Origin of the sequence: Enterobacter sp. 01-M-02-SI-ECC (genome assembly GCF_047530595.1) — a bacterium.
In the GTDB taxonomy this organism is placed as follows: Bacteria; Pseudomonadota; Gammaproteobacteria; order Enterobacterales; family Enterobacteriaceae; genus Enterobacter; species Enterobacter cloacae_M.
The window spans coordinates 1-57,671 of record NZ_JBLKCZ010000008.1; the positions used below are offsets into that span (position 1 = coordinate 1).

45 protein-coding genes, 1 rRNA gene and 1 pseudogene (1 of these 47 running past the window's edge) are annotated in these 57,671 nt (G+C 53.3%); 28 read left to right on the plus strand and 19 right to left on the minus strand.

What is annotated here, in order from left to right:
- From rrf to ACMWLG_RS12440, 4 genes are all read left to right on the plus strand, one after another.
- Positions 1–91: ribosomal RNA gene (rrf, locus tag ACMWLG_RS12425) — 5S ribosomal RNA — on the plus strand; the annotation flags it as partial.
- 124 nt (positions 92–215) lie between these two features.
- Positions 216–1,244, plus strand: a complete 1,029-nt coding sequence (murB, locus tag ACMWLG_RS12430) for a UDP-N-acetylmuramate dehydrogenase (protein ID WP_045404785.1) — start codon at positions 216–218, stop codon at positions 1,242–1,244.
- Positions 1,241–2,203 (plus strand): bifunctional biotin--[acetyl-CoA-carboxylase] ligase/biotin operon repressor BirA, encoded by a 963-nt coding sequence (gene birA / locus ACMWLG_RS12435; RefSeq protein ID WP_023309597.1) that lies wholly within the window; start codon positions 1,241–1,243, stop codon positions 2,201–2,203. Before murB ends, birA begins: the two co-directional genes overlap by 4 nt.
- Before the next feature lie 16 nt (positions 2,204–2,219).
- On the plus strand, positions 2,220–3,212 hold the full coding sequence (locus tag ACMWLG_RS12440) for a glycosyl hydrolase family 8 (RefSeq protein ID WP_045404782.1): 993 nt from the start codon (positions 2,220–2,222) through the stop codon (positions 3,210–3,212).
- A gap of 48 nt (positions 3,213–3,260) precedes the next feature.
- Here ACMWLG_RS12440 and bcsG read toward each other — a convergent pair whose 3' ends face one another.
- From bcsG to bcsE, 3 genes are read right to left on the minus strand one after another with little or no spacing between them, the layout of a single operon-like run.
- Positions 3,261–4,940 (minus strand): cellulose biosynthesis protein BcsG, encoded by a 1,680-nt coding sequence (gene bcsG, locus ACMWLG_RS12445; protein ID WP_045619722.1) that lies wholly within the window; start codon positions 4,938–4,940, stop codon positions 3,261–3,263.
- Positions 4,933–5,130 (minus strand): cellulose biosynthesis protein BcsF, encoded by a 198-nt coding sequence (gene bcsF, locus ACMWLG_RS12450; RefSeq protein WP_024908822.1) that lies wholly within the window; start codon positions 5,128–5,130, stop codon positions 4,933–4,935. Before bcsF ends, bcsG begins: the two co-directional genes overlap by 8 nt.
- Positions 5,124–6,686 (minus strand): cellulose biosynthesis c-di-GMP-binding protein BcsE, encoded by a 1,563-nt coding sequence (bcsE, locus tag ACMWLG_RS12455; RefSeq protein WP_045404779.1) that lies wholly within the window; start codon positions 6,684–6,686, stop codon positions 5,124–5,126. Before bcsE ends, bcsF begins: the two co-directional genes overlap by 7 nt.
- Positions 6,687–6,861: 175 nt before the next feature.
- Between bcsE and bcsR the strand changes: the two genes are divergently transcribed.
- The 9 genes from bcsR (at position 6,862) to ACMWLG_RS12500 (ending at position 22,727) form a co-directional block, all read left to right on the plus strand.
- Positions 6,862–7,050 (plus strand): cellulose biosynthesis protein BcsR, encoded by a 189-nt coding sequence (bcsR, locus tag ACMWLG_RS12460; protein ID WP_008503237.1) that lies wholly within the window; start codon positions 6,862–6,864, stop codon positions 7,048–7,050.
- Positions 7,051–7,061: 11 nt separating this feature from the next.
- The gene (bcsQ, locus tag ACMWLG_RS12465) at positions 7,062–7,814 is read left to right on the plus strand and encodes a cellulose biosynthesis protein BcsQ (RefSeq protein WP_023333774.1); all 753 of its coding nucleotides are present in this window, start codon (positions 7,062–7,064) and stop codon (positions 7,812–7,814) included.
- The gene (gene bcsA, locus ACMWLG_RS12470; RefSeq protein WP_045404776.1) at positions 7,811–10,426 is read left to right on the plus strand and encodes a UDP-forming cellulose synthase catalytic subunit; all 2,616 of its coding nucleotides are present in this window, start codon (positions 7,811–7,813) and stop codon (positions 10,424–10,426) included. The genes bcsQ and bcsA overlap by 4 nt, the downstream gene beginning before the upstream one ends.
- A gap of 10 nt (positions 10,427–10,436) precedes the next feature.
- Positions 10,437–12,857, plus strand: coding sequence for a cellulose biosynthesis cyclic di-GMP-binding regulatory protein BcsB (gene bcsB, locus ACMWLG_RS12475; protein WP_045404774.1), 2,421 nt, complete (start codon positions 10,437–10,439; stop codon positions 12,855–12,857).
- A 6-nt stretch (positions 12,858–12,863) separates the two neighbouring features.
- On the plus strand, positions 12,864–13,970 hold the full coding sequence (gene bcsZ, locus ACMWLG_RS12480) for a cellulose synthase complex periplasmic endoglucanase BcsZ (RefSeq protein ID WP_045404772.1): 1,107 nt from the start codon (positions 12,864–12,866) through the stop codon (positions 13,968–13,970).
- The gene (gene bcsC, locus ACMWLG_RS12485) at positions 13,952–17,434 is read left to right on the plus strand and encodes a cellulose synthase complex outer membrane protein BcsC (protein WP_045619725.1); all 3,483 of its coding nucleotides are present in this window, start codon (positions 13,952–13,954) and stop codon (positions 17,432–17,434) included. Before bcsZ ends, bcsC begins: the two co-directional genes overlap by 19 nt.
- Before the next feature lie 119 nt (positions 17,435–17,553).
- Positions 17,554–19,560 carry a biofilm formation regulator HmsP gene (hmsP, locus tag ACMWLG_RS12490; protein WP_045404767.1) on the plus strand — a complete coding sequence of 669 codons (2,007 nt, stop codon included), beginning with the start codon at positions 17,554–17,556 and terminating at the stop codon, positions 19,558–19,560.
- Positions 19,561–19,719: 159 nt separating this feature from the next.
- Positions 19,720–21,006 carry a dicarboxylate/amino acid:cation symporter gene (locus tag ACMWLG_RS12495; RefSeq protein ID WP_023309587.1) on the plus strand — a complete coding sequence of 429 codons (1,287 nt, stop codon included), beginning with the start codon at positions 19,720–19,722 and terminating at the stop codon, positions 21,004–21,006.
- 227 nt (positions 21,007–21,233) lie between these two features.
- Positions 21,234–22,727: a M16 family metallopeptidase gene (locus ACMWLG_RS12500; protein WP_045404763.1), complete on the plus strand. Its 1,494-nt coding sequence runs from the start codon at positions 21,234–21,236 to the stop codon at positions 22,725–22,727.
- Positions 22,728–22,790: 63 nt separating this feature from the next.
- Here ACMWLG_RS12500 and ACMWLG_RS12505 read toward each other — a convergent pair whose 3' ends face one another.
- Entirely contained in the window at positions 22,791–23,720 is a 930-nt protein-coding gene (locus tag ACMWLG_RS12505) for a sugar kinase (protein WP_045404761.1), read from the minus strand.
- Between the two features lie 229 nt (positions 23,721–23,949).
- On the opposite strand from ACMWLG_RS12505, the gene pdeH reads away from it, so the two are divergent.
- Complete coding sequence (pdeH, locus tag ACMWLG_RS12510) at positions 23,950–24,723, plus strand: cyclic-guanylate-specific phosphodiesterase (protein WP_023309584.1); 774 nt, start codon at positions 23,950–23,952, stop codon at positions 24,721–24,723.
- Between the two features lie 65 nt (positions 24,724–24,788).
- On the plus strand, positions 24,789–26,831 hold the full coding sequence (locus ACMWLG_RS12515) for an AsmA family protein (protein WP_045404758.1): 2,043 nt from the start codon (positions 24,789–24,791) through the stop codon (positions 26,829–26,831).
- Positions 26,832–26,888: 57 nt separating this feature from the next.
- On the opposite strand, the gene ACMWLG_RS12520 is transcribed toward ACMWLG_RS12515, so the two are convergent.
- The 3 genes from ACMWLG_RS12520 to ACMWLG_RS12530 form a co-directional block, all read right to left on the minus strand.
- Positions 26,889–28,211, minus strand: coding sequence for an MFS transporter (locus tag ACMWLG_RS12520; protein WP_414762989.1), 1,323 nt, complete (start codon positions 28,209–28,211; stop codon positions 26,889–26,891).
- A gap of 260 nt (positions 28,212–28,471) precedes the next feature.
- Entirely contained in the window at positions 28,472–29,497 is a 1,026-nt protein-coding gene (yhjD, locus tag ACMWLG_RS12525; protein ID WP_045404789.1) for an inner membrane protein YhjD, read from the minus strand.
- 52 nt (positions 29,498–29,549) lie between these two features.
- A complete protein-coding gene (locus ACMWLG_RS12530; RefSeq protein ID WP_045404754.1) occupies positions 29,550–30,449 on the minus strand; it encodes a LysR family transcriptional regulator in 900 nt (299 codons plus the stop codon).
- 119 nt (positions 30,450–30,568) lie between these two features.
- Here ACMWLG_RS12530 and ACMWLG_RS12535 point away from each other — a divergent pair, with 119 nt between their 5' ends.
- Entirely contained in the window at positions 30,569–31,327 is a 759-nt protein-coding gene (locus tag ACMWLG_RS12535) for an SDR family NAD(P)-dependent oxidoreductase (protein ID WP_045404752.1), read from the plus strand.
- Positions 31,328–31,424: 97 nt separating this feature from the next.
- On the opposite strand, the pseudogene ACMWLG_RS12540 reads toward ACMWLG_RS12535, so the two are convergent.
- Both ACMWLG_RS12540 and ACMWLG_RS12545 read right to left on the minus strand, forming a co-directional pair.
- Positions 31,425–31,523: pseudogene (locus ACMWLG_RS12540) on the minus strand (lysozyme); the annotation flags it as partial.
- Positions 31,524–31,594: 71 nt separating this feature from the next.
- Positions 31,595–32,134, minus strand: a complete 540-nt coding sequence (locus tag ACMWLG_RS12545) for a GNAT family N-acetyltransferase (RefSeq protein WP_045404750.1) — start codon at positions 32,132–32,134, stop codon at positions 31,595–31,597.
- 148 nt (positions 32,135–32,282) lie between these two features.
- Between ACMWLG_RS12545 and ACMWLG_RS12550 the strand changes: the two genes are divergently transcribed.
- Positions 32,283–33,872 carry an STY4199 family HEPN domain-containing protein gene (locus ACMWLG_RS12550; protein WP_045404748.1) on the plus strand — a complete coding sequence of 530 codons (1,590 nt, stop codon included), beginning with the start codon at positions 32,283–32,285 and terminating at the stop codon, positions 33,870–33,872.
- Positions 33,873–33,998: 126 nt separating this feature from the next.
- Here ACMWLG_RS12550 and ACMWLG_RS12555 read toward each other — a convergent pair whose 3' ends face one another.
- The 3 genes from ACMWLG_RS12555 to ACMWLG_RS12565 form a co-directional block, all read right to left on the minus strand.
- Positions 33,999–35,648, minus strand: a complete 1,650-nt coding sequence (locus ACMWLG_RS12555; RefSeq protein ID WP_045355923.1) for an alpha,alpha-trehalase — start codon at positions 35,646–35,648, stop codon at positions 33,999–34,001.
- 181 nt (positions 35,649–35,829) lie between these two features.
- Complete coding sequence (gene gorA, locus ACMWLG_RS12560) at positions 35,830–37,182, minus strand: glutathione-disulfide reductase (protein WP_045404745.1); 1,353 nt, start codon at positions 37,180–37,182, stop codon at positions 35,830–35,832.
- Between the two features lie 71 nt (positions 37,183–37,253).
- Positions 37,254–38,096, minus strand: coding sequence for a 23S rRNA (adenine(2030)-N(6))-methyltransferase RlmJ (locus tag ACMWLG_RS12565; RefSeq protein ID WP_023309555.1), 843 nt, complete (start codon positions 38,094–38,096; stop codon positions 37,254–37,256).
- Positions 38,097–38,310: 214 nt separating this feature from the next.
- On the opposite strand from ACMWLG_RS12565, the gene prlC reads away from it, so the two are divergent.
- Entirely contained in the window at positions 38,311–40,353 is a 2,043-nt protein-coding gene (prlC, locus tag ACMWLG_RS12570; RefSeq protein WP_023309554.1) for an oligopeptidase A, read from the plus strand.
- A 7-nt stretch (positions 40,354–40,360) separates the two neighbouring features.
- Positions 40,361–41,113, plus strand: a complete 753-nt coding sequence (gene rsmJ / locus ACMWLG_RS12575; RefSeq protein ID WP_045404743.1) for a 16S rRNA (guanine(1516)-N(2))-methyltransferase RsmJ — start codon at positions 40,361–40,363, stop codon at positions 41,111–41,113.
- A 97-nt stretch (positions 41,114–41,210) separates the two neighbouring features.
- On the opposite strand, the gene uspA is transcribed toward rsmJ, so the two are convergent.
- The gene (uspA, locus tag ACMWLG_RS12580; RefSeq protein WP_003861223.1) at positions 41,211–41,648 is read right to left on the minus strand and encodes a universal stress protein UspA; all 438 of its coding nucleotides are present in this window, start codon (positions 41,646–41,648) and stop codon (positions 41,211–41,213) included.
- A 283-nt stretch (positions 41,649–41,931) separates the two neighbouring features.
- On the opposite strand from uspA, the gene uspB reads away from it, so the two are divergent.
- The gene (gene uspB / locus ACMWLG_RS12585; RefSeq protein WP_003861224.1) at positions 41,932–42,267 is read left to right on the plus strand and encodes a universal stress protein UspB; all 336 of its coding nucleotides are present in this window, start codon (positions 41,932–41,934) and stop codon (positions 42,265–42,267) included.
- Between the two features lie 43 nt (positions 42,268–42,310).
- Here the strand turns inward: uspB and ACMWLG_RS12590 are convergent, their stop codons facing one another.
- The 3 genes from ACMWLG_RS12590 to pitA form a co-directional block, all read right to left on the minus strand.
- The gene (locus ACMWLG_RS12590; protein ID WP_045404741.1) at positions 42,311–42,718 is read right to left on the minus strand and encodes a hypothetical protein; all 408 of its coding nucleotides are present in this window, start codon (positions 42,716–42,718) and stop codon (positions 42,311–42,313) included.
- Entirely contained in the window at positions 42,696–42,863 is a 168-nt protein-coding gene (locus ACMWLG_RS12595; protein WP_308412125.1) for a hypothetical protein, read from the minus strand. Before ACMWLG_RS12595 ends, ACMWLG_RS12590 begins: the two co-directional genes overlap by 23 nt.
- A 397-nt stretch (positions 42,864–43,260) precedes the next feature.
- On the minus strand, positions 43,261–44,760 hold the full coding sequence (gene pitA / locus ACMWLG_RS12600) for an inorganic phosphate transporter PitA (RefSeq protein ID WP_023309552.1): 1,500 nt from the start codon (positions 44,758–44,760) through the stop codon (positions 43,261–43,263).
- A 228-nt stretch (positions 44,761–44,988) separates the two neighbouring features.
- Between pitA and ACMWLG_RS12605 the strand changes: the two genes are divergently transcribed.
- The 8 genes from ACMWLG_RS12605 (at position 44,989) to ACMWLG_RS12640 (ending at position 56,320) form a co-directional block, all read left to right on the plus strand.
- Positions 44,989–46,191, plus strand: coding sequence for an NAD(P)/FAD-dependent oxidoreductase (locus ACMWLG_RS12605; RefSeq protein WP_045404787.1), 1,203 nt, complete (start codon positions 44,989–44,991; stop codon positions 46,189–46,191).
- Between the two features lie 142 nt (positions 46,192–46,333).
- Positions 46,334–47,176, plus strand: a complete 843-nt coding sequence (locus ACMWLG_RS12610; protein WP_045404739.1) for a TnsA endonuclease N-terminal domain-containing protein — start codon at positions 46,334–46,336, stop codon at positions 47,174–47,176.
- On the plus strand, positions 47,163–49,286 hold the full coding sequence (locus tag ACMWLG_RS12615) for a transposase (RefSeq protein WP_045620769.1): 2,124 nt from the start codon (positions 47,163–47,165) through the stop codon (positions 49,284–49,286). The genes ACMWLG_RS12610 and ACMWLG_RS12615 overlap by 14 nt, the downstream gene beginning before the upstream one ends.
- Complete coding sequence (locus ACMWLG_RS12620) at positions 49,286–50,734, plus strand: ATP-binding protein (RefSeq protein ID WP_001049180.1); 1,449 nt, start codon at positions 49,286–49,288, stop codon at positions 50,732–50,734. The genes ACMWLG_RS12615 and ACMWLG_RS12620 overlap by 1 nt, the downstream gene beginning before the upstream one ends.
- Before the next feature lie 40 nt (positions 50,735–50,774).
- Positions 50,775–52,331: a TnsD family Tn7-like transposition protein gene (locus tag ACMWLG_RS12625; protein ID WP_001324699.1), complete on the plus strand. Its 1,557-nt coding sequence runs from the start codon at positions 50,775–50,777 to the stop codon at positions 52,329–52,331.
- An 11-nt stretch (positions 52,332–52,342) separates the two neighbouring features.
- The gene (locus tag ACMWLG_RS12630) at positions 52,343–53,269 is read left to right on the plus strand and encodes a hypothetical protein (protein ID WP_414762990.1); all 927 of its coding nucleotides are present in this window, start codon (positions 52,343–52,345) and stop codon (positions 53,267–53,269) included.
- A gap of 362 nt (positions 53,270–53,631) precedes the next feature.
- Positions 53,632–53,931, plus strand: coding sequence for a helix-turn-helix domain-containing protein (locus ACMWLG_RS12635; protein WP_001097217.1), 300 nt, complete (start codon positions 53,632–53,634; stop codon positions 53,929–53,931).
- 562 nt (positions 53,932–54,493) lie between these two features.
- Positions 54,494–56,320, plus strand: a complete 1,827-nt coding sequence (locus tag ACMWLG_RS12640; protein ID WP_023331520.1) for an AAA family ATPase — start codon at positions 54,494–54,496, stop codon at positions 56,318–56,320.
- 166 nt (positions 56,321–56,486) lie between these two features.
- On the opposite strand, the gene ACMWLG_RS12645 is transcribed toward ACMWLG_RS12640, so the two are convergent.
- From ACMWLG_RS12645 to silS, 3 genes are all read right to left on the minus strand, one after another.
- Positions 56,487–56,837, minus strand: a complete 351-nt coding sequence (locus tag ACMWLG_RS12645; RefSeq protein WP_008786877.1) for a DUF305 domain-containing protein — start codon at positions 56,835–56,837, stop codon at positions 56,487–56,489.
- 147 nt (positions 56,838–56,984) lie between these two features.
- Entirely contained in the window at positions 56,985–57,416 is a 432-nt protein-coding gene (gene silE, locus ACMWLG_RS12650; RefSeq protein ID WP_023165800.1) for a silver-binding protein SilE, read from the minus strand.
- A 250-nt stretch (positions 57,417–57,666) separates the two neighbouring features.
- Positions 57,667–57,671, minus strand: partial view of a copper/silver sensor histidine kinase SilS gene (silS, locus tag ACMWLG_RS12655; protein WP_023331519.1) — the final stretch only. It continues 1,471 nt past the right edge of the window; the window shows 5 of its 1,476 coding nt (coding positions 1,472–1,476); its start codon lies off the right edge, out of view; it ends in the stop codon at positions 57,667–57,669.

The window sequence follows — 57,671 nt, forward strand, 5'->3', positions numbered from 1 at the left end:
CACCTGACCCCATGCCGAACTCAGAAGTGAAACGCCGTAGCGCCGATGGTAGTGTGGGGTCTCCCCATGCGAGAGTAGGGAACTGCCAGGCATCAAATAAGTGAAGAGGCCATCCGAAAGGATGGCCTTTTTGCGTTTATACGCTGCACAAACTAATCCCCCAACGCCCTGCTTATACGGTAAACTACCTGCGTTTTTGCATCAGGATAGCGTCTATGAACCACTCCCTTAAGCCCTGGAATACCTTTGGCATTCAACGCAATGCTAAACAAATTGTTCGTGCCGATACTGCACAGCAGCTGCTGGATGCATGGCAAAGCGCAACAGAAAATAACGAACCCGTACTAATTCTGGGCGAAGGAAGTAATGTCCTATTTCTCGATGATTTTGCGGGAACGGTAATCGTTAACCGCATCATGGGGATTGATGTTGCAGAGCGTGCCGATAGCTGGCACCTGCACGTGGGGGCCGGTGAAAACTGGCATCATCTGGTGCAATTCACCCTCGAAAAAGGGATGCCGGGCCTGGAAAACCTTGCGCTTATTCCAGGCTGCGCCGGATCGTCACCAATTCAAAACATCGGTGCCTACGGCATCGAACTGAAACATGTCTGCGAATATGTCGACTGCATCGAACTGGCGACCGGAACGGCTAAACGTTTAACGGCGGAACAGTGCCAGTTTGGCTATCGTGACAGTATCTTCAAACATGAATATCAGGATCGCTACGTGATTGTCGCCGTGGGTCTGTGCCTGTCGAAGAACTGGCAGCCCGTGTTGACCTACGGGGATTTAACGCGTCTCGATCCGGCTACCGTAACCGCCCGCGACGTTTTTGATTCCGTTTGCCATATGCGGATGACCAAACTTCCCGATCCAAAAGTAAACGGAAACGCTGGAAGCTTCTTCAAAAACCCGGTTATCAGCAGCGAAAATGCAAAAATCTTTCTTGAAGGATGGCCAGCCGCGCCACATTACCCTCAGGCGGATGGCAGCGTCAAGCTTGCCGCGGGATGGCTTATCGATCAATGCCAGCTTAAAGGCACTTCAGTAGGCGGTGCTGCCGTTCACCAGCAGCAGGCTCTGGTGCTGATTAATCAACGCGATGCGACCAGCGATGATGTTGTACAGCTGGCTCATTATGTTCGTCAGCGTGTGGGCGAAAAATTTAACGTCTGGCTGGAGCCAGAAGTTCGCTTCATTGGCTGCACAGGTGAAGTTAATGCCGTGGAGGCTATCGCGTGAAGGACAATACCATTCCCTTAACCCTGATTGGTATCCTTGCTGACGGTGAGTTTCATTCTGGCGAGCAGCTGGGTGAACAGCTTGGTATGAGCCGTGCTGCTATCAATAAACATATCCATACGCTTCGCGACTGGGGTGTTGATGTGTTCACGGTTCCCGGAAAAGGCTACAGCCTGCCGGAGCCGATTCAATTGCTGAATGAAGAAACGATCCGCAGCCAGATCGGACACGGCAATGTTGCGGTGCTGCCGGTGATTGATTCGACGAACCAGTATCTTCTGGATCGTCTGCCTGAGCTGACATCCGGCGATGCCTGCGTTGCTGAATATCAACAGGCCGGTCGCGGCCGTCGCGGTCGCAAATGGTTTTCGCCATTTGGCGCTAACCTCTATTTGTCTATGTACTGGCGACTCGATCAGGGCCCGGCCGCTGCTATTGGCCTGAGTCTGGTCATCGGCATCGTCATGGCGGAAGTGCTGCACGATTTGGGGGCGGATAAAGTACGTGTTAAGTGGCCTAATGACCTCTACCTCAACGATCGTAAACTTGCCGGCATTCTGGTCGAACTGACGGGAAAAACGGGCGATGCGGCGCAAATCGTCATTGGCGCAGGCCTCAACATGGTGATGCGCAATGTACAAAATGATGTGGTGAATCAGGCCTGGACTAACCTCCAGGAGGCGGGGATCGTCATCGATCGTAACACCCTTGCCGTGCGTATGATTAAAGAGTTGCGCAGTTCACTCACGCTTTTTGAGCAGGAAGGGCTGGCACCGTTCCTGTCTCGTTGGGAAAAGCTGGATAACTTCATTAACCGCCCGGTGAAACTGCTGATTGGTGATAAAGAGATCTACGGGACTTCACGCGGTATTGACGCACAGGGCGCGCTGCTCCTGGAGCAGGATGGCGTGACTAAACCCTGGATGGGCGGTGAGATTTCACTGCGAAGTGCCGAATAACCGGATCGAGTTAATTATGCGAAAACCCGTGTGCGCAACGCTGGCCGTCATGATGAGTCTGCTGTTCTCGCCTCTCTCTCATGCGGATCGGGCTTGGGAGAGTTACAAGGCCCGCTTTTTCAAACCGGAAGGCCGCATTGTTGATACCGGTAATGGCGGCGTGTCGCATACGGAAGGTCAGGGTTTTGCCATGCTGATGGCGGTGGCCAACGACGATAAAGCCACGTTCGATAAGCTCTGGCAATGGACAGACAGTCAGCTGAAGAACAAAGAAAATGGTCTGTTTTACTGGCGCTATAATCCCGCAGAGTCCAACCCGGTCGCCGACAAAAACAACGCTGCAGATGGCGACGTGCTGATTGCCTGGGCGTTGCTGAAAGCCGACGCCCGCTGGCATGACAAACGCTACAGCGCCGCATCGGATGCAATTACAAAAGCACTGATTGACCACAGCGTGATCCGCTATGCCGGTTACCGCGTGATGCTGCCCGGCGTCCAGGGGTTTAAGCTTGAGGGTGAAGTGGTCCTCAATCCTTCCTATTTCGTGTTTCCGGCCTGGCAGGCCTTCTCCAGACGCAGTCATTTGCCGGTCTGGCGCGATTTGATTAAGGACGGGAAACGCCTGCTGGGGCAAATGGGCTCGGGTAAAGCGAATCTGCCCACTGACTGGGTTTCACTGGCATCAGGTGGCAAGCTGGCTCCCGCAAAAGGCTGGCCACCGCGAATGAGCTATGACGCGATTCGTGTTCCGCTGTACGTTGCCTGGTCTGATAAGCAAAGCCCGCTGCTGACGCCGTGGAAGGCCTGGTTCGGACAGTTTCCCCGGGAACAAACGCCCGCCTGGGTTAACGTGACGACCAACGAATATGCGCCCTACATGATGGAAGGCGGCCTGCTGGCTGTACGTGATTTCACTATGGGGCAGTCTTCCGGTGAACCCGAAATCACCGCTAAAGACGACTACTATTCGGCAAGTCTGAAAATGCTGGTGTGGATCGCCCAGCAATAATGTCGACATTGTCCCTCTCCCCGATGGGAAGAGGGACGTCATACCGTGTTACTGCGGATACGGTACCCAATCCCCGCCGTTCAGGCGAACGTAAGGTTTGTTTTGATACTGAATGACGACCGCGTTAGCGTTCTCTGAGACTTCTGCCGTTTGCGGCAGTTTGCTGGTGAGCTGATCCCAGTTCACGCTATCTTCCACAAACAGCTTCCCGTCAACGGCGCGGGCAACCAGTTCTGAGATCGCCAGATAGCTGGTTGGCTGTGTAATCTCAATCGGTGCGCCCTGATGCGGTGCCTTCATCCCAAAGAATTTAATGCCTGCAGGCACGTTAGTGATGGACGGGCTTGGGATATCACGCAGACCCGACACCTGCATTCTGTCACCTTTCAGCGCACCACCGTGCTCAGGCACCACAACCACCATCACTTTACGGCCTGATTTTTCCAGCTCCGTGAAGAACGCGTCCAGCTCGTCAAAGAACTTCTGCGCACGCACTTTATAATCAGCCGTTTTGCTCACGCCCGGGAAATGGTTACCGTCGTAGAGCGGCAGGGTGTTAAAGAACGTCGCGCTGCGCGGATTACTGTCTTTTTCGATGGTCTGCAGCCAGCGCTGCAGGACGGCAGTATCGTCATAAACGGGCGAACCGTCGAAGCCCAGCAGAGAGACAGGAAGACCGGTTTGATCCATCAGCGGTGCCTGCATGCCGCCCTGTTCGCGCACCTCTTTCAGGAAGTTACCGAACTGGCCGTTATGCCCCAGCATCAGGTGCTGCGTAAAGCCCAGCTTTGCGAGGTTATCGAACAGATAACACTGGTTGCCGGCGGGTTGATACAGGTTTTTATGCGATGTCTGACCGCAGCTTGCACGCAGCAGGCGGATCGCCGCCGGGCCGCTGTACGAGGTGGCAGAGTTGAAATCTTTAAACTGAATATCGAAGTGTGACCACAGCGGATGAGACATCAAACCGGCGGCGTCCACGTCGGCCCAGGAGAGAGAGCAGATATTGATCACCAGCAGTTCAAACGGCTGAGCATCCGCCGGCAGCGCATCCGGGAATTTAGTCTGTCGCTTGTCTTCCGCGGTATAGAAACTGGAGAGCCAGGCGTTCAGGTTGGTTGAGGTCGGCGGTGCGGTCTGGGTTGGGATATCGCCCACCACAGGCGTATCGCCTGCCGTTGTGACGGTTGCCGCCGCGCTTCCCCCTGTGGTAGTCACCGTGGTGGTCGGTTGACCGGCAGGCCACAGCGAAAAGTTCGGCCCAGCCAGCGTCAGCACGTTAAGCCAGATCATAATCGCGACCACAAACACCGTGACGCGGATCCACTGCGACAGGAACAGCCAGGCAACCAGCAGCACAAATACCGCGCCCATCATCTGCCAGTTAATAAAGCGCTCGGTCAGATCGAGGACATAGCTGGCGCTAAAGCCCGCCACCTGCGACCCCTGGCTCATAATGCTGTCCGGCCCCGGTAGCCAGGTATCATGCCAGAACAGCGCAAAGCCGACAGGTATAGCGACCCAGTGGCGCAAGCGATGTAGCCTGATATTCGGCAGCGGCATCAGCAGGAAGGCCATAAACACCAGGTTGAGAAGGGGATGGAAATTCAGATAGCCTGCCCACAGCAGGCCAAACTTCACCAGAAAGTAGAAGTTCCAGCCGGAAAGGCCGCGCCAGTATTGCCAGAGCGGCGAGGGTGACGAAGCGGTATAGGTAGAATTAGTCATGTTTTCGGTCTGCCTTGACGTGTGATGCCCGTGTCAGTGTTCCGGCTGGTTTTACATAGCGAGGTTTAATAAACAGCACTCTGGCCGTATCACGAATACGGCGTATGGAATGGCGCGCATAGTAGCCAAGCGGGAAAAAGATCAGCGCACAGAATATAACCAGTTGAATGATATCGCTGATGTTCATGATGATGCGTTCTCCGCGTTGTCTGTTAATAAGCGAAGGGGTTCCGGAACCCGACGCCAGACGTGTCCATCATGTCTGGCATTGAGGATCGGTTTGGCATCGCTCTTGATTGCGAGCGGTTTGGCCCATTGTTCAGGCTGGAGCGCACGCATCTGCACCAGCTCCGCGCTAATCGTATTATCTTCGAACCAAATCATACGGTTCGAGAAAATATCCCCTGTAGGCAGGGGGAAGATGTGGTTAAGCGCCGTATCGAGATCGTTTACCCGGCAGAAGGACAAAAACAGCACCAGGCGATTGTCGCCAATGGTCATGATGTCCCCTGTACGGTTCGGGCGACATAAGGTGAGAGCCTGTTCAACGCGAATACCCGGTACAGGACGCAGGGCAACCATAACCCCTTTTCCATCAGCAGGCAGAAGCGTGTTGTTCATCATGTTGCCCACGGCGTCGCAGAAGGTATCCCATTTTTGGTAACCACGCAGTTTCATCGGCTGCGTCATGGAGAGCAGCGTGGAAATATCTTCCGGTACGTGGCGGCTAAACTGCTGGCCCTGAACGCTTTCGATAAGCGTCAGGCAGCGTGACAACGGCGCATTCCATGGAATAACCATATTGGCGCCGCAGCCCAGAAGCAGGCGCTCATCGGTGGCGCGCAGGCTGGTATTATTTTCGCGCACGATGATTTTCAACGCACTGCCGCGCTGGCGGCGTAAGGTGTGGATTTGCCGTGCCAGCGTCTCAATCTGGTTATTCTGCATCAGCGAGAAAATAAGAGTTGCCGCCTGGGTTGTGCGGGCTTCATGGAAAAGGGCTTCGTTAGATTCAAACAGCGTCCAGTTTTCCGACAGGGCGGGTGCCCCCTCTAAAACCGCGATATGGCTCAGGATGCGTTTTTCATCACTGCGCGGCTGCACCACGGTTTCTTCCTGCTGCGCCAGGTGCCACTCGCCCTCGATATGTTTCAGCGTAAGCTGTTGCCTGGCACTCACGCCTTTTTCATTACACCAGAAGGCAATATCGTAGAGATAGCTGCCTGCCTGGTCACGAACGCTTGCCAGACCGAACAGGGAGCGATATTCGCCCATTAAAAGTGAAAACAGCTTGTCATTATTACTGCCGGGATTGACTATCAATAGCGTGCAATTTTGAAATTTTGCCCATTTATTGATTTTTTCCAGCCACGGCAGCAGTTTTTCAGCGGGCATATTTTGCAGGACGTTATTTGCGCATTTCAGAATCACTAAATAGTGATCGGGATCAATAGAGCACTGAACGTCGCGGGACAAAAAGTATAGACTATCGGCTTCCGATGTCATGGAAAATAATCGCACCGTCTGGGGGCCGCGACCACTTTCGAGCGTAATAATTTTCTTCGGATCTTCGCCCATGCTAATGACGGCCACGCGGGAATCCTTATCCTGAGCAGCAATTGTCTGGTTTACCAGACTGATAGCATCTTCATTACGGTCCGTATTAATCCACCAGACTCCTCCGACTGGCATGTGGCTCAATTCGTCCCATAATGACTGGATGCCAATAGAAAATATGGAGTCCACGGTGTCCCTCTTTTCGTCTAATTTATCTGTATCTCAGTTTACTAGCGAAAGCATAGAAATAAACCTAACATTGAAATTAAAGAACATCAGATTTAGCATGTAAATGAAATTTGTCAGGGCAGGAAGCCCCGCAACTTCTTTAGCGTGCGATTTTCCTTAAAGGGATGGAAAAAGAATGGATAATAACGAACCTGGAACCCCAGTCGACTCGACTCTGGGTTACACATTCCAAAACGATTTTCTGGCGCTGACGCAGGCCTTTTCTTTACCTGAAATAGATTACACCGATATTTCCCAGCGGGAACAGTTGGCCGCGGCTATTAAACGCTGGCCGTTATTAGCTGAATTCGCCCATCAACAATAAGGGAGCCATTGATGGCCATACTCGGATTACAGGGTGTCCGTGGCGGTGTGGGTACCACATCAGTTACCGCGGCGCTGGCGTGGTCATTACAGCTTTTAGGTGAATCGGTGCTGGTTATTGACGCCTGCGCCGATAATTTGTTGCGTATGTCGTTTAACGTCGACTTTTCTCGTGAAGAGGGCTGGGCCCGGGCACTGCTTGATGATAAAGACTGGCAGGATGCAGGGATGCGCTATACCTCCCAGCTCGATCTGCTGCCGTTTGGGCAACTGACCACCACGGAACGCGAGAATGAAGCCGCGTATCAGCGCCTGTTTTCGCAATTCACGCTGGCGCTGCAAACCCTGAAAGAAAAGGGACACTACAAGTGGATCCTGCTGGATCTGCCGCACGGCGCCGGCACGCTGACCCGACAGCTTATCGCCCAGTGCGATCATATACTTTCCATCGTCAACGTCGATGCGAACTGCCATATCCGCCTGCATCAGCAGGGGCTGCCTCAGAACGCTCATCTTCTGATTAACGATTTGCGCATTGGCAGCCAGATTCAGGACGATCTGTATCAGGTCTGGCTGCAAAGCCAGCGCCGTCTGCTTCCCATTGTCATCCATCGTGATGAGGGGATGGCGGAATGCCTTGCGTCTAAGCAACCGCTCGGCGAATACCGCAGCGATTCACTGGCGGCAGAAGAGATCCTGACGCTGGCTAACTGGTGTCTGCTGAACTTCGCCAACCGGGCGGAGCATGCAGGGAGTTCTGTATGAGTCGTCTCGCCAGCTGGTTACTCATCCCACCGGTCAGTTCGCGTTTGAGCGAACATTACCGGCATTTCCGCCGGCACGGTGCTTCGGCATTTAGCGCCGCGCTCGGCTGCTTCTGGATGATTCTGGCCTGGATGTTTATTCCACTCGAACACCCGCGCTGGCAGCGCATACGTGCCCGGCACGGTGAGCTATATCCGCACATTAATCCCAACCGGCCGCGTCCTTTGGATCCGGCGCGCTATCTCATTCAGGCCATCTGGCTGGTGGTCACGTCATCCCGCTCAGAGAAAATAACGCCGCACTGGCGCAGCTTCTCCCGCGTCCAGCAGTTACGTGAGCGCTACCACCAGTGGCTGGACAGACTGCCCAACAGCGTAAGTGATAAGACCAGCCATCTGGATAACCATAAAGAGCTCGGGCATCTTCATCCGGGCCTGCGGCGTTTTATCCTCGGCGTGATCGTCGTGTTCTCGCTTATTCTGGCGCTGGTCTGTATTACGCAGCCTTTCAACCCTCTGGCGCAGTTCACCTTCCTGATCCTGCTGTGGGGCGTGGCGCTGCTGGTCCGCCGTATTCCGGGCCGCTTCTCGGCGCTGATGCTGATTGTGTTGTCATTGACCGTCTCCTGTCGCTACATCTGGTGGCGTTATACTTCAACCCTGAACTGGGACGACCCGGTCAGCCTGGTATGCGGCCTGGTGCTGCTATTTGCCGAAACCTACGCCTGGATCGTGCTGGTGCTGGGCTATTTCCAGGTCATTTGGCCGCTCAACCGCCAGCCGGTTCCGCTGCCAAAAGACACCGCGCAGTGGCCGTCTGTTGATCTCTTTGTACCAACCTACAACGAAGATCTGAGCGTGGTGAAAAACACCATTTATGCCGCGCTGGGCATCGACTGGCCGAAAGACAAGCTCAAGGTCTGGATCCTGGATGACGGCAACCGTCCGGCGTTCCGCCAGTTCGCAGAGGAGGTTGGCGTCGAGTACATCGCCCGTCCGACTCACGAGCATGCGAAAGCCGGGAACATCAACAACGCGTTGAAGTATGCCACAGGAGAGTTTGTCTCGATCTTTGACTGTGACCACGTGCCGACGCGCTCGTTCCTGCAGATGACCATGGGCTGGTTCCTGAAGGAGAAAGAGCTGGCGATGATGCAGACGCCGCACCACTTCTTCTCGCCAGATCCGTTTGAACGTAACCTTGGTCGCTTCCGCAAAACCCCGAACGAAGGCACGCTGTTCTATGGCCTGGTGCAGGACGGGAACGACATGTGGGATGCCACCTTCTTCTGCGGTTCCTGTGCGGTTATCCGCCGTAAGCCGCTGGATGAAATTGGCGGTATCGCCGTCGAAACGGTCACTGAAGATGCGCACACCTCTCTGCGCCTGCACCGTCGTGGCTATACCTCGGCGTATATGCGTATTCCGCAGGCTGCCGGTCTGGCAACGGAGTCTCTGTCGGCGCACATTGGTCAGCGTATTCGCTGGGCGCGCGGCATGGTGCAGATTTTCCGTCTCGATAACCCACTGATTGGGAAAGGGCTCAAGCTGGCGCAACGTCTCTGCTACGTCAACGCCATGTTCCACTTCTTATCCGGTATCCCGCGGCTCATCTTCCTGACCGCGCCGCTGGCGTTCCTGCTCCTTCACGCTTATATCATTTACGCCCCGGCGCTGATGATTGCGCTGTTTGTTCTGCCGCACATGATCCACGCGAGCCTGACGAACTCGAAGATACAGGGTAAATACCGCCACTCCTTCTGGAGTGAAATCTACGAAACGGTGCTGGCCTGGTATATCGCGCCGCCGACGATGGTGGCGCTGATTAACCCGCACAAAGGGAAATTTAACGTCACCGCCAAGGGCGGCCTGGTGGAAGAGGAGTACGTCGACTGGGTGATATCCCGTCCGTATATCTTCCTGGTATTGCTGAATATCGTTGGCGTCATCGCCGGTATCTGGCGTTACTTCTACGGCCCGGAAAACGAAATCCTGACCGTCTTTGTGAGTATGGCCTGGGTCTTCTACAACCTGATTATCCTCGGCGGCGCGGTAGCGGTGTCGGTGGAGAGTAAACAGGTCCGTCGTGCGCATCGCGTTGAAATCTGCATGCCTGCGGCGATCGCCCGTGAAGATGGCCATCTCTTCTCCTGTACCGTGCACGACTTCTCTGACGGTGGTCTGGGGATCAAAATCAACGGCCAGGCGAAGGTGCTGGAAGGCCAGAAAGTTAACCTGCTGCTTAAGCGCGGCCAGCAGGAGTATGTCTTCCCGACGCAGGTTGTGCGCGTGGCGGGCAATGAAGTCGGTTTGCAGCTGATGCCGTTGACCAAAAAGCAACATATCGATTTTGTGCAGTGTACGTTTGCCCGCGCGGACACGTGGGCTCTCTGGCAGGACAGCTTCCCGGAAGATAAACCTCTGGAAAGCCTGCTGGATATTCTGAAGCTGGGGTTCCGTGGCTATCGTCACCTTGCAGAATTCGCCCCGTCGTCGGTGAAATTAATTTTCCGGTCACTTACTTCGCTGGTTTCCTGGGTCGTGTCGTTCATTCCTCGTCGTCCTGAGCGGGATGAGGCGAAGCAGGCGGACCCGGTTATGGCTCAACAATGATGATAACGCGATGAAAACAAAACTTTCCTGGTTATGTGCAGTGGCAATGGGGATGAATGTCCTCCCCGCAACAATGGCTAACGCAGCTCCTGGTAACGCAGCGGCAACGCCTGCGCCAACGGTACCTGTCGTCGCGCAAGCAACCGATCCGGTTGTCACCGCGGCACCTGGTCAAACAGAAAATATCGTGCCGAACCAGCCAACGGAGGGGAACACCCTGCCGGCAGACGGCCAGGTCATCGGGCAGGTGATGCCGGGCGTCCGGGGGGCGAATGCGCCCGTCGTTGCGGACAATGCGCCGTCGCGGGACGTGAAGCTGACCTTCGCGCAAATTGCACCGCCTCCGGGCAGTATGGTGCTGCGCGGCATCAACCCTAACGGTGGCATTGAGTTTGGCATGCGCAGCGATGAGGTCGTCTCTAATGCGGTGCTGAACCTTGAATACACGCCGTCGCCGTCCCTGCTGCCGACACAGTCTCAGCTGAAGGTTTACCTGAATGATGAGCTGATGGACGTACTGCCGGTCACCAAAGAGCAGCTGGGCAAGAAAACCCAGGCGCAGGTGCCGATTAACCCGCTGTTCATCACCGACTTTAACCGTATCCGTCTGGAATTTGTCGGTCACTACCGCGATGTCTGCGAAAACCCGGCCAGCAACACGCTGTGGATGGACGTCGGGCGTAACTCCTCGCTGCAGATGACCTACCAGTCGCTGGCGCTGAAAAACGATCTCTCGGCATTCCCGGTTCCGTTCTTCGATCCGCGTGATAACCGTCCGCTCACGCTGCCGATGGTGTTTGCATCATCCCCGGACGTGACCGAGCAGCTGGCGGCCACCATTGTGGCGTCCTGGTTTGGTTCACGTGCTGGCTGGCGTGGACAGAGCTTCCCGGCGATGTATGACAAACTGCCGGACAGAAATGCCATTGTGTTTGCGACCAACGCGAAACGCCCGGCCTTCCTGCGCGATCATCCGGACGTCAAAGCGCCAACCGTTGAGATGATAAGCCACCCGGAAAACCCGTACGTGAAGCTGCTGGTGGTCTTTGGCCGCGACGATAAAGATCTGGTGCAGGCCGCAAAAGCCATTGCCCAGGGCAACGTCCTGTTCCGCGGCAACAGCGTGGTGGTGGATGAGGTGAAACCGCTGCTGGCGCGTAAACCTTATGATGCGCCAAACTGGGTGCGTACCGACCGTGCGGTGACATTTGGCGAGCTGAAAACCTATGAAGAACAGCTGCAGGCGACGGGGCTTGAGCCAGCGCCGATTAGCCTGTCACTGAATCTGCCGCCGGATCTGTATCTGTTGCGCACCAACGGCATTGATATCAATCTGAACTACCGCTATACCGCGCCAGCGACCAAAGACAGCTCGCGCATGGATATCAGCCTGAACAACCAGTTCCTGCAATCCTTCAGCCTGCAAAGCACGCAGGATACTAACCGCCTGATGCTTCGCCTGCCGGTGCTGCAGGGGCTGCTGGACGGTAAAACGGATGTCTCCATCCCGGCACTGAAGCTCGGCGCGATAAACCAGCTGCGCTTTGACTTCCAGTACATGAACCCGATGCCTGGCGGCTCGGCGGAAAACTGCATCACCTTCCAGCCTGTACAGAACCACGTTGTGATTGGCGATGAGTCGACCATCGACTTCTCGAAATACTATCACTTCCTGGCGATGCCGGATCTGCGCGCCTTTGCTAACGCGGGCTTCCCGTTCAGCCGCATGGCCGATCTCTCTGAGTCCATCGTTGTGATGCCAAAAGCGCCAAGCGAAGGGCAGGTCACGACCCTGCTGGATACCATGGCGACCGTTGGGGGACAGACGGGATTACCGGCGATTAACGTCACGTTGACGGACGATGGCAGTCAGATCCAGAACAAAGACGCTGACATCATGGTGATCGGTACCATTCCGGATAAGCTGAAGGATGACAAACGTATCGATCTGCTGGTGAAAGCGGCCCAGTCCTGGGTTAACACGCCGCTGCGCCAGACCGAGTTCCCGAGCATTATGCCGGATGTGAACGACCGTCAGGCCAGCGCGCAGACGACCGTAACGTCTCAGGGGGCAATGGCCGCGGTGGTGGGCTTCCAGTCACCTTACAACGAACAGCGTAGCGTGGTGGCTCTCCTGGCGGATAGCCCGCGCGGGTATGAACTGCTCAATACGGCCATGAACGACAGCGGTAAACGTGCCGCGATGTTTGGTTCCGTTTCGGTGATCCGTGAGTCCGGCGTCAATAGCCTGCGCGTGGGCGACGTGTACTACGTGGGCCATCTGCCGTGGTTCGAACGCCTGTGGTATGCCCTGGCTAACCATCCGGTTCTGCTCGCCATCCTGGCGGCGGTCAGCGTGGTCTTGCTGGCATGGGTGCTGTGGCGTCTGCTGCGAATCATCAGCCGTCGTCGTCTGAACCCGGATGAGTAAGATGTGATGAAAGCCTTTCGCTGGTGTGTATTAGCAGCGGTGATGCTGGCGGTGCTTCCTCTTCGCGCCGCCTGTACCTGGCCTGCCTGGGAGCAGTTTAAAAAGGACTACATCAGTGAGGGCGGGCGTGTCGTTGATCCCAGCGACACGCGCAAAATTACGACCTCGGAAGGGCAAAGCTACGCCTTGTTCTTTGCCCTTGCGGCGAACGATCGCAGCGCGTTTGACCAGCTGCTGACCTGGACGCGCGATAATCTTGCCAGCGGCAATCTCAACGACAACCTGCCCGCCTGGCTATGGGGCCAGAAAGATAAAGAGACGTGGGCGGTGATTGATACCAACTCCGCCTCTGACGCCGATGTCTGGATCGCCTGGTCTCTGCTCGAAGCGGGCCGGTTGTGGAAACATCCGGACTATACCCGCACGGGTAAGGCGCTGCTGAAACGCATTGTCAGTGAGGAAGTGGTGAAAGTGCCGGGGCTCGGCGCAATGCTGCTTCCCGGTAAAGTCGGTTTTGCCGATGAAAACGTCTGGCGTTTTAACCCCAGCTATCTTCCTCCGCAGCTAGCGAGTTATTTCACGCGCTTTGGTCCCCCGTGGACCCAGCTTCGTGAAACCAATCAGCGTCTGCTGCTGGAGAGCGCGCCGAAAGGTTTTTCGCCGGACTGGGTTCAGTATCAGAAAAACAAAGGCTGGCGGTTACAGCAGGATAAATCTCTGGTGGGCGGCTACGACGCCATCCGCGTTTATCTCTGGGTGGGAATGATGAGTGATAAAGATCCTCAGAAAGCCCGGCTGCTGACGCGCTTCCAGCCGATGGTGGCAAAGACAACGAAACGGGGTGTGCCGCCGGAGAAAGTGGATGTGGCGACGGGTAAACGCACCGGGAATGGTCCGGTCGGGTTCTCTGCCGCCATGCTGCCGTTTTTACAACAACGTGATGCCCAGGCGGTTCAGCGCCAGCGCGTTGCGGACCATTTTCCCGATAATAATGCCTATTACAGCTACGTGCTGACTCTCTTTGGGCAAGGATGGGATCAGCATCGTTTTCGCTTCACCGCAAAAGGTGAATTAATACCGGATTGGGGCCAGGAATGCGCAAGTTCACAGTAAATCTACTCACTTTATCGCTTGGCCTGGCACTGATGCCGATGGCTGAGGCCGCCAACTCTCCGCAGCAGAAACAGCTGCTGGAACAGGTTCGGCTGGGCGAATCGACACAGCGTGAGGATTTGGTTCGTCAGTCGCTTTATCGTCTTGAGCTGATTGACCCGAACAACCCTGACGTCATTGCCGCACGCTTTCGCTACCTGCTGCGCCAGGGCGATAACGCCGGTGCGCAAAAAGAGCTGGATCGTCTGAAAGGGATCGCGCCGGGCTCAAGTGCATACCAGTCATCACGCAACACGATGCTGCTGTCCACCCCGGATGGCCGCCAGCAGCTCCAGCAGGCGCGTTTGCTCGCCACAACGGGACACACGCAGGAGGCGATTGCAGCCTATGACAAGCTGTTTGACGGCAACCCGCCGGGCGGCGACGTGGCGACGGAATACTGGAATGTGGTCGCGAAAGATCCTGCTCGCCGGAATGCGGCCATTAACCAGCTCAAGAAAATCAACACCAGCAGCCCCGGAAATACGCAGCTGCAGGCGACGCTGTCCCAGCTTTTGTTCCAGAGCGGACGCCGTGATGAAGGCTTTGCGGTATTGCAGGAGATGGCTAAATCGACCAACGGGCGCAGCCAGGCGTCTGATATGTGGTATGACCAAATCAAAGGCCAGCCTGCCAGCAGCGCCAGCGTCAGCGCGCTGCAAAAATACCTGAGCATATTCAGCAGTGGTGATAGCGTCGTGGCGGCGCGTGCCCAGCTCGAAGAACAGCAAAAACAGCTCGCTGACCCGGCGTTCCGCGCGAAAGCGGAAGGGCTGGCGGCGGTGGATGCCGGGCAGGGGAGTAAGGCGGTGGCTGAGCTGCAAAAAGCCGTCAGCGCCAACCATGCCGACAGTGAAGCGGTAGGCGCCCTTGGCCAGGCCTATTCCCAGAAAGGCGACCGCGCCCGCGCGGTGGCGCAGTTTGAAAAGGCGATAGCCCTCGATCCCCAGAGCGATAACCGGGGTAAATGGGACAGTCTGCTGAAGGTCAACCGCTACTGGCTGCTGATCCAGCAGGGCGATGCGGCCCTGAAGGCGAATAACCCTGCGCAGGCGGAGCGTTACTATCAGCAGGCGCGCGGTATCGACAATACCGACAGTTATGCCGTGCTGGGGCTGGGCGATGCCGCCGCCGCGCGTAAAGATAACGACGCGGCGGAACGTTACTATCGCCAGGCGCTGCGTATGGACAGCGGCAACAGCAATGCGGTCCGCGGCCTGGCCAATATTTACCGTGCCCAGTCCCCGGAGAAGGCCTCGCAGTTTATCCAGTCTCTCTCCGCCAGCCAGCGCCGGAGCATTGATGATATTGAACGCAGCCTGACCAACGAGCAGCTCTCCGCTCAGGCAGAACAGCTGGAAAATCAGGGGAAATACGCCCAGGCGGCAGAGATTCAGCGTCGTCGTCTGGCGCTCTCTCCCGGCGACGTGTGGATAACCTATCGTCTCTCGCGCGATCTCTACAGCGCGGGTCAGCGCAGCCAGGCGGATACCCTGATGCGTCAGCTTGCCAGACAGAAACCGTCCGACCCGGATCAGGTGTACGCCAGCGGGCTCTATCTTTCCGGCAACGATCAGGACCGCGCCGCGCTGGCGCATCTGGACACGCTGCCGCGCAGCCAGTGGAACGGCAATATTCAGGAGCTTGCCGACCGCCTGCAAAGCAACCAGGTGCTGGAAACCGCCAACCGTCTGCGCGACAGCGGCAAAGAGCAGGAGGCGGAAAACCTTCTGCGTCAGCAGCCGATCTCCACCCGCATCGACCTGACGCTGGCGGACTGGGCGCAGCAGCGCGGCGATCTGGCGTCGGCGAAAACGACGTACAGCGCCGTTCTGCAGCGTGAACCGCAGAACGAAGACGCGATCCTCGGCCTGACCGAGATTTACAGCGCGCAGGGTGACAAAGATGCCGCGCGCGCAGAGCTGGCGAAATTGCCCGCCGCGCAAAACGGCCAGCCGCTGTCGCTCAACATGCAGCGCCGGATCGCGATGGCGCAGGCAGGCCTGGGCGATTCCACCGCCGCAGAACAGACCTTCAACAAAATCATTCCGCAGGCTAAATCGCAGCCCGGCTCCATGGAAAACGCGCTGGTGTTACGTGATGCCGCGCGTTTCCAGGCGCAAAACGGTCAGCCTCAGCAGGCGCTGGAAACCTATAAAGACGCGATGGTGTCGACGGGCATCACCACGACGCGTCCGGCCGACAACGACAGTTTTACTCGTCTGACGCGTAACGATGAAAAGGACGACTGGCTGAAGCGCGGCGTGCGCAGTGATGCCGGTGACTTGTACCGTCAGCAGGATGTTAACGTCACGCTGCAGCACGACTACTGGGGTTCCAGCGGAACGGGCGGCTATTCCGACCTGAAAGCGCACACCACCATGCTGCAGGTGGATGCCCCGCTGTCTGACGGGCGCATGTTCTTCAGAAGCGATCTGGTCAACATGGACGCCGGTTCATTTGATAACAATAACGGGACCTACGATCCAAAATGGGGGACCTGCTACGAAACGCCGTGTAGCGGCAACACCCATCAGTCCGACAATGGCGCAAGCGTCGCCGTCGGCTGGCAGAATAAAACCTGGGCGATGGATATTGGCACTACGCCAATGGGCTTTGACGTCGTCGACGTGGTGGGCGGTATCAGCTACAGCAGCGATCTGGGCCCCATCGGCTATACCGTTAACGCCCATCGCCGCCCAATCTCCAGCTCCCTGCTGGCGTTCGCCGGGCAAAAAGATACTAACACCGGCACCACCTGGGGCGGCGTACGTGCCACCGGTGGCGGCGTAAGCATGAGCTATGACAAAGGGGAAGCGAACGGCGTCTGGTCAAGCCTGAACGCGGAAACGCTGACGGGTAAAAATGTGGAAGATAACTGGCGCGTCCGCTGGATGACGGGTTACTACTACAAGCTCATTAATAAAAACAACGAGCGCCTGACGGTCGGCGTCTCCAATATGCTCTGGCACTATGACAAAGACCTGAGCGGGTATACCCTGGGTCAGGGCGGCTACTACAGCCCGCAGGAGTATGTCTCTTTCGCGCTGCCGGTGACCTGGCGTAAACGCACGGAGAACTGGTCCTGGGAGCTGGGCGGCTCGGTGTCCTGGTCTCACTCTAAAACCAAAGACGAGCTGCGCTACCCGATCCAGAACCTGATCCCGACCGATGAGCCAGACCGCTATACCGACCGGGGCGCGATGGAAACCGGCAGCAGCTCCTCAGGCACGGGTTATACCGCGCGGGCCATTATCGAACGCCGCGTAACGTCCAACTGGTTTGTGGGCATGGGCGTGGATATTCAGGAAGCGAAAGACTATACCCCAAGCCATGCGCTGATCTATGTGCGTTACTCTGCTGCAGGCTGGCAGGGCGATATGGACTTACCGCCGCAGCCGCTTATCCCTTACGCGGACTGGTAATCGGATTTTCCTTAATCCATTTGTAAGTCTCTCTTAATAGCGCGGCAATCGGGTATACTCAGGCGCGCCAGGTTTACACCCTGGCGCGCCCTGCGCTTCGAGTTTTGTGGAGAGTCATTTTGCGTGTCAGCCGTTCCTTAACAATCAAACAGATGGCGATGGTTTCTGCCGTCACCATGCTGTTTGTACTGCTCTTCTGCGTAATTTTGCTGTTTCATTCCGTACAGCAGAATCGCTATAACACGGCTTCGCAGTTAGAAAGTATCGCCCGCTCGGTGCGCGGCCCGCTCTCTGCCTCTATCCTGAAAGGGGATATTCCCGAAGCGGAAACCATTTTAAAACGCATTCAGCCTGCCGGCGTCGTGAGCCGCGCCGATGTGGTCTTGCCCAACCAGTTTCAGGCGCTGCGGATGAGCTTTATCCCGGAGCGTCCCGTCCCGATGATGGTGATGCGCCTGTTTGAACTGCCGGTGCAAATTTCGCTGCCCGTTTATTCGCTCGAACGCCCTGCCAACCCGCAGCCGCTGGCCTACCTGGTATTACAGGCGGACTCCTACCGCATGTATAAATTCGTCATGAGCTGGGTGGTTACGTTAGTGACCACTTGCTTACTTATGACGCTTATTCTCAGCGTGGCGCTCACCTGGTGCATTAACCGGCTGATTGTTCATCCGCTGCGCCGTATCGCCCGCGAGCTGAATACGCTTGCGCCGCAGGATCAGATGGGACATCAGCTTGAGCTCCCGCGTCTGCATCATGACGATGAGATAGGTATGCTGGTGCGCAGCTACAACCTCAACCAGCAGCGCATCCAGCGCCAGCAGGATGAGTTAAACAGCAGCGCCACGCGCTTCCCGGTGTCGGAGCTTCCTAATAAAGCCTTCCTGATGGCGATGCTGGAGCAGACCGTTGCCCGTCAGCAAACTACGGCGCTGATGGTTATCGCCTGTGAAACCCTGCAGGACACGGCTGGCGTGCTCAGGGAGAGCCAGCGCGAAATGCTGCTGCTGACTCTGGTCGAAAAAGTGAAGTCTGTCCTGGCCCCGCGCATGGTGCTGACCCAGGTCAGCGGTTACGACCTGGTGGTGATTGCCAACGGCGTAAAAGAACCCTGGCATGCGATCACTTTAGGTCAGCAAGTACTCACTGTCATTAATGAGCGGTTGCCCATTCAGGGGATCCAGCTTCGTCCAAGCGCCAGTATCGGTATTGCGATGTACTATGGCGATTTAACGGCAGAGCAGCTTTATCATCGCGCGTTCTCGGCGGCATTCACCGCCCGGCGCAAAGGCAAAAATCAGATCCAGTTCTTCGCGCCGGAAGAGATGGAAAAGGCGCAGCAGCGCCTGACGGAAGAGAGCGACATCCTGACCGCGCTGGATAACCGCCAGTTTGCCCTCTGGCTACAGCCGCAGGTGAATTTGCAGACGGGAGAAGTGAAAAGCGCCGAGGCACTGCTGCGCGTGCAGCAGCCGGATGGCTCATGGGAGCTGCCGGAAGGGCTGATCGAGCGCATTGAGTCCTGCGGCCTGATGGTTACCGTCGGCTACTGGGTGCTGGAAGAGTCCTGCCGTCAGCTTGCCGCCTGGCAGGAGCGCGGCGTAACGCTGCCGCTGTCGGTCAATTTGTCTGCCCTGCAGCTTATGCACCCGACCATGGTTTCAGAGATGCTGGAGCTGATCCATCGTTACCGAATCAAGCCTGATACGTTAACTCTTGAAGTGACGGAGAGCCGACGCATCGACGACCCTAATCAGGCGGTCGCGATCCTGAAACCGCTGCGTAATGCCGGCATTCGCATCGCGCTGGACGATTTTGGCATGGGGTACGCAGGGCTGCGTCAGCTTCAGCACATGAAAACCCTTCCGGTGGATGTGCTCAAAATTGATAAAGCGTTTGTCGACGGTCTGCCGGGCGACAGCAGCATGGTGCAGGCGATTATCCAGATGGCGCGCAGCCTTAATCTGCATCTTATTGCCGAGGGAATTGAAACCGAAGCGCAGCGCACCTGGCTGGCAGAGGCGGGCGTGGAGAGCGGACAAGGCTTCCTTTTTGCCCCTGCTGTTCCTTCGGATGTCTTTGAAGAACGATACCTTTCTGGTGCTGACAATAACGCAAAAGTGTAATTTTGTTGCTGGCTTGTGCGAGCCAGCTCAAAGTTCTTAACATTTGTGTTTCAAATTTGAACTGAGTTTATTTCTGTCCTGTTATGTGGGTGTTATTTTAAAGCCGCAGGTTAACCATAACCTTACAAAGCCTGTGGTTTTTCTTCCCAAGGACACCTTATGAAAACCTCACTCTTCAAAAGTCTTTATTTCCAGGTCCTGACAGCCATCGCCATCGGTATTCTGCTGGGTCACTATTACCCTGAGCTGGGCGCGCAAATGAAACCGCTTGGCGACGCGTTCGTTAAGCTCATTAAAATGGTCATCGCTCCGGTGATCTTCTGTACCGTCGTGACGGGCATCGCTGGCATGGAAAGCATGAAGGCGGTCGGTCGTACCGGTGCAGTGGCGCTTCTCTATTTTGAAGTGGTCAGTACCCTTGCGCTGATTATCGGTCTGATCATCGTCAACGTGGTGCAGCCGGGCGCGGGGATGAACGTAGACCCGTCAACGCTGGATGCCAAAGCGGTCGCGGTGTATGCCGAGCAGGCGAAGGATCAGGGCGTGGTGGCATTCCTGCTGGACGTAATCCCGGGCAGCGTCATTGGCGCGTTCGCCAGCGGAAACATCCTGCAGGTTCTGCTGTTTGCCGTGATGTTTGGTTTTGCCCTGCACCGTCTGGGCAGCAAAGGCCAGCTTATCTTTAATGTGATCGAAAGCTTCTCGCAGGTTATTTTCGGCATCATCAATATGATCATGCGCCTGGCGCCGATTGGTGCTTTCGGCGCGATGGCCTTTACCATCGGTAAGTATGGCGTCGGTACGCTGGTGCAGCTGGGTCAGCTGATTATCTGCTTCTATATCACCTGTATCCTTTTCGTGGTCGTGGTGCTGGGCTCCATCGCCCGCGCGACGGGTTTCAACATCTTCAAATTTATCCGTTACATCCGCGAAGAACTGCTGATTGTTCTGGGGACCTCCTCTTCAGAATCGGCGCTGCCGCGTATGCTCGACAAGATGGAAAAGCTGGGGTGCCGTAAATCGGTGGTCGGGCTGGTGATCCCGACGGGCTACTCCTTCAACCTGGACGGCACCTCGATATACCTGACGATGGCGGCCGTGTTTATCGCTCAGGCGACCAACAGCCATATGGATATTTTCCATCAGATTACCCTGCTGGTGGTGCTCCTGCTCTCCTCTAAAGGCGCGGCAGGGGTGACGGGCAGCGGATTTATCGTGCTGGCTGCCACCATTTCCGCTGTGGGTCACCTGCCGGTGGCGGGTCTGGCGTTGATTCTCGGTATTGACCGCTTTATGTCTGAGGCGCGTGCGTTAACCAACCTGGTGGGTAACGGCGTGGCAACGGTGGTGGTGGCGAAATGGGTGAAAGAGCTGGATCACAAAAAGCTCGACGATACTCTGAATAATCGTTCAACTGACAGCAAAAATCCTGGCTTAACCTCTTAATCTTGTCACAAATGCCCGTATTCCCTTGTCGGGATGCGGGCTCCTGCGCATAATAACTGTTCGTACCTGTCATAATTCGACAAGATTTTTTTTGGGTATATTTCACTTCTGACCGTGACGTTTTGCCGAACGCGCGGTCTAATCGACGTGTTTTCATCGTCATCTTTAAGAGTGAAGCGCGTCGCGAAACACTCTTTTTTAACCAGGAATGTTGATCAGGGGTTCACATGCAGGGCACAAAAATTCGACTCTTAACCGGCGGTTTGCTGATGATGGCAGCAGCCAGTTATGTGCAGGCAGATGCGCTCCAGCCAGACCCGGCCTGGCAACAAGGGACATTAGCGAACGGTTTTCAGTGGCAGGTTTTAGTCACTCCGCAACGTCCCAGTGACCGTGTAGAAATCCGTCTGTCCATTAATACCGGTTCCCTCACGGAAAGCACCCAGCAAACCGGTTTTAGCCATTTTATTCCCCGGCTGGCGCTCACGCAGAGCGGCAGCCTGCAAGCGGTTCAGGTGCGTTCGCTTTGGCAGCAGGCCATCGATCCGAAACGCCCGCTCCCACCGGCAGTGGTCTCGTATGACTACACCATGTTTAACCTGAGCCTGCCTAATAACCGTAACGATCTGCTTAAAGAAGCACTTACGTATCTCTCCGATGCATCTGGCAATCTGGCGATTACGCCGGACACCGTCAACTATGCGCTGAGCAACAGCGACATGGTGGCGACCTGGCCTGGAGATACCAAAGAGGGCTGGTGGCGTTACCGCCTGAAAGGCTCAACGTTACTGGGACATGACCCGGCCGAACCGCTGAAACAGCCGGTAGACGCCGAACAGGTAAAATCGTTCTACCAGAAGTGGTACACCCCGGATGCGATGACGCTGATCGTGGTCGGTAACGTGGACAGCCGCGCGGTGGTGGAGCAGATCAACAAAGCATTTGGTGATTTGAAAGGCAAGCGTGAAACACCAGCCCCTGTTCCGACGCTCTCTCCGCTGCGTGCAGAGCCTGTCAGCATTATGACGGACGCCGTGCGTCAGGATCGCCTCTCCGTCATGTGGGATAACGCCTGGCAGCCCATCCGCGAGTCCGCGGCGATGCTGCGCTACTGGCGTGCCGATCTGGCGCGTGAAGCGCTGTTCTGGCACGTTCAGCAGACGCTGAGCAAGAACAACGTGAAGAATATCGGTCTTGGCTTTGACTGCCGCGTGCTGTTCCAGCGTGCGCAGTGCGCCATCAACGTTGAGTCGCCGGGCGATAAGCTGAATGCCAATCTGGGCGTGGTCGCAAAAGAACTGGCAAAAGTGCGTAAAGAGGGGCTTTCCGAAGAGGAATTCAACGCTCTCGTGGCGCAGAAAAAACTTGAGCTGCAGAAGCTGTTTGCGACCTACGCTCGCGCCGATACCGACATTCTGATCAGCCAGCGTATTCGCTCTCTGCAGAACCAGGTGGTGGACATTGCGCCGGAACAGTACCAGAAACTGCGTCAGGACTTCCTGAACGGTCTGACCGTCGATATGCTCAATCAGGACCTCCGTCAGCAGCTGTCGCAGGAGATGGCGTTGATCCTCCTGCAGCCGAAGGGCGAGCCGGAATATGACATGAAGGAACTTCAGAAAACCTGGGATTCCATTATGGCTACCGCGCCGCAGCCAGCGCAGGCCGCCACGGCTGATGATTTACATCCGGACGCGACGGATATTCCGCAGGGGCAGTAATGCGTAGACATTCCCTCTCCCTGTGGGAGAGGGTTAGGGTGAGGGCATCAGCCCGCACCTGACTTAAACAGGCATCGCCTCGCGCGGAATAATCGCCCCGCGATACTGAATCACCGTGCTGGCCGTCAGGTGACCACGCTGTGCCGCAGCTTCCGGCGTTCCACCCGTCAGCCGTACTGCCAGATAGCCCGCGCTGAATGAATCTCCGGCCGCCGTGGTATCAATCACTTTCTCTTTGGCAAGCTTCACCGCCGGCACGTTAACCAGCGCTTCACCCGCCACCGCAACCAGGCATGAATCCGCCCCGCGCTTAATCACCACTTCGCTCACGCCTGCCGCCTGCGTGCGTGCAATCACCTCCTCTACCGGTTTCTCACCCCACAGGGCGTCTTCATCGTCGAGCGTGAGGAAGGCGATGTCGGTGCACTGCAGCATCTGCTGATAGACCTGCTGCGTCTCTTCGCGGCTGGCCCACAGGCGCGGGCGGTAGTTGTTATCGAAAATAACCTTGCCGCCGTTTGCACGGCATTCTCGCAGCAGCGAGAGCAGCTTTTCACGGCTGGTAGGGCTCAGGATCGCCAGGCTAATCCCGCTCAGATAGAGGTAATCAAAGGTCGCCAGCTCTTCGCAGATGGCCGCTGCCGCGTCGCTCTCCAGCCAGAATTTGGCCGCGGCTTCGTTACGCCAGTAATAAAACGTGCGTTCGCCGGTGCTGTCGGTTTCGATGTAATAAAGCCCCGGGAGGCGGTTCTCCATACGCTGAATCAGCGACGTTTCAACATGTTCACTCTGCCAGGCCTCCAGCATTTGCTGGCTGAAGCTGTCCGTACCCAGGGCGGTCACGTAGTTCACGGTAAGCGCGTCAGGCGCAACCTGACGGGCAATATAAACGGACGTGTTTAACGTATCGCCACCAAATCCGCGGCTGACTTCCGCGCCTTTTTGTGACAGCTCAATCATGCATTCGCCAATCACGGCAATTTTTTTGGACATAGTCGTGAACCTGAACAGAAGAATTATCAGCAGTGTGCGCTGAGTGAATTAACCGGTCAACTATATTAAAACAACGTTCCATTATTTTATTTGAGCCAGCGCGTGTTCCCGCGCATTTCTGTCATCTTAATTTCATTTTCCCGGTGAATTGAACATAAAGTTCTCAATTGTCGCGCCGATAATCCTGTGACGAGTCCAGAAAGGCTATCCCAACAACAGGACATCTGAAATGAAGTCAGAGCAGGTTATCCAGCGGCTGAGCACTACGCCTGAGGCAAGTATTGAGAACTTGCAGGAGCATCGCTACTGGCTGCAATGTGAGCGTGCGTACACCTATCAGCCGATCTACCGAACAGATGGTCGACTGATGGCAATTGAAATTTTGACCGTCGTTACGCATCCCTCAAACCCTACTCAGCGCATCGCGCCGGATCGCTATTTTGCCGAAGTTGCCGTTCGCCAGCGTCTGGACGTGCTGGAAGAGCAGCTTCGTATGCTGGCGACGAAGCAACCTTTTTTCGAACAGCACGATATCCTCGCCTCAGTAAACGTCGATGGTCCAACCCTGCTGGCGCTGCGTCAGAACGCAAAATTGCAGGAGCTGATCGCCACCCTGCCGTGGATGCGCTTTGAGCTGGTGGAGCATGTCCGCCTGCCGCAGGATTCCTCGTTTGCGTCTATATGCGAATACGGCCCGCTGTGGCTGGATGACTTTGGCACCGGCATGGCGAACTTCTCCGCCCTGAGTGAAGTGCGCTACGACTACATCAAAGTGGCCCGCGACCTGTTCATTATGCTGCGTCAAACCCCGGAAGGGCGGAATCTGTTTACGCTGTTATTACAGCTGATGAACCGCTATTGCCAGGGCGTGATTGTTGAAGGTGTGGAAACACTGGAAGAGTGGCGTGATGTGCAAAACTCCCCCGCAGCGGCGGCGCAAGGCTATTATCTCTCCCGCCCGGTACCCATGGATCGCCTCGATAGCGTTATAACGACCCTCTGATAAGCCCGCTTCCCTTTGTCTGGACTATAGTTTTACAGGACAGGTCATCAGGAAAGGGGATAAAAATGACGAGAACAACCAGGGTAATCTCCTGGACAGCAGGGATTTTCTTGTTGTTGATCGTGGTCGTCGCCATCATTATTGCGACGTTTGACTGGAACCGTCTCAAGCCGACCATCAACCAGAAAGTCTCAACCGAACTGAACCGCCCCTTCGCCATACGCGGTGATTTAGGGGTGGTGTGGGAGCGTCAGAAAGAGGAGCCAGGCTGGCGAAGCTGGATCCCCTGGCCACACGTCCATGCCGACGACATTATTCTCGGCAACCCGCCGGATATCCCGGACGTCACCATGATCCACCTGCCGCGCGTTGAAGCCACGCTGGCTCCGTTAGCGCTCCTCACCAAAACGGTCTATCTGCCGTGGATCAAACTTCAGCAGCCCGATGCGCGTCTGATCCGACTTTCAGAAAAAAACAACAACTGGACGTTTAACCTTGCCAGCGACAGCGAAAAAGATCCGAATGCCCAGCCTTCTTCCTGGTCATTCCGTCTCGACAATATTCTTTTCGATCGCGGACGGATCGCCATCGACGATAAGGTCAGCAAGGCGGACGTGGAGATCCTGGTCGATCCGCTGGGCAAACCGCTGCCGTTTAGCGAGATCACGGGCACGAAAGCAAAAGGCGACGCGGCAAGCGTGGGTGACTATGTCTTCGGCCTGACGGCAAAAGGACGCTACAACGATCGGCCTCTCAGCGGTAAAGGGAAAATCGGCGGCATGCTGGCGCTGCGGAGCGAAGGCACGCCGTTCCCGGTGCAGGCGGACTTCCGTTCCGGGAATACCCGCGTGGCGTTCGTGGGAACGGTCAACGATCCGATGAATATGGGCGGCGTCGACCTTCAGCTCAAATTTGCCGGCGATTCGCTGGGCGAGCTGTATGAACTCACCGGCGTGCTGCTGCCGGATACCCCGCCGTTCGAAACGGACGGGCATCTGGTCGCCAAAATCGATACTGAAAAAGCGTCCGTTTTTGACTACCGGGATTTCAACGGCCGGATCGGCGATAGCGATATCCACGGCACCCTGACCTACACCACCGGAAAACCGCGCCCGAAACTGGAAGGGGATGTTGAGTCCCGTCAGCTGCGGCTGGCCGACCTGGGCCCGCTAATTGGCGTGGACTCGGGTAAAGGGACCAAGTCGAAAGAGGTCAAAAAGGATGTTCAGCCTGCCGGCAAAGTGCTGCCATACGATCGCTTCGAAACCGACAAATGGGACGTGATGGATGCGGATGTGCGCTTCAAAGGCGGAAAAATTGAACATGGCAGTACGCTGCCGATCAGCAATCTTTCGACCCATATCCTCCTCAAAAACGCCGATCTGCGCCTGCAGCCGCTGAAATTTGGCATGGCGGGCGGGACGATTTCCTCGAATATTCATCTGGAAGGTGATAAAAAGCCGATGCAGGGAAGAGCGGAGATCCAGGCGCGTCGATTGAAGCTGAAAGAGCTGATGCCGAACGTAGAACTGATGCAGAAAACCCTCGGTGAAATGAACGGTGATGCCGACATTCGCGGCGTGGGGAACTCGGTGGCGGCGCTGCTGGGCAGCGGCAATGGTAACCTGAAGCTGCTGATGAACGACGGGCTGGTGAGCCGAAACCTGATGGAGATCCTGGGGCTGAACGTCGGTAACTACGTCATCGGGCAAATCTTCGGTGATGACGAGGTGCGGGTAAACTGCGCGGCGGCCAATCTGGATCTGGTTAACGGCGTGGCGCGTCCGCAGATATTTGCCTTCGACACGGAAAACGCGGTGATTAACGTGACCGGGACCGCCAGCATGGCCTCGGAGCAGCTTGATCTGACGATTGACCCGGAAAGTAAGGGGATCCGCATCATCACCCTGCGCTCGCCGCTTTACGTGCGCGGAACCTTCAAAAACCCGCAGGCGGGCGTGAAGCCCGGACCGCTGATTGCGCGCGGTGCGGTGGCTGCGGCCCTGGCGACACTGGTTACCCCGGCCGCAGCGCTGCTGGCGTTGATTTCGCCGTCTGAGGGCGAAGCTAATCAGTGCCGGACTATTTTGTCGCAGATGAAGAAGTAGCTCCCTTTCTCCCTCTCCCTGTGGGAGAGGGCCGGGAGGGCATCAGGCCGCAGTGAATTACAGAGCCTTGTGCTTCGTCTCGTGCGTCAGCAGCAGCGCAATCAGCGTCAGCGCCGCCATGGCCGCAAGATAGACCCCCACATAGAACAGACCATAGTTCGCCTGCAGCCAGGTGGCGATATACGGCGCAACGGACGCGCCCAGAATAGAGGCAACGTTGTAGGAGAACGACGCGCCGGTATAACGCACTTCCGTCGGGAACAGCTCGGGCAGCAGCGCGCCCATCGGGCCGAAGGTCAGCCCCATCAGGCTCAGGCCAATCAGCAGATAGGCCATCACCAGCGCCGGGCTACCTGAACCCAGCAGCGGCGGAAAGACGAACAGAGCAAACAGCATGATGAGCGTGGTGATTGTAATCATGCTTGCACGACGACCGAATTTATCCGCAAGCAGACCCGCAATCGGAACCATCACGCCAAACCCGATCACCGCCATCATCAGCATCCACAGCACTTCGTTACGCGGCAGCCCCAGGCCAACCGGCGCGGCGGCGGTACTGAACGTCATGGAGTAGACGGTCATAATGTAGAACAGCGTATAGGTTGCCAGCATGATGAACGTGCCCAGTACGGTCACGCGGACGTGTTTGGTCAGCAGCGTACCCAGCGGCACTTTCACCTGCTTGTTCGCCGCGGCCACTTTCGCAAAAACAGGAGTCTCATGCAGCGAAACACGCACATACAGGCCAATCAGCACCAGCACGGCTGAGAAGATAAACGGGAGACGCCAGCCCCAGCTCATGAACTGTTCATCCGTCAGCAGCCACGAGAGCAGCAGGAACGTCCCGTTGGCAAAGAAGAAGCCAATCGGCGCGCCCAGCTGCGGGAATGAACCGTACAGCGCGCGCTTGCGCGCCGGGGCGTTCTCGGTGGCCAGCAGCGCCGCGCCGCCCCATTCACCGCCCAGCCCCAGACCCTGACCAAAACGCGCCAGTGCCAGCAGGACCGGCGCCAGAATGCCGATGGTTTCATAGGTCGGCAGCAGACCGATGGCTACGGTGGAGATGCCCATCGTCAGCAGCGAGGCCACCAGGGTGACTTTTCGGCCAATGCGATCGCCAAAGTGTCCAAACAGCGCAGAGCCAATCGGACGCGCAACAAACGCGATGGCAAAGGTCGCCAGAGACTGCAGCGTGGCTGCCGTCGGATCGCCCTGCGGGAAGAAAATATGCGGGAAGACGATGACCGCGGCGGTGGCATAAATATAAAAGTCGAAGAACTCAATGGCGGTGCCAATCAGCGAGGCGACGACAACTTTATTGCGCGAGTTTACCGGAACGTTTTCCGTTCCTGAGTCGAGTGTGGTGGCGGTTGCTTGCATAATATTTTCTTATTTTTGTCGAACGAAAGGCCATATTACGCACAGCAAAAGCGACATTTCAATCTGTAACAAAGCCGCGCGCTGGTGATAAAAGCAACAAAAAGCGGATAATTTTCAGGCCAGCGAAAACACGTCTATGAAATGCTTCACAGATTTTAAATATTAGTCAATTAAACTGGTTTTCGGTTAAATAAAAGTTACGGACTGGATTTATATGCTGAAATGATGAATCGGGCTGAAATTTCAGCCCGAGAGCGTGGCTAGCGGTGCGTTTTACCGGGCATTCGCGTGTCGCCTTTGTACTCGGCGGTGGCAATCCATGCCGCGCAGAACAGGGTCAGGCGCGCGAAAAAGTAGAAGAAGGCCATCAGTCCCAGCACCGAGCCAAAAGCCGCGCCAGAAGGGGATTTCACCAGCGACGGCAGCGTGTAGGTCATCACGATTTTGATCACCTCAAAGCCGATCGCCGCAATCAACGTGCCGCGAATCAGCGCCTTCTTGCGCGGACGATGGCGGGGCAAGCGCCAGAAGATCCAGAAGAACAGCAGGTAGTTGGCAAAGATGGAAATGGCCAGCCCAATGCCGCGCCAGGCGGGCTTCAGCCATTCGATGTAATCAAGATAGAGTGCGGAGATGATCATCTGCTGCGCCGAGCCCGCCACGGAGGTAATGGAAAGCGTCACGATCAGCGCGACGAGCAGGCCAATCAGCGAAACAAAATCCCGGAGATACTTCACCCAGATTTTCTCCTCGTCCTGCGGCTTACGCTCCCAGACGTCGCGCGACTGGGCGCGGATGGCCTCGCGCAGGTTGCCCATCCAGTTAACGCCGGAGTAAAGCGCAATCAGCAAACCAACGATACCCACGGTGGTACGCTGCTGAACGGCGGTATTGATGGTGCTCTTGAGCGTGCTGGCAAGGGTCGGGTCACTGACGTTATTCAGGATCTTATTGAAGATATCCTGCAGTAGCGTCGGGTGCGACGCGAGCACAAAACCGGCTGCCGCAAACGACACCATCAGGATTGGGATCATCGACAGGAAGGAAAAATAGGTGATGGCGGCACCAAACTGGTTCCCCATGCGGTCATTAAACCGTTCTGTGGCGCGTATCAGGTGCGCAATCATGGGAAGCTGCTGGATCTTTTCTGCCATGCTGGTAACCGTACCCAGCGCTTTGCTGGCGGTGCCTGGCTTTTTGGCCTCTTCTGGCCCGGTTTCCATCTTTTTGACGGGCTCGTACTCTAAATGTTGGGTGGGTCGTTGCGGGTTGTTTTCCGGCGTCACGCGCATTTTCCTTTTCGTTGAGCTGGATGTGTTTTTGAATTATAGCTTGCGGCTAGTCCACGTAAGCTTTTGTGAGTTCGGTAAGCCACTCCATGAACAGATGGACCCGGCGGGAGAGGTTGCGGCGGTGAGGGTAAATCAGGGAGACGGGCATCGGTTCGGCCCGGTATTGCGGGAGGATCTCAATCAGTTTCTTCGCGCGCAGTAAATCGCGCACCCCAACCCGCGGAACCTGAATAATGCCCAGCCCGGCGAGACAGGCAGCCTGGTAAGTTTCCGTGCTGTTGACGGTTAACACCCCGCCCGTTTTAATCCACTGCGTCGCACTGCCGTTATAAAACTCAAAGCCCTGCGGGCGGGTTCCCAGCATCGCGGCGTAGTGGATCACGGCGTGCGAGCCTAAATCGTCCAGGGTTTCCGGATAGCCAAATCGCGCCAGATAGTCCGGGCTGGCGCAGTTAATCACCGACAGCTTGCCCAGCGGACGGGCAATCAGCCCTGAATCCTTCAAAGTGCCGACGCGCACCACGCAATCAAAACCTTCGCGGATCACATCCACCAGACGATCGCTGCTGCTGAGCTCGAGTTCAATGCCCGGATAGTGCTGCAGAAAAGCAGGCAGTTTGGGGATGACTAAATTTCGAGCAACGCCGACGGGCATATCCACGCGGAGCCGACCGCTGATGCTGGAGGGATCGTGCTGAAACATACCGTCGAGTTCATCAAGGTTTGCCAGCAGATCTTTCGCCCGTTCGTAATAGACCATGCCGTCCTGCGTCAGGCTGACGCGGCGCGTGGTGCGGTGCAATAGCTGGGTGCCAAGCCGGTTTTCCAGGGCCTGAATTTGCCGCGAGACGCTGCCTTTCGGCAGGGTTAATGTTTCGGCCGCGCGGGAAAAACTTTCCAGTTCCGCGACGCGGACGAACAGCTGCATTGCGTGAATTTTATCCATAGAGGAAGCTCATTGTTGTTTCTGGTGAAACAGTGAAGCGTTTTAACCCATCTTTATTGATTTTCTATCACCTAATAAGCTCTTTCTCAATCTCCTTAACAGCCAAAACGAGGTTTATGATGAGTGAACGTATCGCATTAGTGACGGGTGGTAGCCGTGGTCTGGGCAAAAACGCTGCGTTAAAGCTGGCGGCAGACGGCACGGGAATTGTCCTGACATACAACCGTAGCCAGCAGGAAGCGCTGGATGTTGTGCATGAAATTCAGCAAAAAGGCGTCAACGCAGCGGCATTACAGCTCAACGTCGGTGATATCACGAGTTTTGATCATTTTGCCCGACAGCTTCAGGAAACCCTTAAGACCGTCTGGCAGCGCGAAACCTTTGACTATTTATTGAACAATGCCGGAACGGGTTTATACGCGCCCTATGCCGACACGACGGAGGCTCAGTTTGATGAAGCGCTGAACATTCATTTCAAAGGACCTTTCTTCCTGACCCAGCGCCTGCTGCCGCTGCTTAACGACGGGGGTCGTATCCTCAACGTCTCCAGCGGGCTGGCCCGTTTTACCCAGCCGGGCTCAGGGACCTACGCGGCCATGAAGGGGGCGATGGAAGTGCTGACGCGTTATCAGGCGAAAGAGCTGGGCGCGCGCGGAATTTCCGTCAATATTATTGCGCCGGGCGCGATAGAAACTGACTTTGGCGGCGGACGCGTGCGCGACAACACGGAGCTGAATCAGCTTCTGGCCTCGCAGACGGCGCTGGGACGGGTGGGGCTGCCGGACGATATTGGCGATGCCGTTGCGGCACTGCTCAGCGATAAGCTGGGCTGGATGAATGCGCAACGTATTGAAGTATCAGGCGGTATGTTCCTGTGATACACGGGCTTAGGGGGAAGGAGCCCCTTAAGGAAACCCTTAGTATGGATGTGTCTGCATACTGACAGTGATAAAGAACGCAGGCAGCCATAGCCGATAACCCATTTTCATCACGATATTTCTCCAGAGAAAGGCCCGGATGTTTTTTTATTAACGCAGCGGCCGCTGAGAATATTTTCAGCGAATGACGTTTGATATTCGTTTCCTCTAAATAGTGACATTAAAGAGGAAACGACGTCCGGGAAATATCTGCTAAAAAGCGGTTGGTCAGGAATTATTATTCAGGTATTCCTGCTGTAATAAACCAAATAGCCAGTCATTTTGCCAGCGCCCCGCAAGGTAATAGCTCTCGCGTAATTCACCTTCCAGACGAAAGCGGGCTTTTTCCAGCAGGCGTCTTGACGCGACATTTCCCGCGGTGACGGTGGCGGTGAGTCGCCGTATACCGCCCTGATGAAAAGCGTAATCGCAAAGCATTTTCAGGGATTCAAAGCCGTAACCTTTCCCCTGCGCCTCGGGCGCGAAAAGGAAGCCCACTTCTGCGCAGTCCTCCTCCCGCTGAATATACCCGGTAACGCCCAGCGGGGCCTGTGAGGCGGTGTCACGTACGACGAGACAAAGCCAGTGGGCGCTGCCCGGTGCCCATGGGGCCAGGCGCGAATCAAACGCCTCGCGGATCGCCGCGACGGGACGGTCTTCCGCCACAAAGCGCATCACGTCCGGGTGCTGCTGTAGCGCCAGAAAAAAGGGCCAGTCTTGTTCCTGAAGGGGCGAACAGGTCAGGCGAGAGGTAATTAAAACCGGCATTCAGATTCTCCTGAAACATTTTAAATCATTTTAGGGTTGTCACTTTATTTCAACAGAAAGTCAGGTATGGTTAACCGCGTATAAATAAAAAGAATAAAGGGCGTTTCGTGCCCATTCCGGATGTCTTCGTTGTCGCTTAAGGAAAACAATGACTCTCAGCACATCACATCATATTCGCGAACAGTTTGAACACTGTCTGGCGGTCATTCGCCATGCGTCGGTGGAAATTTTACTCCTTCTGAATGTACATGCTTCTGAGGGCAAAGATCCACGCTGGTTCCTGGAACAACTCGACAGCGCGCGATTAGCTCTGGGCGGCTGGGGAGCCGTTGCGAAAAAACTCAACCTGAATGATGCCGAGATGTCGGAATTTACGCTCCAGCTGCGCCTGCTGCAGCAGCGCGTTCCGCAGTATGAAAGCGGACAGGATGTGAGTGAAAACCAGCTTATTGCGGCGATACGGTTTGTGACCGCTCTGGAACATCTTCGCCTGCAGCAGCCGCTGTTGACCTACAGCACTGACCTGGCACCGGGAAGCGAACTCCAGCAGCAGCAGGCGCACAAGCAGGTACGCGCGATTGAGCTGATGATTAAAGGGCTCATCCAGCAGGCCTGGCCCGATCAGGTGCGGCTGAACAACCATCTTAAGACCCTGTTTAACGCTGACCGCGTGCGGCGCTGGCTGAAGCTTGGCGAGATCAATGATGTCCTCAGCGGCATGATGTTCAGCGAACTGGCGCAGATGCTGGTGGATAAAAAAGAGTTCAGCCGCTATTACGCTTCGCTGTTCAGCGACCCGTCCATGCTGACGCTGCTGGTTGAACCGCGCAAAACGCTGCAAACCTTCCTCGATGACATTCGGCAAATCCGCAACAGCATCACCGTTCAAAAAACGTTAAGCTCGGCGCAAATCCAGCTGCTGGATAACTACTATGCGCAGATCGCGCGGCCCGTTCAGCGCGCGTTTGAAGAGGGGAGAACGCGCGTCAATCCGGCCGGATTCATGGCGGTAGATGCCAGCGAATTGCATACCTTCTGGGAAAAGGCGCAGAAAATGGATCGGGTCACCGGTGGGGATCTGTTTGAAGTCCGTGACACCATTGAAAAGCCGACCCAGCGCGCGCCGCGTACCCCCGAACAACGCGAGCAGCTCATTTCCGGTGCGCTATGGGGGGCGGTTGGCGTCATGGTGATTGCTATCGTGGCGGGGGGCTTCTGGCTGGTGACCAGCAGCAAACCGCAGCCTGCAACCGCCAGCGCGGCTGAAGCGGCTTCTCCGCAGGAAATGCGCGAGACGCCTTCTTCGCGCGAAACGCTCACGCGCATGGGGGTCACCTGGGACGAGAATAATTTCCGCTCGGCCATTAACCGCAACGATACCCGCGTGACCCTGCTGTTTTTGCAGGGCGGCATGGACTGGAAGCTCTCCTGGACCGAAGAGGCGATGTCGGCAGGCTATGACGATGTGCTGGAGCTGATGTTACGCTACCGGCAGAACATGGTGGAAGAGAAGCCGTGCCGTCGCTTCATCAACACGCTCAGCCACGCCATGTCGAACGGCGAGTCTCTGACCTCGGTACGTAAAGAGTATCTCAAAGCTTTCTGCACCGTTCCTGCGGTGGTGAAACGCCAGCAGCACGATCTCGACATGGCCACACGCCGCGCGCAGTCGCAGCCGGATGCCACCACGAAAAAATGGCAGTCCATTCAGACTGCCATTTATGAGGTGATTCGCTAACATTTTTCCCCTCACCCCAGCCCTCTTCCCATAGGGGCGAGGGAGATGAAGAGCGCACCGTGCAGTCCCCTCTCCCCTATGGGGAAAGGGTTAGGGTTAGAGTGAGGGCACCAGACCGCACCCCGCTTAAGGCTCCCCATACAACCCAATCAGCCGCCGCACCACGCCGTTCGTCCAGCCGAAACCGTCCTGCAGCGGATACTCACCCCCGCCGCCTTCGCGCGGCGTGCTGCTGGCGATGTGATACTTCTCAATCAGCTTGTGATGCGTCTTATAAAAATGGTTCACCGTATGCAGCCAGCTCCAGGCGATCTCATCGCCCAGCGAGTCGTTGCCGTACTGCTTGAACCCCTGAATCGCCATCCACTGCAGCGGCGCCCAGCCGTTGGGTTTATCCCACTGCTCGCCGGTTTCGTACTCGGTCGCCAGAATTCCACCTGGGGTCAGCAGCCGCGATTTGACCGCATCAGACAAACGTTCTGCCTGCTCGTGCGTCGCCATTCCAACATACAGCGGCACAATGCTGGCGGCAGAAAACAGCGCCAGCTCTTCGCGTCGCCAGTCGTAATCGCGGTAGCAGCCGCTCTCCTCGTCCCACAGATAGCGGTTCACCGCCGCGCGGCGATCGTTGGCTTTCTGGCGGAACGCCTCTGCCGTCTCTTTATCCCCTTTCGACGCGGAGATGTTGGCGATAGCGCTTTCCAGCTTGAACAGGAAGGCGTTCAGATCGATGGGGATAAACTGCGTCGTGCGGATGCTGGCGAGCCGCGACGGATCGCGCAGCCAGCGGGACGAGTAATCCCAGCCGGACGCCGCACCCGCGCGCAGGTCGCGATACACCTCATTGGGCGGACGACCCGAGTGGCGGGCTGTTTCCACGTCCTCGATCCACGATTCGTCGCGCGGGGTATCACGGTCGTCCCAGTAGCGGTTGAGCAGTGAACCGTCCGGCATGCGCACGGCGCTGCGGTAGGCCTGGTTAAGTAGCAGCGACTCCGCGCCGTCCATCCAGAAGGCGTACTCCATTTTGAGGTGATCCAGATAGCGTTTCGCACCGCGCACGCCGTCCTCCTCGAACAGCTCCACCATCAGGGCAAAGACCGGCGGCTGCGAGCGGCTGAGATAATAGGTGCGGTTGCCGTTGGGGATATGCCCGTAGCGTTCAATCAGCCAGGCGAAGTTGTCCGCCATACACTTGAGCAGATCGTTACGGCCACTCTCCGCCAGCCCCAGCATGGAGAAATAGGAATCCCAGTAGTAGGTCTCGCTGAATCGCCCGCCGGGGACGATATAGGCCTGCGGCAGGGCCAGCAGGGAAGACCAGGGAATATGATCCTGCGGCTCGCGCGTCAGCACCGGCCACAGGTTATCAATGTGCTCTTTCAGGGAGAGTCCCGGGTCGGAGACATATTCTGTGCCGTACGTTTCCGGCATCCAGAAGTGGTTCTCCACAAACTGGCGCAGGTCGAAATCCCGGTGGCGTCTGACCTTGCGGTAGCGGATCAGGATATCTAACGGATCCATCTTCGGCGCGCAGTCGGGGAAGGTTTTACTGTCCGCAAACAGCCGCGTCGACTGCACATGCTCGAACAGTTCAAGATAGCGGTCTGCGGGCGTCAACGCATCGGAGGCGGGTAGCCCCTCGATCATTTCGGGTTCCGGCTCCGCCTCAATCATTTCATCCAGTTTCAACTCGCAGGGATCGGTCTCGTAGCGCAGCTCTTCTGCAATCTCGAACTCGATGTTCTCGGTAGCCTGTAGTTTCTGGTTGAACATGGTGATAGGGACCTCCGGTTGTGTGTTCAAAAGACAGGTTTATCCGGGCGTCTTATAAGCGTAGACATTCGCTTCGGTAGATGGGGAGGGAAATGTGCGGTAGATCACTATTTTCGGAGCATTCGTTTTGCAACGATTTATGAATGTTAAAAAAATGCCCCTCCGGAGAGGGGCATCAGGATTAACGCATAGTAACAAACTCTTCCGCGGCCGTCGGGTGGATGGCCACCGTGTTGTCGAAGTCTTTCTTGGTTGCGCCCATCTTCAGCGCCACGGCGAAGCCCTGCAGGATCTCGTCCATGCCGAAGCCGATGCCGTGGATGCCGACAATCTTCTCTTCCGGACCGACGCAGACCAGCTTCATGCGGCACGGCTGACGGTGTGAGGTGACGGCGGTGTACATCGCGGTAAACGCCGATTTATACACTTTCACCTGGTCGTCGCCGTACTGCTCACGCGCCTGCGGCTCGGTTAAGCCGACGGTGCCGATTGGCGGGTGGCTGAAAACCACGGTCGGGATGTTGCTGTAGTCCAGATGCTCGTCCGGCTTGTTGTTGAACAGGCGCTCGGAGAGACGACGACCCGCCGCAACGGCGACCGGCGTCAGCTCAACCGCGCCGGTGTTGTCGCCGACCGCATAAATGCCCGGTACGTTGGTGTTCTGGAATTTATCGACGACGATATAGCCTTTTTCGTCGGTTTTTACGCCCGTCACGCCCAGGTTGAAGTTATCGTTCGCAGGTTCACGGCCAATCGCCCAGATCAGGCAATCGACGGTCTGGCTGCGGCCATCTTCCAGCTCAAGCGTCAGGCTGCCGTCCGCGTTTTTCACCACCGCTTTTGGCACGGCGTTGGTGTGCAGGGTCGGGCCTTCGGTGTTCATCACTTCAACCAGCGTATCGACAATCAGCGGGTCAAAGCTGCGCAGCGGCGCGTGCTTACGTACGAACAGGTGCGCTTCTGCGCCCAGGCCGTTAATCACGCCGGCCAGTTCCACCGCAATGTAACCCGCGCCAACAACGGCAACGCGTTTTGGCAGGGCAGGCAGTTCGAAGAAACCGTCGGAGTCGATGCCGTATTCCACGCCCGGGATGTTCGGGTGGCTCGGACGACCGCCGGTGGCGATCAGGATGTGATCGGCGGTGATCGTCTCGCCGTTCACTTCGATCGTTTTCGCGTCCACAAAGCGGGCGAAACCGTGGATAACGTCAACGTTATTTTTACCCAGCACGTTGTCGTACGAGGTGTGAATGCGGTCGATGTAGGCGGTACGGCTGGCGATCAGTTTTTCCCAGTCGAAGCGGTTGATGGTGGTGTCAAAGCCGTAGTCCGGGCCATACATATGGATAGCCTCACGGATCTGCGCCGCATGCCACATCACCTTCTTCGGTACACAACCCACGTTCACGCAGGTGCCGCCCAGCGCTTTGGCTTCAATCAGCGCGCACTTCTGGCCGTACATGGCCGCACGGTTGATGGAGGCGATGCCGCCGCTGCCGCCGCCGATGGCGATGTAGTCATAATGCTTAGTCATTGCTTTTGTCCTTAATCGTGAATTGCCGCGATTGTATACCTGAAATCAATAGTTTCCACCGATGGCTGCGATTACTCCGGCACGATCCAACTGACGGTGGCGTGGCCTGTACCCGCTGGCACCAGCGTTTTATGCAGCCACGGCAGCACGTTGTTCATCTGCGCTTCAAGCTTCCACGGCGGGTTGATCACAATCATGCCGGAGGCGGTCATGCCGCGCTGATCGCTGTCAGGGCGTACCGCCAGCTCGATCTGCAGGATCTTACGGATGCCGGTGGCTTCCAGGTCTTTGATCATGCGTTTGATTTGCGCGCGCAGCACCACCGGGTACCACAGGGCATAGGTGCCGGTAGCAAAGCGTTTGTAGCCTTCGTGGATACCGGTTACCACCGCCTGATAGTCGGTTTTGATTTCGTACGGCGGGTCGATCAGCACCAGGCCGCGGCGGGAAACCGGCGGCAGCTTGGCTTTCAGCTGCTGGTAGCCGTCGGATTTTTCCACGCGGGCGCGGCTGTCTTTCTGAAATTCGGAACGCAGCAGCGGGAAGTCGCTCGGATGCAGTTCGGTCAGCTGGAGGCTGTCCTGCTCGCGCAGCAGCTGGCGTGCAATCAGCGGTGAGCCAGGGTAGTAGCGCAGCTGGCCGTTGCGGTTGAAGTGATTCACCACGCCGATGTACGGCTCCAGCTCGGCAGGCAGGTCGTCCTGCTGCCAGACGCGGGCAATCCCTTCCAGATATTCACCGGTACGCTCGGCATGCTCGCCGCTCAGCTGATAACGGCCCGCGCCCGCGTGCGTGTCCAGATAGAGAAACGGCTTCTCTTTCTCTTTGAGCGATTCGATGATCAGGCTCTGAACGGTGTGTTTAAGGACGTCGGCGTGGTTGCCTGCGTGGAAGCTGTGGCGATAACTGAGCATGGATGAATGTGTTCCAGGTAGTAAACGTAGGCCCGATAAGCGTAGCGCCATCGGGCAAAAATAGAGCGTATCGCCACAGTATACAGAAAAGTTTCCACTGCCGCGAAAGCGCAACGTCCGGCATTGAAATCCTCTACACTTAACCCCATTCTAGATCCCATATGCACAGCGCCGGATGCGCGCTTCATTCACCTATTTCAACAGGACAGCGTTTATGACCAATCCATTACTGACGCCTTTTTCGTTGCCGCCGTTTTCTAAAATCCTCCCTGAGCATGTGGTTCCAGCCGTTACGCAATCGCTGGACAACTGCCGCGCGGCGGTAGAAAGCGTGGTAGCGCAGGGCGCGCCGTACACCTGGGAAAATCTGTGTCAGCCGCTGGCCGAAGTGGACGACGTGCTGGGGCGTATCTTCTCCCCGGTGAGCCACCTGAACTCGGTAAAAAACAGCCCGGAACTGCGCGAAGCCTACGAACAGACCCTGCCGCTGCTCTCTGAGTACAGCACCTGGGTCGGTCAGCACGAAGGGCTGTACAAAGCCTACCGCGACCTGCGCGACGGCGACCATTATGCCGAACTGAGCACGGCGCAGAAAAAATCGGTCGATAACGCCCTGCGTGATTTTGAGCTGTCCGGGATTGGCCTGCCAAAAGAGAAGCAGACCCGCTACGGCGAAATCGCCGCGCGTCTGTCCGAGCTGGGCAACCAGTACAGCAACAACGTGCTCGACGCCACCATGGGCTGGACGAAGCTGATTACCGACGAAGCTATGCTTTCCGGTATGCCGGAAAGCGCGCTGGCGGCGGCAAAAGCCCAGGCTGAAGCGAAAGAGCAGGAAGGCTTCCTGTTAACGCTGGATATCCCGAGCTATCTGCCGGTGATGACCTACTGCGACAACCAGGCCCTGCGCGAAGAGATGTACCGCGCGTACAGCACCCGCGCCTCCGATCAGGGGCCGAATGCCGGTAAGTGGGACAACAGCCCGGTAATGGCGGAAATCCTCGCCCTGCGTCACGAGCTGGCGCAGCTGCTGGGCTTCGAAAACTACGCCGATAAATCCCTCGCCACCAAAATGGCGGAGAACCCGCAGCAGGTGCTCGACTTCCTGACCGATCTGGCGAAACGCGCCCGTCCGCAGGGTGAGAAAGAGCTGGCCCAGCTGCGCGCCTTCGCGAAAGCCGAGTTCGGCGTGGACGAGCTGCAGCCGTGGGATATCGCGTACTACAGCGAAAAACAGAAGCAGCACCTCTACAGCATCAGCGACGAGCAGCTGCGCCCGTACTTCCCGGAAAACAAAGCCGTTAACGGCCTGTTCGAAGTGGTAAAACGCATCTACGGCATCACCGCCAAAGAGCGTACCGATATCGACGTCTGGCACCCGGACGTGCGTTTCTTCGAGCTGTATGACGAGAAAAATGAGCTGCGCGGCAGCTTCTACCTCGATCTCTACGCGCGTGAGAACAAGCGCGGCGGGGCGTGGATGGATGACTGCGTGGGCCAGATGCGTAAAGCCGACGGTTCTCTGCAGAAGCCGGTCGCCTACCTGACCTGTAACTTCAACCGTCCGGTAAGCGGCAAACCGGCGCTGTTCACCCACGACGAAGTGATTACCCTGTTCCACGAGTTTGGTCATGGTCTGCACCATATGCTGACCCGCATCGAAACCGCAGGCGTGGCCGGTATCAGCGGTGTGCCGTGGGATGCCGTCGAGCTGCCAAGCCAGTTTATGGAAAACTGGTGCTGGGAGCCGGACGCGCTGGCGTTTATCTCCGGCCACTACGAGACCGGCGAACCGCTGCCGAAAGAGCTGCTGGACAAAATGCTGGCGGCGAAAAACTACCAGGCGGCGATGTTTATCCTGCGCCAGCTGGAGTTCGGACTGTTCGACTTCCGCCTGCACGCCGAGTTCAGCCCGGAGCAGGGTGCGAAGATTCTTGAGACCCTGGCCGAGATTAAAAAGCAGGTCGCCGTGATCCCTGGGCCAACCTGGGGCCGCTTCCCGCACGCGTTCAGCCACATCTTCGCTGGCGGCTACGCGGCGGGTTACTACAGCTACCTGTGGGCCGACGTGCTGGCGGCGGATGCCTTCTCTCGTTTCGAAGAAGAGGGGATTTTCAACCGTGAAACCGGCCAGTCGTTCCTCGACAATATCCTGACCCGCGGCGGGTCTGAAGAGCCAATGGTGCTGTTCAAACGCTTCCGCGGACGCGAGCCGCAGCTGGATGCGATGCTTGAGCATTACGGGATCAAAGGCTGATTGTTACGTGAAGATCTGCTTAGTTGATGAAACAGGCGCCGGAGACGGCGCCTTATCTGTTCTGGCGGCCCGCTGGGGGCTGGAGCACGATGAAGAAAACCTGATGGCGCTGGTGATGACGCCGGAACATCTCGAATTACGCAAGCGCGACGAACCGAAGCTCGGCGGGATTTTCGTCGATTTTGTCGGCGGCGCGATGGCGCACCGGCGCAAGTTCGGCGGCGGTCGCGGCGAAGCGGTGGCCAAAGCGGTCGGCATCAAAGGGAGCTACCTCCCGGACGTGGTCGATGCCACGGCGGGGCTGGGGCGCGATGCGTTTGTGCTGGCGTCTGTCGGCTGTCGCGTGCGGATGCTGGAGCGAAATCCGGTGGTCGCTGCGCTGCTCGACGATGGGCTGGCGCGAGGCTACGCGGACCCGGAAATCGGCCCCTGGCTGCAGGATCGTTTGCAGCTGATCCACGCCTCCAGCCTGACGGCATTGACGGATATCACCCCGCGCCCGCAGGTGGTCTATCTCGACCCTATGTTCCCGCATAAGCAGAAAAGCGCGCTGGTGAAGAAAGAGATGCGGGTGTTTCAGTCGCTGGTGGGGCCGGATTTGGATGCCGATGGCCTGCTGGAGCCGGCTCGTCAGCTTGCCACGAAGCGGGTGGTGGTAAAGCGCCCGGACTATGCGCCGCCGCTGGCGAACGTTGCGACCACTAACGCGGTGACCACCAAAGGGCACCGGTTTGATATTTATCCGGGTACGCCGGAATAAAAAAAGCCGGGTGGCGGCTTCGCCTTACCCGGCCTGCGTCCTCGATCTATTCCCTCTCCCTTTGGGAGAGGGTTAGGGTGAGGGGAATTTAACGCGCTTATTCGTCTTCTTCGTCACGCAGTGGAACAATTAGCATATCCACGTGAACGGTGTTAATCAGCTGGCGCGCTGAAGACATCAGCTTGCTCCAGAAGTCCTGATGGTGACCGCAAACCACCAGGTCCATATCGTATTTCTTGATCGCATCAACCAGCACCTGGCCCAGGTCGCCGCTGCCGCTAAGGGTTTCGGTAATTGGATAGCCCGCGTTGGTGGAGAGTTCGCTCAGGGCATGGTGAGTCTCTTCGGAAATGCGTTTTTGCATATCGCCAAGATTCACGTCGATCAGACCGGTGTAGAGGTCGGAGTAATTCACGTCAACGTGAATCAGCGAAACTTTCGCGTTGTAGGGACGTGCCATGGATACCGCTTTATCAACCAGCACTTTGCTCTCAGGGGAGAGGTCAACCGCGATGAGAATGTGTTTGTAAGCCATAGTGTTACTCCTTCCTTAAGTTATCGATGACTAAGTGAGAATGCCGTCGTCTGATACTTTCATTACGGCCCAGTTAAACATATTTTTCAAGCTTTGGTGTTGATAACGATTAACCTTGTGGCAAAAAAATTAACGGATCTCCTACACTATTAAATGAGCCGTTCGGATATTAAAACGCGAACCGGATCGACTTTTGGTCATTCTTTCACTGAACTGTCTGTCAGGGCATTGGGGTGCGGTAGCTCAGGAGCCTTGCTTCGTGGGCGGACGCCGGGGAGGATGTATGATTAGCACCGTCGCATTGTTTTGGGCGTTATGCGTGGTTTGCATAGTGAATATGGCGCGCTACTTCTCATCGTTACGTGCGCTGTTAGTGGTACTTCGTGGTTGCGATCCGTTGCTTTATCAGTATGTGGACGGTGGAGGGTTCTTCACCTCGCATGGACAGCCCAGCAAGCAGATGCGTCTGGTGGGATACATCTACTACCAGCGCTACCGCGATCATCACGATGAAGAGTTTATTCGTCGCTGCGAGCGCCTGCGTCGTCAGTTCATTTTGACCAGCGCCCTGTGCGGGCTGGTCGTGGTCAGTATGATTGCATTGATGATTTGGCACTGAGCATCACAGCAGGCGGGGAAAGCCCCGCCTACTTTCATCTGGCTCAGGGCTTAACTGAGAACCGGAGACTGGAGATATTGTTCTCAATCGAAATAACCTTTCCGCTATAGGCAATGTTCACTTCCCCGCTTGTATCAATACTGGCCGAGGTTATCGTGCCTGTACCTTCGATTACCGGATACTTCATAGCAAGCTGATGGATAATATCAGTGTCTTTCCCTGCAAGCGCCCCCGAGAGATAATAACGGTAGATTGGTGGTACGGTTGTGCCGCCCTGATTGTTCACGGTCATATAGAGCCAGACGCTATCGGATAATTTATAAGCGCGCTGTAGCTCATCGCTATTTCGCTGATTGGGCTGATGGTTTAACCAGAGAAATCCAATGACCAGAACCAGAAGTGAAGCGGTAACAAGGCGATGAATCCATTTAATAGCCGTTTTGAATGGCATAGTCTATTCCTTCTCTGATGTTGCGTTGGTCCGTTGGGTCGTCTCCGTAAGGCGGCTTTTCGTACCATTTTCCCCATTCCGGTTTTGAGGTACCTGCCCGGCCTTGAGCCCAGCCTGCGCCCATAAGAAGGATGTTTGCAGGGATACCTGCCGCAGTACCTGCGGCTCCGAAGTTGAAGTTACCAAATGCAGCAAAATAAGGGTCGAATTTTTTATAATCCCAGGGACTGCCATTTCGGACTTTTTGGTAGAATCAATAATACGTTGAGGGCGTGGCCATATTGCGTGACATTCCGTTAAGGCGTGCCTCACGCATATTGTTCGCTATAACGATTGAACCCGGTCCTGAGATAGGGACAGAAGCCATACATTCTCCTTTGTCTGGATTTATCTTCTGGCCGCCATGATAGTTTTTTCTGTGTTTTGAAATTGAGCAAAAAATGTTCATAAAATCCTCATGTTATCAAACACCTCATGGCAAATAGCAGCCATAAAAAAAGCGGGTCAGTTTCCTGACCCGCTTTTTTATCGCCTTCAACCGATTAAATCAGCTTCAGCGAAATCCAGTACAAACCGCCAGACAGCAGGATTGAGGCCGGAAGGGTGAACACCCAGGCCATCAGAATGTTGGTCACGGTTTTGCGCTGCAGACCGCCGCCGTCAACAATCATGGTACCTGCCACGGACGAGGAGAGTACGTGGGTGGTGGATACCGGCATACCGGTGTAGCTCGCCAGACCGATAGACACTGCCGCCGTCATCTGCGCGGACATACCCTGCGCATAGGTCATGCCTTTCTTACCGATCTTCTCTCCGATGGTGGTCGCCACACGACGCCAGCCAATCATCGTACCAATACCGAGTGCCAGCGCGACGGCCATGATGATCCAGATTGGCGCGTACTCAATGGTGTTGAGCATATCGCTTTTCAGTTTCTTCAGCAGACGTTTGTCGTCACCATTCACCTCTGGCAGCTTCGCGACTTTATCGGTCACGTCAGAGATGCAGAGCATGATACGACGCAGCTGACCACGCTGTTCAACGGCCAGTTTGTCGTAGCTCTCGATGTCGCCCAGCATGCCCTTGGCGCGTTCCAGCGCGTTAATCGCGTTAGCTGGATGGCAGTGGAATTCGCCAGGCGCGGTGGTTGCACCTGCTTCCGGAGAAGGGATCAACTGATCAACGCCGGTCGCTTTTTTCAGCAGGTCAGGATGCTGCTGGAAATAGGTTTCAACGTTGTTGACCGCATCGCGGGTACGTGTGATTTCGTAACCGGAGGCATTCATGTTCACCACGAAGCCTGCCGGTGCGACGCCGATCAGAACCAGCATCACCAGACCAATGCCTTTCTGCCCGTCGTTCGCGCCGTGTGAGAAGGCCACGCCGATAGCAGAAATGATCAGGGCGATACGCGTCCAGAACGGCGGCTTTTTCTTGCCGTCTTTCTTCTCACGCTCTGCTGGCGTCAGGTGGATACGCGCACGTTTTTTCGTGTTACTCCAGTAGCGACGCAGGATGAAAATCAATCCCCCCGCGACTACCAGACCCACGATAGGGGAGATGATCAGGGAGCCGAAAATGCCCAGTACTTTAGGCAGGTTCAGCGCATCAACAACCGATGTCCCGGTCATCAGGGCGTTGGTTAACCCGATGCCGATAATCGCGCCGATGAGCGTGTGAGAACTGGATGCAGGCAGGCCAAAATACCAGGTACCGAGGTTCCAGATAATTGCAGCAAGCAGCATTGAGAACACCATAGCGAGGCCATGGCCAGAACTAACGTTAAGCAGCAGATCCGTTGGCAGCATATGCACGATGGCATACGCAACGCTCAGCCCGCCCAGGAGAACACCAAAAAAGTTAAATACCGCCGCCATAACAACCGCAAGCTGCGATCGCATTGCGCGAGTGTAGATAACCGTCGCTACTGCGTTTGCAGTGTCGTGGAAGCCGTTGATCGCTTCGTAAAACAGTACAAAAACCAGAGCAAGCAATAATAAAAGCCCGGTATGTAAATCCAGGCCGGCAAACAAATGTAGCATAGGACGTTACGCCATTTTGAGGACATGAACGCGGCGCATTATCCAGGACAAATGCGCGGCGGGCAAAGTGAAATATAGACTTTTTTTGACATACCACCTGATTTGAGAAATGCCTCATAAAGGATATTCTTTAAATTTCAATGGAATGCCTTTGTAATATCTTTTTACGCTGGTGTGACCACAGAGGAAACTTTACAATCCGCGGCAGTTAACAAAGAGGGTTTTGACGTGGAAAGGTTTGATGCCGTGGTAATTGGCGCCGGTGCGGCGGGTATGTTTTGTGCGGCAATGGCCGGACAGGCGGGTCGTCGCGTACTGCTGCTGGATAACGGTAAAAAGCCCGGTCGTAAGATCCTGATGTCCGGCGGCGGGCGCTGCAACTTTACTAATCTGTATGTTGAACCCGCGGCCTATTTGAGCCAAAACCGTCATTTTTGTAAATCTGCGCTGGCGCGCTATACACAATGGGATTTTATCGATCTCGTGGGCAAGCACGGCATCGCGTGGCATGAAAAGACGCTGGGACAGCTGTTCTGCGACGACTCCGCGCAGCAGATTGTCGATATGCTGGTGGCCGAGTGCGAGAAGGGCGGTGTGGTGATGCGTCTGCGCACGGAAGTGCTGGAGGTCGCCCGCGACGACCAGGGCTATACGCTGCAGCTGAACGGTGAAACCGTCAGCGCTGACAGCCTGGTGATCGCCAGCGGCGGCCTGTCGATGCCGGGGCTGGGCGCCTCCCCGTTCGGCTATAAGATTGCCGAACAGTTTGGCCTGAAAGTCTTGCCTACGCGCGCCGGGCTGGTGCCGTTTACGCTGCATAAACCGCTTCTCGAACAGCTTCAGACGCTGTCCGGCGTGTCTGTTCCCTCTGTGATTACCGCCGAAGACGGGACGGTGTTCCGCGAAAATCTGCTCTTTACCCATCGCGGCCTCTCCGGCCCGGCGGTACTGCAAATCTCCAGCTACTGGCAGCCGGGTGAGTTCGTCACGGTTAACCTGCTTCCGGAGTGCGATCTGGATGCTTTTCTTAACGAGCAGCGTACCGCGCACCCAAATCAAAGCCTGAAAAACACCCTGGCAATGCAGCTGCCAAAACGTCTGGTGGAATGTTTGCAGGCGCTGGGGCAGATCCCGGACGTGTCGCTTAAGCAGTTGAATAGCCGCGAGCAGGAAACGCTGGTAGAGACGCTGACAAACTGGCGCGTTCAGCCAAACGGCACCGAGGGCTACCGTACGGCAGAGGTCACGCTGGGCGGGGTCGACACGAATGAGCTCTCTTCCCGCACCATGGAAGCGCGCAACGTGCCGGGGCTCTATTTTATTGGCGAAGTGATGGACGTGACCGGCTGGCTCGGCGGCTACAACTTCCAGTGGGCTTGGGCAAGTGCCTGGGCGTGTGCTCAGGCGCTGGCAGATGTCCGAGGACAATAAAGTTGTACACAAAGCACTAAAGTTGTAACCATTCTCAAAAAACGACGCTAATGTTGTATACTTACTGAATGTGTGGTTATAGGGTTGGAGACTATAAAATGCACATATAGGTACGTATCAATGTCGTTTTTAGGGTACGATCATGGCTAGGGGTAGGCGTCTCAAATCCTATTTGGATTATGAAAATGCGCTAGGTGACGGCATAGGAGTGGGCTATGGCCAAAGTTATCAGCCCTGGCTTAGAGCTCAGGACGTTAAATCCCGTGGAAACCGTTCGATAGTCTTTGGCCTTAAGACGTTTCGAAACCATCATCTCCTTTCTTCTGTCGAAAGTAACTTTTTCTATCTGGCTGAGTTTAATGACTCGGTGATTGATATCCGGGAACAATTCCCACTCTTTCCTCTCCGGCTTACCCTACAAATAGCAAATCATCTACATTTTCAACATCCTATGGTGAGGGGAGTAAGAGGAGTACCTGTCGAAGTTCTGAATGTTATGACAACCGATTTTTTACTGACCTTGAGAACTCCTGAAGGCGGACTTCGATACAAAGCTATAGCAGTAAAACATAACGAGAGCATACCTGAACGCGAAGCCCAAAAACTTGAAATAGAGAGGATGTTTTGGCAGTTGATTGATGTTGAGTTTCAAATTTATGTTGGCTCGGAACTCAATAACGTCGTCGGTAAAAACATTTGCTGGGCTACTTCTGTATTAAGAGATGGTTCTGAATTTTATGATAAATATCCTCTTGATAAAATCCTATGGAAGCTTAAACCAGATGTTTATCCCATAGTAGGACTACGTGCAATGATTTCATCAATCTTTGGGGTAGATGCACAAGAAGCGATGATGTTATTGCAGGCAATGATTGGATTAAAAATGATAAATGTTGATTTATCATATCCAATACTCGAAACCGGTCTGATAAAGATAATTTCCAATGACCACTATATAGGACTGAACGCAAATGGATATTATTAGGAATTCAGTCTGGCTCTCTCAAGGCACTGATTTGCTTGCAGAGGGACTTTACCGTGTTTTGGATTTTGACAGAAAGGTCGATTTGTTAATTTTGTTTAAAATAAAATCAGAAAGAACGGGTAAGCCAATCCCTTTCTCATTTTCAATGTTTAAATATTATATTGAATCAAATAGCATAACTTGTAAAGATTATATATATCCTTCATATATGTTAGTAGATGAGAAAGAAATAACAGATAAAGACAGAGGAAGGCGAGATGAAAATTACAATATCATTAAAGATCTTGTAGATGACAGAATGTTTCTGTTCGACTATGCATTACATAAAAAGTCGCACCTTTTAATGGATTACTCCAGAAATAAAAAAATATCACAATATACTATCAGAACGCTTCTGGCGTTGTATTGGCGACATGGGCAGGATATTTATGCATTGCTACCCGCATTCTCGAACTGTGGCGCCGCTGGGAAAAGTAGAATCAAACATGAAATTAAACTTGGGAATTCCAAAAAAAACAGAGCATTACCTAATGAACGATCACGTGTTTTCATTCTTAATGAAAGAGATATAAATAATATTAGAAAATCTCTCATTACGTATCATTATAAAGTTAACGGAGATACGATAAAGAAAACATTAGAGAGACATATTGATTTGTATTTTAGGGATGAAATTAAAACAGCAAACCTAGAAAATAGAGCTCCATATGTTCCTTCTTTAAAACAATTTTCATACTGGAATAAAAAACTCTTCACTAAAGATTTCTCGATAAATAAGAAGAACACGAAAAAAGAAATAGACCTCAAAATGCGGGCGCTTTTAGGTAGTGTGGCTAATACAACTGTTTTGCCGGGTGATGTTTTCGAAATAGACTCAACTGTCGCTGATGTACATCTTATTTCGAGTTTAAACAGACGAAAAGTCATTGGGCGTCCTACTATTTATACAGTGGTGGATCGTGCAACAAGAATGATTGTTGGCCTTCATGTTTCTTTATACCATGCTTCATGGCGAGCCGCCCGACAAGCGTTAGCAAATTGCTTTATGCCAAAAAAAGAATATTGTAGATTATTTGGAATCTCTATTACTGATGATGATTGGCCTTGTTCTCACATTCCATTAACATTGATGTGTGAGAACGGGGAGATGATTGGTCTTAAACCTCAGGAAGAGATGACCCCCCTGACAAAACTTGAGTTTGCGCCAGTCGGTAGAGGCGACAGAAAAAGCATTGTTGAACGCTGTTTCGGCATTCTGAATGATGAGGTTATTCATAGGCTTATTGGAACAACACGAAGGGGAAAGATTGTTAAAGGAGAGCCAACACCGCAATCTAGGGCTTGTTTAACGATTCAGGAGGTCACGTCTTTACTGATTCGGGAGATACTTGCACATAATCAGAGAACGTATGAGGAACTGGCTTATATCAATCCCTTACTGATTGAAAATGATCTCGTAATATCACCAAAAAATAGTTGGATGATAAGCTTAAAGCACGGGAGATTCAGCGCAAGAGCCGTTGGGGCCGACGAAGTGATCGCACGATTGTTAATCCCTGTGAACGCTAACATTACCGCCGGTGGGATTCAGTACAATAATCTTTTTTATGAATGTGATCCTGAAATTGCATCAGGTGTCAGAGTATTTGGAAGAACCACTTGTGAAGCAAGAATAGATGACAATTGCGTAGATTATATATATGTAAGATTTGACAAAAATAGCATTTTCAAAAAACATTACCTACTTAAGAAAAGAGATGTATTTAAAGGGAAAGCTCATCTTGATACAGATGTAATGGCTGATTGGGTAGATACTCAAAAAGAAATTAATTTATTTACTCTGGATTCGCTCAGCAATATCAATAATAAAGATGAATTTAACAGGAAAGGTAACGAAAGATTAAATGAAATATACGAATCTCGCCGGGTACATGGTAAAGATATTAAAAAGAACAGGAAAAATGAACTTGATTCATTAGGGCGAACTCATGTTGCTAATGGAAGATCTGAACCCCTACTTCCTTCATCCAGTAATGTTCTGCTTTTGCCTGGCCGGGAGGAGAAACAAAGATGGTTAAAAGGTAAGAAGAAGACTGAGGACGCAGAATAATGAACCTTATACGGCGCGTTTCAGCGATATATAAAGAACAGGAGTTACCTGAGTATCGTGGCAATCCCTTAATTGAAGCACTTCCTGAAGCGCTTACGGAAGATGAAGTACTTCTGGAAATGAGTTATTTCCCCGAAATTGACGAAAAAATCCGCTGGACTGCCCCGGCGAATGTTAGAGAGCAGTATGTCGAACGTATAAAGAAATTCCGTTGCCCTCAAACCAATCTTATCCAGGCTTATAAGATGATCTTACGGGCACTTAGGGAAAGCTATGCAGCTCGTAATCCTTTAAAAAGCGGAACAATTCAATATCTTCATTACTATGGAAATGAGCGTCCTGATATTGAGCCAGAAAGTGGATATTTTAAATCCCAGGCTGAAACTATTACGATAGTTGGAATGAGTGGTTCTGGAAAAACTACCATGATTGAGCAAGTCATGGATCATTTCCCTCAGATTATAGAACACAGCAGCTATAAAGGAGTTTTTCCCGGCTTCAGTAAGCAAATTGTATGGGTAAAGATTAATTGTCCATACAATTCAAGTGTGAGAGACCTTTGTGAAGAGATTTTACAAAAATTAGATGATGCAATTGGTATTGAACGAACTACACCTGAGATTAGAAATGGTGCTCTGGCTCGCCAGATTGCACAAAGAATTAAATCATCATTTTTGGGTATCCTTGTTATTGATGAAATGCAGAGGCTTAAATTTTCAAGAACCGGGGGTGAGAGTAAGTTGATTGATTTTTTACATGAAATTGTAGATTCCATGGGGGTATCTATGGTTTTTTGTGGAAATCATCCTTTTGACGAGACGCTGACAAAGAAAATGAGAATTGCCAGGCGGGCAGAGTCTGGTGGTTACATGAAAATTAAGAATGTTAGATACGATTCACAAGACTGGCAATCGTTTATTCATTATTTATGGCCATTACAATGGACAAATGTTGAAACTCCATTAAATGATGAGTTAAACGAAAAATTATTCATTTTATCTAAAGGCAATATTGGATTGGCTCAGATGATTTATCGGGGGGCACAATTAAAGGTTATCGGTAGCGGCAATGAAATCATCACTGGCGCAGTCTTGTCGGCCTCTGTACCGGTACTCGTGAGTCATACGGAGGAATATAAGGATACTCCACTCCCGGGGGCCGCGACTGAAGATGAGGAAGCTAAATGGCTCTCTGCATCTAATGAGGGTGATGCTTCGGCTAAAATCATGGCAGAGAAGTCCCTAAAGTCTTTGATCCCTGGGGATATAGACAGGCCACAGCACAAGGAATTCGTAGGAAAAATAGACGAGGTTTTGCGCAATTTCGACGAGAAAATACTGTCTCTTGACCACGATCTTGTTATCAACAGAACAGCTGAAAAGAAAAATACCTACGATGCTCTTCAGCGTTGCGGGCTTATAAATATAGATCCACTTAATAAATTGTAATGAGGTAACAGTTCGTAACGGTCAAAGAGAGGTGTGGGAAATGAGAATGTTGCCTGTTTTGCCTGATGAATCCTTGTTCAGCCGGTTTTGTCGGACAACTACCGTGTACGGTATGTCCCCATCTTCTCTGTTAACGATCATTTTCAACAAACCTGATATGAACGTCCATCCAATTCTCAATTCAGGATTAAAGGCTATTTCTCTTCATACATCCGAAAGTGCAGATCAGCTCTGGCATGAACAGACTTTACTCCCTCTTTTTGCCTGGGCACTACCAATCAGTCGTAATGAAATTATGGATTTCAACACGACCCCTGCCAGGCTTAATCGATTGTGCCGCCTTAGTAATTTTTCACTAGGGCAGCGCACACTATTGAAGTTTTGCCCGGTTTGCGCTCGTGAAGATACTTTTCATTATGGTGTTACTTATTGGCATCTGGCGCATCAGCTTCATGGGGTTACAACCTGCCATCGGCATCCGGTAGCGCTTGAAAGCATCCATGTCCCTTCTTCACCGCACATACGTATTGGACTGATGCCTCCTGTTTCGTATACAGAACAACTTAGCAATGAGATAGACTTCGATTTTGCTAAGTTTTGTTATGAGTCCCTAAATATAATCAGAAGAAAAGATATTACACACCCCAATTACATGGATGTACTTAAAAAGTTGAATTTATTATCATTGGATGGAAATTTAAAGAAAAATGTATTCTACGCACATGTTTATGCTAAGTGCCAGTTATTTGGGGAGGGTTCATCGGGACTTATACCAACATCCCTAACTGATTATCATTACTGGGAGCCTATACTCAAAGACAAATGTTGTCAGCATCCCACAAAGCATCTTTTGCTTTGTTATTGTTTGTTAAATACTTGCTGGCCAACGTATGCAGGAAGTCGTACTAATAAAAAGAAAGAAATCTTTAAAAGTCATAAGAAATACAGTTTTCATATAGTTGAAAATAATACTAGTGTTAGCAACCTTGGGAAGGAATTTAGTCGCAGCAGATGTTACATTAAAACACTTATTTATAAAAAATACCTGAGGGCGTTTAAGCGAAACACAAAAATTAATATATTCACTGAATTGCTTATCAAGTCTATGGCTGTAAGGGGGTTTAGTCTGGCATCCATAGCTGAGAAAAACTCATTATCGGAAGGAGCTGTATCCTCTGTAATTTCATCTTGTTACGGTTTATGCTCATGGCGTAAAAAATGTAAAAAAGATTCTTTAAGACGGCGTCATAAGCAGAAAATATTAAGGTTTATACATAATCAATCCGTTTCTATAACACGAAAGTTAGTCAAAGAAAGTTGTTATGCAAGTTTCTATTGGCTAAATAAACATGAATGTGACTGGCTTAATTCCTGTCTTCCTAAAACAATACGATGCTATAAAAATAAAAGAGTAGACTGGAGCGAGAGAGATATTATCTCATCATCATTAATAAATGATGTTTTATCTCAGGGGCAGTACTCGATGTCACTTACAAGTCTAGATGCTTTACTGGGAGGGCATGGCTGGCTTTTGAAATACAGAGATAAACTACCAATGACAATGATACTTCTCAGAAAAATGGAACTAATTAAATAAGAGGGAGTTATATGGTTTACGAAAATGAATTGTGGCACAGTTTTCTTCTGCGTTCACAGATAATGTATAACTTATCCAATTGCAGGAACATAATATCAAAGCATGGCGCACTAAGGTACGATGCCTTTCCTCGTTTCGAACTGATTGATATGTACAAATTGCATAGCTTGCAGGATATATATGACATTCTTGCCACTAGAAATGGTTATATACTAACTTCCAATATAGTGTCGTTATCTTCTGGTGTTTACGGGTATTTTAACGCTGTTGAAGATGCCTGTCGGAAAAATTTTCACATAACTAATTCATATCCATTGGTAAACATCTCAAACATTCGTTACTGTCACAAATGTATTGTTGAAGATATACACTCTAAAGGCATTGGTTATCTGCGTCATAGATGGTTGTTTGAATCTAAATGTGCAGTTCATAGTACCAGTTTATATGAGGTTTGTTTTGATAACTATTTGAATGCAGTGAAAGGACTTAGTGACTTAATTATAAGTGGAATAAATCCTCATGGTTATTGTTCCCTTGTGGTTGACATTTCAAATCCTTTCAAAACTCCAGTGTATTTATTGCCATGTGCCAGGGATAAAATTTTAAAATGGATTTCTGACAATAAAAATGAGCTGGTTTACTTTCTCTTTGACCTCTTTAAAAGTAAATCGCATTCTAGTTTATTAAAGGTTATTGAAGTCAGGATAATGCATAGTAGTTATATTTCTGCGGTGTTCAGGATATTGAGTGAGGTTAATTTTTGTAATTTCAACTCATTTATTACCGATTTATTCGAGGACGTAAGTTATGCCTCTGTTGGACTTGATGATTATTCTGTTAATGTGGATTTTCTCAGGCTAAAAGCCGCAGATTGCAAATTTTGCCGGTTCAATGGTAAAAATTTTTGCTCACTTTTTAATGTAAAGCTTCTTCGCTAATTTTTACTTCATTTATAAACTACTAAGAAAGCTAATAAGATAGGGTTATATATTTTGATTAGGGCGGGAATAAATTATCACTTCCCGAGTATCCCTGGGGGTTACCACCTGAGTATGATGCCGGTTAGCAACAACGTCTAAAAGACCTACGATCACGATAAATGTCACTGGGTCACTCTCAAGCAAAGTGGTCAGGGGTGCTAGATACCAGTACTGCTTACTCAACACGGCCTTGTTTTTGAAAGATGCCGAATCTTGGCAAGAGGCGTATTACAGCCTATAGTCTGTTAATGAGTATTACAGCTTATCTGCTGTAAATCCATTCGTTGTGCTTGTTAACCCGTCGATACGGAAGATCACTTATGAACACTCAATACGCTTTGAAGACCTTGAATCAGTTGCGTCCTGTTTTAATCGGCTTTCGCAAAGCCAATGGACTGACGCAAAGAGATGTTTCTGAACGTTTGGGTGTAACACAGCAAACTTATGCCCGACTGGAGGCCAACCCTGCAAGTGTGGGTTTTGAGCGTTTGTTTAGAGTGTTCAGCGTCCTTGGAGTGGAGATCGTACTTTCATCCAGGGAACCATTGTCAGATGCAAAGCCCGAATACGGAGCTTTGCACAATGATTCTTCACTTCCAGCCAGGCGGGAGAAATGGTGACGCCATGCGCTTCCCGGTCTAATTGTCTGCAGCAATATTAACCCCTTAGCGGCCTGAAGTATCAGGTTGCTATGAAGCCTTTCGTTTCTTCTGTTATGTTAAATACACCAGTTTGAGCTGTTTCGGACAACCATAAATTATCTCTTCACTCTTAAATGAAAATTTTATGTCGATCACATTATCGATGAATTTAGGAAATAATCCGTAAATGAAAATCTATCTACCTTTAAATTTATCAATGTCCGTACGACATAATTAATATCAAAGAATGTGTATTATTATCATTTAAGTCATAAAAGCCATGAGTCAGTTCCAAAAAATATAATGAGCATTGAAATTATTACCCATCATTCTGGAGTTTTAACTTAGCCATGTATCGAACCACAAGTTGGCTTCCGGTGTTTTGAGGAGCAGTAAAGTTCACAAAGCGCGACCAGATCATAATCCAGAAATGTCGTTAAGATATTCTCAATAACGGTTATCCCTGCATGCTGGCAGGCATTTGAAAATATATTTTGTATTCAGGTTGCAGCAAAACGCTTTCTTACACACAGGACTTCATATGCGGCTCAAAAAATTAAAACTGAAAAACTTCAGAGGCTACAGAAACTCTACTGAAATCATTATTGATGAAGGCATGACGGGCATTGTTGGTCGTAATGACTTTGGGAAATCAACGCTTCTGGAAGCGCTGGCTATTTTTTTTGAAACAGAAGGAATGAAGGCTGACAAGAATGACATGAACTGTTTCAGCCTGAGAGAAGGGGAGGGCCGTTTTGAAATAGCCTGTGAATTCGATGATCTGCCCGATTTTATCATGATCGACGACAGGGTGCAGACCACGCTCGCCTCAGAACATCTGCTGAATGAAGACGGCAATTTTGAAATCGTCAAAACGTTTAAAGCAACGACCTCAGGAAAACCGGAGCAGACCTGCATCCGCTGCATCCACCCGGATGAGGAGCCCCTGAGAAATTTACTGGGCATGAAAATTTCCGAACTCAAGGCGGTGGGAAAAGAAGTTGAAAAAAATGTGGCGGATAAACGCACCGCATCGTTATGGCGTCAGGCCATCAGGGAAGCCGCCGCTCCCTATACCTGTTCGGAAATGTTGCTGGATGTCGATAAAGAGTTTGGAACCGACACAAAATCATTATGGGGTAAGATCCTCGATTTGCTGCCCACGTATGCGATTTTCAAAGCCGACAGGGAAAGCAGCGACGGGGATTCAGAAGCTAAAAACCCCTTACAGCAGGCCGTAAAAGACGCTCAGGCGGCGCTGCAGGACAAAATTACAGCGCTGGAAAATGAGATCCAGGACAGCGTACTGGATGTCGCACAGAGAACGCTGGATAAATTACGTGAAATGGCCCCCGAACTCGCCAGTGAACTGACTCCACGATTTAAGGAAAAACCCAAGTGGACCTTCAATTTCACCCTGGACGGGGAAAATGGCATCCCCATCAATAAGCGCGGCAGCGGGATAAGGAGGCTTATCCTGTTGAATTTTTTCCGGGCTGAGGCTGAAAAGAATGTCGCGGGGACGCCCAGAAACATGATTTATGCCATCGAAGAGCCTGAAACGTCACAGCATCCAAACTATCAGATGATGCTGATGAAAGCGTTGCTGGCACTGGCAGGCCAGCCGCACCGTCAGATTATCGTCACCACCCATGTCCCGGCGCTGGCCGGATTGATCCCTGTCGAAGGTGTACGTTATGTCACCCGAAATGAGGCGGGTGAACCCGTAGTAAAAATGCCGGATGACGCTGTGCTGAAGGAAGCCACTGAAAGCCTGGGGGTGCTACCAGAGACCGGTATGGAAAGGGCGCAGGGGATTGTTCTGGTAGAGGGAAAGTCGGATGTCACTTTCCTGAGGCATGCGGCCAGTTCATTAAAACAGTCAGGTGTGCTGCCAGCCTCTCTGGAGGACGTGAAAATAGTGCCAGTCCTCATAGGAGGGTGTGGCAGCGTCAAACACTGGGTTACATTGAATCTGGCCAACGATCTGGGGCTTCCCTGGTGCGTTTTTCTGGACTCCGATATTGGGGGAGACCCTGCACAGGTTATGTCCATTCAGAAACGTAAAAGAGAAGTGGAGGATGCCGGTAAGGTATTCTTCGCCACGCGTAAACGTGAAATAGAGAACTATCTCTGCCCGGATCTGATCGAAGAAATGACCGGTGTAGCCGTCACGTTTACGGACACCTGTGATGCTAAAAAAATAATTGGCCGGGCGGTGGGAATGAAGCCCGATAATGTGCTTGATAAATTCTGGCCCCGGATGACAGCGGAAAGAATCATCTCAAGATCAACCTATCATGACGGAATGCAGGAAAGGATTGAGCTGGTTGAGATCCTGAGCGATATTGTTGCCATGACGAGATAATGTGTAAAAATTATCGCTGCTGCATATATTCCGGTCCACAGCAAAGGACCGGAGTATAGTATATAAAAAACCCGAAATTAATCGGGTTTTAATTATTTAACGTTTAACAGGCTCCCGTGCCCGGGAGTGAATTAAAATTACGCTTATTATGGCGTTTTTGCAATCTTTATTTTTGACTGCCAAGCCATTTATTCATCTGCTCGATTTCACCTTTCTGAGCTTTAATGATGTCCTGCGCAAGCTTTCTCATTTCGGGATCTTTTCCGTATTTAAGTTCGGTCTCAGCCATTGCTATTGCTCCTTCATGGTGTGCGATCATACCTTTTGCAAAGGCCTTATCGGGATCGGGCTCATTAACGGCGGCCATCATTTTGTCATGCATGTCTTTCATGCCAGCCATATATTCCTGTGACGATGCCGATGAGTGCATATCTGACATTTTCATTTCCGAATGTTCAGCAGAAATGGCTGGCAGGGATAACATTAATATTACAAAAAGGGTGTTTTTGATTTTCATTTAATAAATCCTTTTCAGGTAGGTACCGGTTAATTGTAGCTGAGTCAGATAAAAAAGCCCCCTGACGGGGGCAAAAATCTCACAACATATCCGGTTAAGGAATAATCTATCAAGGAAAGGGTAAAAGCACGGATACTACAGTCGCATTCAGCCTGCATTGATCATGCGGCGGTGCGCTTCGGCCATGGCCTGATGTGGGCCGGATTGCCCGTTATTCATGAATTCATGGGCAACCGCTGCTCTTTCATGCTCATTCATCGCCGTGTAAGATGTTGACGGGACGGTCGTGGATACTGTGTTATTTCCCATCATCTTCTGATGACTTTCCACCATTTTCTGGTGCGCATCCGCCGAGCCGTTCGTCATGGTTTCATGAGCAATAATGGCCTGTTCATGCTGGTCCATACCGGTCATACGAGGAGCAGTCCCCTGGATCCCGACAGGAGCCGCAGCAGACTGCATCTGGTGAGCAGGAGCCTGTGCATTGTTGACGCGATCATGGATATTCACGGTTTCAGTGGCCCAGGACGATGTAATTAAACCAAAGCCCAGCAAAGATGCTAATACGATATTTTTCATGATAACTCTCCATTTCTGAATTAGTGATGTCCGGGGAAGTACAACCGGTGTTTTCAGTTCCATAACTGAAACAGGTTCGGCAGCGTTTATTTCTCCGGGAGAAGGCTGGATATTCATTTCCTGGCGTACTCTGACGCCGGGTATTGATGAAGCAATCCAGCCTTCCTGATAAGTTGCACTAATTATATCGAATGGCTTCTGTTTGCTGCATGACAGGCTAATGACATCTTTGTCATTTAAATCTTTATTCTCAGC

What these genes read in the sequence shown, in the direction of transcription:
- murB (WP_045404785.1), top strand. Translation starts at nt 216, where the DNA reads ATGAACCACTCCCTTAAGCCCTGGAATACCTTTGGCATTCAACGCAAT.
- ACMWLG_RS12440 (WP_045404782.1), top strand. Translation starts at nt 2,220, where the DNA reads ATGCGAAAACCCGTGTGCGCAACGCTGGCCGTCATGATGAGTCTGCTG.
- bcsG (WP_045619722.1), bottom strand. Translation starts at nt 4,940, where the DNA reads ATGACTAATTCTACCTATACCGCTTCGTCACCCTCGCCGCTCTGGCAA.
- bcsR (WP_008503237.1), top strand. Translation starts at nt 6,862, where the DNA reads ATGGATAATAACGAACCTGGAACCCCAGTCGACTCGACTCTGGGTTAC.
- bcsQ (WP_023333774.1), top strand. Translation starts at nt 7,062, where the DNA reads ATGGCCATACTCGGATTACAGGGTGTCCGTGGCGGTGTGGGTACCACA.
- bcsA (WP_045404776.1), top strand. Translation starts at nt 7,811, where the DNA reads ATGAGTCGTCTCGCCAGCTGGTTACTCATCCCACCGGTCAGTTCGCGT.
- bcsB (WP_045404774.1), top strand. Translation starts at nt 10,437, where the DNA reads ATGAAAACAAAACTTTCCTGGTTATGTGCAGTGGCAATGGGGATGAAT.
- bcsZ (WP_045404772.1), top strand. Translation starts at nt 12,864, where the DNA reads ATGAAAGCCTTTCGCTGGTGTGTATTAGCAGCGGTGATGCTGGCGGTG.
- bcsC (WP_045619725.1), top strand. Translation starts at nt 13,952, where the DNA reads ATGCGCAAGTTCACAGTAAATCTACTCACTTTATCGCTTGGCCTGGCA.
- ACMWLG_RS12495 (WP_023309587.1), top strand. Translation starts at nt 19,720, where the DNA reads ATGAAAACCTCACTCTTCAAAAGTCTTTATTTCCAGGTCCTGACAGCC.
- ACMWLG_RS12500 (WP_045404763.1), top strand. Translation starts at nt 21,234, where the DNA reads ATGCAGGGCACAAAAATTCGACTCTTAACCGGCGGTTTGCTGATGATG.
- ACMWLG_RS12505 (WP_045404761.1), bottom strand. Translation starts at nt 23,720, where the DNA reads ATGTCCAAAAAAATTGCCGTGATTGGCGAATGCATGATTGAGCTGTCA.
- pdeH (WP_023309584.1), top strand. Translation starts at nt 23,950, where the DNA reads ATGAAGTCAGAGCAGGTTATCCAGCGGCTGAGCACTACGCCTGAGGCA.
- ACMWLG_RS12515 (WP_045404758.1), top strand. Translation starts at nt 24,789, where the DNA reads ATGACGAGAACAACCAGGGTAATCTCCTGGACAGCAGGGATTTTCTTG.
- ACMWLG_RS12520 (WP_414762989.1), bottom strand. Translation starts at nt 28,211, where the DNA reads ATGCAAGCAACCGCCACCACACTCGACTCAGGAACGGAAAACGTTCCG.
- ACMWLG_RS12530 (WP_045404754.1), bottom strand. Translation starts at nt 30,449, where the DNA reads ATGGATAAAATTCACGCAATGCAGCTGTTCGTCCGCGTCGCGGAACTG.
- ACMWLG_RS12535 (WP_045404752.1), top strand. Translation starts at nt 30,569, where the DNA reads ATGAGTGAACGTATCGCATTAGTGACGGGTGGTAGCCGTGGTCTGGGC.
- ACMWLG_RS12545 (WP_045404750.1), bottom strand. Translation starts at nt 32,134, where the DNA reads ATGCCGGTTTTAATTACCTCTCGCCTGACCTGTTCGCCCCTTCAGGAA.
- ACMWLG_RS12550 (WP_045404748.1), top strand. Translation starts at nt 32,283, where the DNA reads ATGACTCTCAGCACATCACATCATATTCGCGAACAGTTTGAACACTGT.
- ACMWLG_RS12555 (WP_045355923.1), bottom strand. Translation starts at nt 35,648, where the DNA reads ATGTTCAACCAGAAACTACAGGCTACCGAGAACATCGAGTTCGAGATT.
- gorA (WP_045404745.1), bottom strand. Translation starts at nt 37,182, where the DNA reads ATGACTAAGCATTATGACTACATCGCCATCGGCGGCGGCAGCGGCGGC.
- ACMWLG_RS12565 (WP_023309555.1), bottom strand. Translation starts at nt 38,096, where the DNA reads ATGCTCAGTTATCGCCACAGCTTCCACGCAGGCAACCACGCCGACGTC.
- prlC (WP_023309554.1), top strand. Translation starts at nt 38,311, where the DNA reads ATGACCAATCCATTACTGACGCCTTTTTCGTTGCCGCCGTTTTCTAAA.
- uspA (WP_003861223.1), bottom strand. Translation starts at nt 41,648, where the DNA reads ATGGCTTACAAACACATTCTCATCGCGGTTGACCTCTCCCCTGAGAGC.
- uspB (WP_003861224.1), top strand. Translation starts at nt 41,932, where the DNA reads ATGATTAGCACCGTCGCATTGTTTTGGGCGTTATGCGTGGTTTGCATA.
- ACMWLG_RS12590 (WP_045404741.1), bottom strand. Translation starts at nt 42,718, where the DNA reads ATGCCATTCAAAACGGCTATTAAATGGATTCATCGCCTTGTTACCGCT.
- pitA (WP_023309552.1), bottom strand. Translation starts at nt 44,760, where the DNA reads ATGCTACATTTGTTTGCCGGCCTGGATTTACATACCGGGCTTTTATTA.
- ACMWLG_RS12610 (WP_045404739.1), top strand. Translation starts at nt 46,334, where the DNA reads ATGGCTAGGGGTAGGCGTCTCAAATCCTATTTGGATTATGAAAATGCG.
- ACMWLG_RS12615 (WP_045620769.1), top strand. Translation starts at nt 47,163, where the DNA reads ATGGATATTATTAGGAATTCAGTCTGGCTCTCTCAAGGCACTGATTTG.
- ACMWLG_RS12620 (WP_001049180.1), top strand. Translation starts at nt 49,286, where the DNA reads ATGAACCTTATACGGCGCGTTTCAGCGATATATAAAGAACAGGAGTTA.
- ACMWLG_RS12625 (WP_001324699.1), top strand. Translation starts at nt 50,775, where the DNA reads ATGAGAATGTTGCCTGTTTTGCCTGATGAATCCTTGTTCAGCCGGTTT.
- ACMWLG_RS12630 (WP_414762990.1), top strand. Translation starts at nt 52,343, where the DNA reads ATGGTTTACGAAAATGAATTGTGGCACAGTTTTCTTCTGCGTTCACAG.
- ACMWLG_RS12635 (WP_001097217.1), top strand. Translation starts at nt 53,632, where the DNA reads ATGAACACTCAATACGCTTTGAAGACCTTGAATCAGTTGCGTCCTGTT.
- ACMWLG_RS12640 (WP_023331520.1), top strand. Translation starts at nt 54,494, where the DNA reads ATGCGGCTCAAAAAATTAAAACTGAAAAACTTCAGAGGCTACAGAAAC.
- ACMWLG_RS12645 (WP_008786877.1), bottom strand. Translation starts at nt 56,837, where the DNA reads ATGAAAATCAAAAACACCCTTTTTGTAATATTAATGTTATCCCTGCCA.
- silE (WP_023165800.1), bottom strand. Translation starts at nt 57,416, where the DNA reads ATGAAAAATATCGTATTAGCATCTTTGCTGGGCTTTGGTTTAATTACA.